This window comes from Mesorhizobium sp. M1A.F.Ca.IN.022.07.1.1, assembly GCF_003997575.1.
Taxonomy (GTDB): Bacteria; Pseudomonadota; Alphaproteobacteria; order Rhizobiales; family Rhizobiaceae; genus Mesorhizobium.
On sequence record NZ_RZST01000003.1, the window covers coordinates 1 to 50,998 of the forward strand.

Annotated in this window: 79 protein-coding genes (1 of these 79 cut by a window edge); 36 read left to right on the forward strand and 43 right to left on the reverse strand. The window is 62.4% G+C overall.

Annotated features, from left to right (window positions below):
• The 23 genes from hisD to EOA75_RS01170 form a co-directional block, all read right to left on the reverse strand.
• A partial coding sequence (gene hisD, locus EOA75_RS01060; RefSeq protein WP_127323376.1) for a histidinol dehydrogenase occupies positions 1-967 on the reverse strand: 967 nt, incomplete at its 3' end.
• Between the two features lie 9 nt (positions 968-976).
• Complete coding sequence (locus EOA75_RS01065) at positions 977-1,408, reverse strand: DUF2948 family protein (RefSeq protein WP_127240902.1); 432 nt, start codon at positions 1,406-1,408, stop codon at positions 977-979.
• Between the two features lie 78 nt (positions 1,409-1,486).
• A complete protein-coding gene (murA, locus tag EOA75_RS01070; protein WP_095802510.1) occupies positions 1,487-2,779 on the reverse strand; it encodes a UDP-N-acetylglucosamine 1-carboxyvinyltransferase in 1,293 nt (430 codons plus the stop codon).
• Positions 2,780-2,921: 142 nt separating this feature from the next.
• Positions 2,922-3,098 (reverse strand): hypothetical protein, encoded by a 177-nt coding sequence (locus tag EOA75_RS33840; RefSeq protein ID WP_095802509.1) that lies wholly within the window; start codon positions 3,096-3,098, stop codon positions 2,922-2,924.
• A gap of 314 nt (positions 3,099-3,412) precedes the next feature.
• Entirely contained in the window at positions 3,413-3,820 is a 408-nt protein-coding gene (locus EOA75_RS01080; RefSeq protein WP_127323435.1) for a tyrosine-type recombinase/integrase, read from the reverse strand.
• Positions 3,798-4,088: a hypothetical protein gene (locus tag EOA75_RS01085; RefSeq protein WP_127323377.1), complete on the reverse strand. Its 291-nt coding sequence runs from the start codon at positions 4,086-4,088 to the stop codon at positions 3,798-3,800. The genes EOA75_RS01080 and EOA75_RS01085 overlap by 23 nt, the downstream gene beginning before the upstream one ends.
• Positions 4,085-4,537, reverse strand: coding sequence for a MucR family transcriptional regulator (locus EOA75_RS01090; protein WP_127323378.1), 453 nt, complete (start codon positions 4,535-4,537; stop codon positions 4,085-4,087). The genes EOA75_RS01085 and EOA75_RS01090 overlap by 4 nt, the downstream gene beginning before the upstream one ends.
• Positions 4,538-4,757: 220 nt before the next feature.
• Positions 4,758-5,573 carry a glycosyltransferase family 25 protein gene (locus tag EOA75_RS01095; RefSeq protein ID WP_127323379.1) on the reverse strand — a complete coding sequence of 272 codons (816 nt, stop codon included), beginning with the start codon at positions 5,571-5,573 and terminating at the stop codon, positions 4,758-4,760.
• The gene (locus tag EOA75_RS01100) at positions 5,570-5,941 is read right to left on the reverse strand and encodes a hypothetical protein (RefSeq protein ID WP_127323380.1); all 372 of its coding nucleotides are present in this window, start codon (positions 5,939-5,941) and stop codon (positions 5,570-5,572) included. The genes EOA75_RS01095 and EOA75_RS01100 overlap by 4 nt, the downstream gene beginning before the upstream one ends.
• A gap of 169 nt (positions 5,942-6,110) precedes the next feature.
• Positions 6,111-6,464 carry a hypothetical protein gene (locus EOA75_RS34440; RefSeq protein ID WP_206516941.1) on the reverse strand — a complete coding sequence of 118 codons (354 nt, stop codon included), beginning with the start codon at positions 6,462-6,464 and terminating at the stop codon, positions 6,111-6,113.
• Between the two features lie 147 nt (positions 6,465-6,611).
• The gene (locus tag EOA75_RS01110; protein WP_206516942.1) at positions 6,612-7,004 is read right to left on the reverse strand and encodes a hypothetical protein; all 393 of its coding nucleotides are present in this window, start codon (positions 7,002-7,004) and stop codon (positions 6,612-6,614) included.
• Entirely contained in the window at positions 7,004-7,186 is a 183-nt protein-coding gene (locus EOA75_RS01115) for a hypothetical protein (protein ID WP_127323382.1), read from the reverse strand. The genes EOA75_RS01110 and EOA75_RS01115 overlap by 1 nt, the downstream gene beginning before the upstream one ends.
• Positions 7,183-7,401 carry a hypothetical protein gene (locus EOA75_RS01120; protein WP_127323383.1) on the reverse strand — a complete coding sequence of 73 codons (219 nt, stop codon included), beginning with the start codon at positions 7,399-7,401 and terminating at the stop codon, positions 7,183-7,185. The genes EOA75_RS01115 and EOA75_RS01120 overlap by 4 nt, the downstream gene beginning before the upstream one ends.
• Positions 7,398-7,637, reverse strand: a complete 240-nt coding sequence (locus tag EOA75_RS01125) for a hypothetical protein (protein ID WP_127323384.1) — start codon at positions 7,635-7,637, stop codon at positions 7,398-7,400. Before EOA75_RS01125 ends, EOA75_RS01120 begins: the two co-directional genes overlap by 4 nt.
• Entirely contained in the window at positions 7,634-7,924 is a 291-nt protein-coding gene (locus EOA75_RS01130; RefSeq protein WP_127323385.1) for a hypothetical protein, read from the reverse strand. Before EOA75_RS01130 ends, EOA75_RS01125 begins: the two co-directional genes overlap by 4 nt.
• Positions 7,921-8,121 carry a hypothetical protein gene (locus EOA75_RS01135; RefSeq protein WP_127323386.1) on the reverse strand — a complete coding sequence of 67 codons (201 nt, stop codon included), beginning with the start codon at positions 8,119-8,121 and terminating at the stop codon, positions 7,921-7,923. Before EOA75_RS01135 ends, EOA75_RS01130 begins: the two co-directional genes overlap by 4 nt.
• Before the next feature lie 4 nt (positions 8,122-8,125).
• A complete protein-coding gene (locus EOA75_RS01140) occupies positions 8,126-8,374 on the reverse strand; it encodes a hypothetical protein (RefSeq protein WP_127323387.1) in 249 nt (82 codons plus the stop codon).
• The gene (locus EOA75_RS01145) at positions 8,371-8,781 is read right to left on the reverse strand and encodes a hypothetical protein (protein WP_127323388.1); all 411 of its coding nucleotides are present in this window, start codon (positions 8,779-8,781) and stop codon (positions 8,371-8,373) included. Before EOA75_RS01145 ends, EOA75_RS01140 begins: the two co-directional genes overlap by 4 nt.
• A 2-nt stretch (positions 8,782-8,783) precedes the next feature.
• Positions 8,784-9,890 (reverse strand): hypothetical protein, encoded by a 1,107-nt coding sequence (locus tag EOA75_RS01150; RefSeq protein ID WP_127323389.1) that lies wholly within the window; start codon positions 9,888-9,890, stop codon positions 8,784-8,786.
• Complete coding sequence (locus tag EOA75_RS01155; protein WP_127323390.1) at positions 9,887-10,072, reverse strand: hypothetical protein; 186 nt, start codon at positions 10,070-10,072, stop codon at positions 9,887-9,889. The genes EOA75_RS01150 and EOA75_RS01155 overlap by 4 nt, the downstream gene beginning before the upstream one ends.
• Complete coding sequence (locus EOA75_RS01160; protein WP_127323391.1) at positions 10,069-10,383, reverse strand: hypothetical protein; 315 nt, start codon at positions 10,381-10,383, stop codon at positions 10,069-10,071. Before EOA75_RS01160 ends, EOA75_RS01155 begins: the two co-directional genes overlap by 4 nt.
• Complete coding sequence (locus tag EOA75_RS01165; RefSeq protein ID WP_127323392.1) at positions 10,380-11,501, reverse strand: hypothetical protein; 1,122 nt, start codon at positions 11,499-11,501, stop codon at positions 10,380-10,382. The genes EOA75_RS01160 and EOA75_RS01165 overlap by 4 nt, the downstream gene beginning before the upstream one ends.
• Before the next feature lie 323 nt (positions 11,502-11,824).
• Entirely contained in the window at positions 11,825-12,442 is a 618-nt protein-coding gene (locus EOA75_RS01170; protein WP_164746620.1) for a helix-turn-helix domain-containing protein, read from the reverse strand.
• 75 nt (positions 12,443-12,517) lie between these two features.
• Here EOA75_RS01170 and EOA75_RS01175 point away from each other — a divergent pair, with 75 nt between their 5' ends.
• The 14 genes from EOA75_RS01175 to EOA75_RS01235 all read left to right on the forward strand — a co-directional run bounded on the left by EOA75_RS01175 (position 12,518) and on the right by EOA75_RS01235 (position 19,598).
• A complete protein-coding gene (locus EOA75_RS01175; RefSeq protein ID WP_127214626.1) occupies positions 12,518-12,754 on the forward strand; it encodes a helix-turn-helix transcriptional regulator in 237 nt (78 codons plus the stop codon).
• Positions 12,723-13,274: a hypothetical protein gene (locus EOA75_RS01180; RefSeq protein WP_127239295.1), complete on the forward strand. Its 552-nt coding sequence runs from the start codon at positions 12,723-12,725 to the stop codon at positions 13,272-13,274. The genes EOA75_RS01175 and EOA75_RS01180 overlap by 32 nt, the downstream gene beginning before the upstream one ends.
• Before the next feature lie 95 nt (positions 13,275-13,369).
• Entirely contained in the window at positions 13,370-13,579 is a 210-nt protein-coding gene (locus tag EOA75_RS01185; protein WP_127214630.1) for a hypothetical protein, read from the forward strand.
• Between the two features lie 131 nt (positions 13,580-13,710).
• Positions 13,711-13,959 carry a GIY-YIG nuclease family protein gene (locus EOA75_RS01190; protein WP_164747235.1) on the forward strand — a complete coding sequence of 83 codons (249 nt, stop codon included), beginning with the start codon at positions 13,711-13,713 and terminating at the stop codon, positions 13,957-13,959.
• A complete protein-coding gene (locus EOA75_RS01195) occupies positions 13,956-14,849 on the forward strand; it encodes a helix-turn-helix domain-containing protein (RefSeq protein ID WP_127323395.1) in 894 nt (297 codons plus the stop codon). The genes EOA75_RS01190 and EOA75_RS01195 overlap by 4 nt, the downstream gene beginning before the upstream one ends.
• Complete coding sequence (locus EOA75_RS01200) at positions 14,846-15,550, forward strand: hypothetical protein (protein WP_127323396.1); 705 nt, start codon at positions 14,846-14,848, stop codon at positions 15,548-15,550. Before EOA75_RS01195 ends, EOA75_RS01200 begins: the two co-directional genes overlap by 4 nt.
• Positions 15,540-15,965 (forward strand): hypothetical protein, encoded by a 426-nt coding sequence (locus EOA75_RS01205; RefSeq protein ID WP_127239299.1) that lies wholly within the window; start codon positions 15,540-15,542, stop codon positions 15,963-15,965. The genes EOA75_RS01200 and EOA75_RS01205 overlap by 11 nt, the downstream gene beginning before the upstream one ends.
• Positions 15,965-16,273 (forward strand): hypothetical protein, encoded by a 309-nt coding sequence (locus EOA75_RS01210; protein WP_095825855.1) that lies wholly within the window; start codon positions 15,965-15,967, stop codon positions 16,271-16,273. The genes EOA75_RS01205 and EOA75_RS01210 overlap by 1 nt, the downstream gene beginning before the upstream one ends.
• A gap of 90 nt (positions 16,274-16,363) precedes the next feature.
• A complete protein-coding gene (locus tag EOA75_RS01215; protein ID WP_127323397.1) occupies positions 16,364-16,714 on the forward strand; it encodes a hypothetical protein in 351 nt (116 codons plus the stop codon).
• A gap of 3 nt (positions 16,715-16,717) precedes the next feature.
• Positions 16,718-17,815: an SAM-dependent methyltransferase gene (locus EOA75_RS01220; protein ID WP_127323398.1), complete on the forward strand. Its 1,098-nt coding sequence runs from the start codon at positions 16,718-16,720 to the stop codon at positions 17,813-17,815.
• Between the two features lie 2 nt (positions 17,816-17,817).
• On the forward strand, positions 17,818-18,627 hold the full coding sequence (locus EOA75_RS01225) for a hypothetical protein (protein WP_127323436.1): 810 nt from the start codon (positions 17,818-17,820) through the stop codon (positions 18,625-18,627).
• Positions 18,624-19,106: a hypothetical protein gene (locus EOA75_RS01230; RefSeq protein ID WP_127323399.1), complete on the forward strand. Its 483-nt coding sequence runs from the start codon at positions 18,624-18,626 to the stop codon at positions 19,104-19,106. Before EOA75_RS01225 ends, EOA75_RS01230 begins: the two co-directional genes overlap by 4 nt.
• Positions 19,107-19,197: 91 nt before the next feature.
• The gene (locus EOA75_RS35525) at positions 19,198-19,326 is read left to right on the forward strand and encodes a hypothetical protein (RefSeq protein ID WP_281058516.1); all 129 of its coding nucleotides are present in this window, start codon (positions 19,198-19,200) and stop codon (positions 19,324-19,326) included.
• Positions 19,326-19,598, forward strand: a complete 273-nt coding sequence (locus EOA75_RS01235) for a hypothetical protein (protein ID WP_127323400.1) — start codon at positions 19,326-19,328, stop codon at positions 19,596-19,598. The genes EOA75_RS35525 and EOA75_RS01235 overlap by 1 nt, the downstream gene beginning before the upstream one ends.
• Before the next feature lie 241 nt (positions 19,599-19,839).
• On the opposite strand, the gene EOA75_RS01240 is transcribed toward EOA75_RS01235, so the two are convergent.
• From EOA75_RS01240 to EOA75_RS01300, 14 genes are all read right to left on the reverse strand, one after another.
• Complete coding sequence (locus tag EOA75_RS01240) at positions 19,840-20,118, reverse strand: hypothetical protein (RefSeq protein ID WP_127323401.1); 279 nt, start codon at positions 20,116-20,118, stop codon at positions 19,840-19,842.
• 97 nt (positions 20,119-20,215) lie between these two features.
• On the reverse strand, positions 20,216-20,833 hold the full coding sequence (locus EOA75_RS01245; protein WP_127323402.1) for a hypothetical protein: 618 nt from the start codon (positions 20,831-20,833) through the stop codon (positions 20,216-20,218).
• A 238-nt stretch (positions 20,834-21,071) separates the two neighbouring features.
• Complete coding sequence (locus tag EOA75_RS01250) at positions 21,072-22,142, reverse strand: XRE family transcriptional regulator (protein WP_127323403.1); 1,071 nt, start codon at positions 22,140-22,142, stop codon at positions 21,072-21,074.
• A 6-nt stretch (positions 22,143-22,148) separates the two neighbouring features.
• The gene (locus tag EOA75_RS34790; RefSeq protein WP_245466528.1) at positions 22,149-22,778 is read right to left on the reverse strand and encodes a hypothetical protein; all 630 of its coding nucleotides are present in this window, start codon (positions 22,776-22,778) and stop codon (positions 22,149-22,151) included.
• 57 nt (positions 22,779-22,835) lie between these two features.
• Positions 22,836-23,285 (reverse strand): hypothetical protein, encoded by a 450-nt coding sequence (locus EOA75_RS01260; protein WP_127323404.1) that lies wholly within the window; start codon positions 23,283-23,285, stop codon positions 22,836-22,838.
• 261 nt (positions 23,286-23,546) lie between these two features.
• Complete coding sequence (locus tag EOA75_RS01265) at positions 23,547-24,404, reverse strand: ParB/RepB/Spo0J family partition protein (RefSeq protein WP_127323405.1); 858 nt, start codon at positions 24,402-24,404, stop codon at positions 23,547-23,549.
• A 44-nt stretch (positions 24,405-24,448) separates the two neighbouring features.
• Positions 24,449-24,787 (reverse strand): hypothetical protein, encoded by a 339-nt coding sequence (locus EOA75_RS01270; RefSeq protein ID WP_127323406.1) that lies wholly within the window; start codon positions 24,785-24,787, stop codon positions 24,449-24,451.
• 107 nt (positions 24,788-24,894) lie between these two features.
• A complete protein-coding gene (locus EOA75_RS01275) occupies positions 24,895-25,224 on the reverse strand; it encodes a hypothetical protein (protein ID WP_127323407.1) in 330 nt (109 codons plus the stop codon).
• 90 nt (positions 25,225-25,314) lie between these two features.
• Positions 25,315-25,671: a hypothetical protein gene (locus EOA75_RS01280; RefSeq protein WP_066993672.1), complete on the reverse strand. Its 357-nt coding sequence runs from the start codon at positions 25,669-25,671 to the stop codon at positions 25,315-25,317.
• A gap of 54 nt (positions 25,672-25,725) precedes the next feature.
• Positions 25,726-27,297, reverse strand: a complete 1,572-nt coding sequence (locus tag EOA75_RS01285) for a DUF4942 domain-containing protein (protein WP_127323408.1) — start codon at positions 27,295-27,297, stop codon at positions 25,726-25,728.
• Positions 27,294-27,560: a hypothetical protein gene (locus tag EOA75_RS01290; RefSeq protein ID WP_127323409.1), complete on the reverse strand. Its 267-nt coding sequence runs from the start codon at positions 27,558-27,560 to the stop codon at positions 27,294-27,296. The genes EOA75_RS01285 and EOA75_RS01290 overlap by 4 nt, the downstream gene beginning before the upstream one ends.
• Before the next feature lie 80 nt (positions 27,561-27,640).
• Positions 27,641-27,793, reverse strand: a complete 153-nt coding sequence (locus EOA75_RS33845) for a hypothetical protein (RefSeq protein WP_164747236.1) — start codon at positions 27,791-27,793, stop codon at positions 27,641-27,643.
• A 4-nt stretch (positions 27,794-27,797) separates the two neighbouring features.
• Positions 27,798-27,983, reverse strand: a complete 186-nt coding sequence (locus tag EOA75_RS01295) for a hypothetical protein (protein ID WP_127214664.1) — start codon at positions 27,981-27,983, stop codon at positions 27,798-27,800.
• Between the two features lie 326 nt (positions 27,984-28,309).
• The gene (locus EOA75_RS01300) at positions 28,310-29,386 is read right to left on the reverse strand and encodes a LysR family transcriptional regulator (RefSeq protein ID WP_245466529.1); all 1,077 of its coding nucleotides are present in this window, start codon (positions 29,384-29,386) and stop codon (positions 28,310-28,312) included.
• On the opposite strand from EOA75_RS01300, the gene EOA75_RS01305 reads away from it, so the two are divergent.
• Positions 29,370-30,287: an NmrA/HSCARG family protein gene (locus EOA75_RS01305; protein ID WP_206516943.1), complete on the forward strand. Its 918-nt coding sequence runs from the start codon at positions 29,370-29,372 to the stop codon at positions 30,285-30,287. The two genes, EOA75_RS01300 and EOA75_RS01305, sit on opposite strands and share 17 nt — an antisense overlap.
• 50 nt (positions 30,288-30,337) lie before the next feature.
• Here the strand turns inward: EOA75_RS01305 and EOA75_RS01310 are convergent, their stop codons facing one another.
• Both EOA75_RS01310 and EOA75_RS34795 read right to left on the reverse strand, forming a co-directional pair.
• The gene (locus EOA75_RS01310; RefSeq protein ID WP_127323410.1) at positions 30,338-30,832 is read right to left on the reverse strand and encodes a DUF2274 domain-containing protein; all 495 of its coding nucleotides are present in this window, start codon (positions 30,830-30,832) and stop codon (positions 30,338-30,340) included.
• Positions 30,832-31,122, reverse strand: coding sequence for a hypothetical protein (locus tag EOA75_RS34795; protein ID WP_245466530.1), 291 nt, complete (start codon positions 31,120-31,122; stop codon positions 30,832-30,834). The genes EOA75_RS01310 and EOA75_RS34795 overlap by 1 nt, the downstream gene beginning before the upstream one ends.
• On the opposite strand from EOA75_RS34795, the gene terL reads away from it, so the two are divergent.
• The 4 genes from terL (at position 31,108) to EOA75_RS01325 (ending at position 34,701) form a co-directional block, all read left to right on the forward strand.
• Positions 31,108-32,037: a phage terminase large subunit gene (gene terL / locus EOA75_RS01315; protein WP_245466531.1), complete on the forward strand. Its 930-nt coding sequence runs from the start codon at positions 31,108-31,110 to the stop codon at positions 32,035-32,037. The two genes, EOA75_RS34795 and terL, sit on opposite strands and share 15 nt — an antisense overlap.
• A gap of 125 nt (positions 32,038-32,162) precedes the next feature.
• Complete coding sequence (locus EOA75_RS01320) at positions 32,163-33,611, forward strand: DUF1073 domain-containing protein (protein WP_127323412.1); 1,449 nt, start codon at positions 32,163-32,165, stop codon at positions 33,609-33,611.
• Positions 33,612-33,654: 43 nt separating this feature from the next.
• A complete protein-coding gene (locus EOA75_RS33850) occupies positions 33,655-33,801 on the forward strand; it encodes a hypothetical protein (RefSeq protein WP_164747237.1) in 147 nt (48 codons plus the stop codon).
• 198 nt (positions 33,802-33,999) lie between these two features.
• Positions 34,000-34,701, forward strand: a complete 702-nt coding sequence (locus tag EOA75_RS01325) for a phage minor head protein (RefSeq protein ID WP_095825936.1) — start codon at positions 34,000-34,002, stop codon at positions 34,699-34,701.
• 15 nt (positions 34,702-34,716) lie between these two features.
• Here EOA75_RS01325 and EOA75_RS01330 read toward each other — a convergent pair whose 3' ends face one another.
• From EOA75_RS01330 to EOA75_RS01340, 3 genes are read right to left on the reverse strand one after another with little or no spacing between them, the layout of a single operon-like run.
• The gene (locus EOA75_RS01330; RefSeq protein ID WP_127323413.1) at positions 34,717-35,100 is read right to left on the reverse strand and encodes a hypothetical protein; all 384 of its coding nucleotides are present in this window, start codon (positions 35,098-35,100) and stop codon (positions 34,717-34,719) included.
• A 12-nt stretch (positions 35,101-35,112) separates the two neighbouring features.
• Positions 35,113-35,424: a HigA family addiction module antitoxin gene (locus EOA75_RS01335; protein ID WP_095825879.1), complete on the reverse strand. Its 312-nt coding sequence runs from the start codon at positions 35,422-35,424 to the stop codon at positions 35,113-35,115.
• Positions 35,424-35,702: a type II toxin-antitoxin system RelE/ParE family toxin gene (locus tag EOA75_RS01340; RefSeq protein ID WP_095825880.1), complete on the reverse strand. Its 279-nt coding sequence runs from the start codon at positions 35,700-35,702 to the stop codon at positions 35,424-35,426. Before EOA75_RS01340 ends, EOA75_RS01335 begins: the two co-directional genes overlap by 1 nt.
• Before the next feature lie 78 nt (positions 35,703-35,780).
• Here EOA75_RS01340 and EOA75_RS01345 point away from each other — a divergent pair, with 78 nt between their 5' ends.
• From EOA75_RS01345 to EOA75_RS01375, 7 genes are all read left to right on the forward strand, one after another.
• Positions 35,781-37,760 (forward strand): DUF2213 domain-containing protein, encoded by a 1,980-nt coding sequence (locus EOA75_RS01345; RefSeq protein WP_095825881.1) that lies wholly within the window; start codon positions 35,781-35,783, stop codon positions 37,758-37,760.
• Between the two features lie 72 nt (positions 37,761-37,832).
• Entirely contained in the window at positions 37,833-38,783 is a 951-nt protein-coding gene (locus EOA75_RS01350; RefSeq protein WP_095825882.1) for a hypothetical protein, read from the forward strand.
• Between the two features lie 59 nt (positions 38,784-38,842).
• Positions 38,843-39,937: a hypothetical protein gene (locus EOA75_RS01355; RefSeq protein ID WP_206516945.1), complete on the forward strand. Its 1,095-nt coding sequence runs from the start codon at positions 38,843-38,845 to the stop codon at positions 39,935-39,937.
• Between the two features lie 671 nt (positions 39,938-40,608).
• Complete coding sequence (locus EOA75_RS01360; RefSeq protein ID WP_095825883.1) at positions 40,609-40,878, forward strand: helix-turn-helix transcriptional regulator; 270 nt, start codon at positions 40,609-40,611, stop codon at positions 40,876-40,878.
• A 132-nt stretch (positions 40,879-41,010) separates the two neighbouring features.
• On the forward strand, positions 41,011-42,738 hold the full coding sequence (locus EOA75_RS01365) for a SulP family inorganic anion transporter (protein WP_095825938.1): 1,728 nt from the start codon (positions 41,011-41,013) through the stop codon (positions 42,736-42,738).
• A gap of 331 nt (positions 42,739-43,069) precedes the next feature.
• On the forward strand, positions 43,070-43,504 hold the full coding sequence (locus EOA75_RS01370; protein WP_127323414.1) for a hypothetical protein: 435 nt from the start codon (positions 43,070-43,072) through the stop codon (positions 43,502-43,504).
• 25 nt (positions 43,505-43,529) lie between these two features.
• The gene (locus EOA75_RS01375) at positions 43,530-43,955 is read left to right on the forward strand and encodes a DUF4054 domain-containing protein (protein WP_206516946.1); all 426 of its coding nucleotides are present in this window, start codon (positions 43,530-43,532) and stop codon (positions 43,953-43,955) included.
• On the opposite strand, the gene EOA75_RS01380 is transcribed toward EOA75_RS01375, so the two are convergent.
• Positions 43,945-44,352 carry a response regulator gene (locus EOA75_RS01380; protein ID WP_095825886.1) on the reverse strand — a complete coding sequence of 136 codons (408 nt, stop codon included), beginning with the start codon at positions 44,350-44,352 and terminating at the stop codon, positions 43,945-43,947. The genes EOA75_RS01375 and EOA75_RS01380 overlap by 11 nt on opposite strands.
• 77 nt (positions 44,353-44,429) lie before the next feature.
• Here EOA75_RS01380 and EOA75_RS01385 point away from each other — a divergent pair, with 77 nt between their 5' ends.
• The 10 genes in view from EOA75_RS01385 to EOA75_RS01430 are tightly spaced (at most 33 nt apart) and all read left to right on the forward strand, a layout consistent with a single transcriptional unit that may run on beyond the window.
• Positions 44,430-44,828 (forward strand): hypothetical protein, encoded by a 399-nt coding sequence (locus EOA75_RS01385; RefSeq protein ID WP_095825887.1) that lies wholly within the window; start codon positions 44,430-44,432, stop codon positions 44,826-44,828.
• A 4-nt stretch (positions 44,829-44,832) separates the two neighbouring features.
• The gene (locus tag EOA75_RS01390; RefSeq protein WP_127323415.1) at positions 44,833-45,276 is read left to right on the forward strand and encodes a hypothetical protein; all 444 of its coding nucleotides are present in this window, start codon (positions 44,833-44,835) and stop codon (positions 45,274-45,276) included.
• 17 nt (positions 45,277-45,293) lie between these two features.
• Positions 45,294-45,875, forward strand: a complete 582-nt coding sequence (locus EOA75_RS01395) for a hypothetical protein (protein ID WP_095825889.1) — start codon at positions 45,294-45,296, stop codon at positions 45,873-45,875.
• A gap of 6 nt (positions 45,876-45,881) precedes the next feature.
• A complete protein-coding gene (locus tag EOA75_RS01400; protein WP_095825890.1) occupies positions 45,882-46,274 on the forward strand; it encodes a hypothetical protein in 393 nt (130 codons plus the stop codon).
• A gap of 1 nt (position 46,275) precedes the next feature.
• Positions 46,276-46,548, forward strand: a complete 273-nt coding sequence (locus EOA75_RS01405; protein WP_127323416.1) for a hypothetical protein — start codon at positions 46,276-46,278, stop codon at positions 46,546-46,548.
• The gene (locus tag EOA75_RS01410) at positions 46,548-47,279 is read left to right on the forward strand and encodes a hypothetical protein (RefSeq protein WP_127323417.1); all 732 of its coding nucleotides are present in this window, start codon (positions 46,548-46,550) and stop codon (positions 47,277-47,279) included. Before EOA75_RS01405 ends, EOA75_RS01410 begins: the two co-directional genes overlap by 1 nt.
• 26 nt (positions 47,280-47,305) lie before the next feature.
• A complete protein-coding gene (locus EOA75_RS01415) occupies positions 47,306-49,264 on the forward strand; it encodes a DUF3383 family protein (protein WP_127323418.1) in 1,959 nt (652 codons plus the stop codon).
• Positions 49,265-49,297: 33 nt separating this feature from the next.
• Entirely contained in the window at positions 49,298-49,729 is a 432-nt protein-coding gene (locus EOA75_RS01420; protein ID WP_067328704.1) for a hypothetical protein, read from the forward strand.
• Positions 49,730-49,737: 8 nt separating this feature from the next.
• Complete coding sequence (locus EOA75_RS34445; RefSeq protein WP_206516948.1) at positions 49,738-50,364, forward strand: hypothetical protein; 627 nt, start codon at positions 49,738-49,740, stop codon at positions 50,362-50,364.
• On the forward strand, positions 50,340-50,998 hold the 5' end (the start) of the coding sequence (locus tag EOA75_RS01430) for a phage tail tip lysozyme (protein WP_127323419.1). 1,459 nt of this gene lie beyond the right edge of the window; only the first 659 of its 2,118 coding nucleotides appear in the window; the start codon lies at positions 50,340-50,342; its stop codon lies beyond the right edge, outside the window. The genes EOA75_RS34445 and EOA75_RS01430 overlap by 25 nt, the downstream gene beginning before the upstream one ends.

The following is a 50,998-nucleotide window of genomic DNA, read 5'->3' on the forward strand; positions in this document are numbered from 1 at the left end:
GGTCGACCAGCGGCAGCGAAGCCTCGATCGTCGGCACCAGGATCACGGCGCCGAAATCGCGCCAGCTCGCCGCCGCCGTCGCGGCGCGCGGCAGGCTCTTCAACTGGCGCTCGACCGCCTGCTCCACCGCCGTGCCGAATTCGGCATTGTCGGTGATGAGGATAGACTGCGCCGACGCGTCATGCTCGGCTTGCGCCAGCAGATCGGCGGCGATCCAGTCCGGATCGTTGTCCGCGTCTGCCACAACCAGCACTTCCGACGGCCCGGCAATCATGTCGATGCCGACGCTGCCGAACACCTGGCGCTTGGCTGCCGCGACATAAGCATTGCCCGGCCCGACGATCTTGGCGACCGGCCGGATCGTCTCGGTGCCGTAGGCGAGCGCGGCGACGGCTTGCGCGCCGCCGACGCGGTAGATCTCGGAGACGCCGGCGAGGTCGGCCGCAACCAGAACCAACGGATTGATGACACCGCCCGAGGCCGGCACCACGATCACGATGCGCTCGACACCGGCGACCTTGGCCGGCACGGCGTTCATCAGCACCGAGCTCGGATAGCTCGCTGTGCCGCCGGGCACATAGAGCCCCACGGCATCGATCGCGGTCCAGCGCGAGCCGAGCTCGACGCCGGCGGCGTCCGTGTAGCGGTCGTCCTTCGGCTTCTGCCGCTCGTGATGGGAGCGGATGCGGTCGCGTGCGAATTCGAGCGCCTCGACTGTGGCTGGGTCGGCCGCGGCGTATGCCTTTTCGATGTCGGCCCTGGAGACGGCGATGCCGAGCCTGCTGAGATCGGCCTTGTCGAATTTCAGCGTGTAGTCGATGAGCGCCTTGTCGCCTTCGGCGCGCACGCGCGCGACGATGTCGCGCACCACGGCTTCGACGTCGGCTGACACCTCGCGCTTGGTGGTGAGGAATGCCGAAAAACGCAGCTCGAAATCGGCGTCGGTTTGGCTAAGCGTGATGGCCATTGTCGGTGCTCAGGTCCTGTGAACCGGGCGCGAGGTGGCTTCCCAGGAGCCGCCGACATCGGCGAGCCGCGCCTCGATGCACTCGACGTCGAGCATGATCGTGCCGCCTCCGGAAAAAACCAGCTCGATGATGCCGGCCGGCTTGCTGAATGCGACGAAGCTGACCGCCAAGAGCGACAGTACCTCCGTCGGCTTGTCGCGGGCGATGCCGCTGGTCTTGGCGCCGAGCACGCGGTCGAAATGCAGCACGCTCTGCCGCCGTTCATTGTGCTGGCGCAAGAAGCCGGACCTCGCCTCCCAGACGAAGCGGTTCATGGTCAGCACGAAACGTTTGGCCGCCGGCAGGTATTCGAGGTCGGAGACCTTCATCACGGCGTCCTGGACGTGGGCCGAGATGATGCTCAGATCCTGGTCGTCGAGCGCGATGAGCTTGAGGGCCATGCGGAATGCGCACCTGAAGGTTGATTAGTCAATCTTCTGTTATGCGGTCTTTCCGCTCTGCGCAACCGAGGCGCTTTGTCAGCCCGAAATCCGCTCGATCACCGCGCCGCAGCCGGAAAGCTTCTCCTCCAGGCGCTCGAAACCGCGGTCGAGGTGGTAGACCCGGTTGACGGTGGTTTCGCCTTCGGCGGCAAGCCCTGCGATGACCAGCGACACCGAGGCGCGCAGGTCGGTCGCCATGACCGGCGCGCCTTTCAGCTTGGCGACGCCGTCGACGATCGCGGTCTGGCCCGACAGCGTGATGTGGGCGCCGAGGCGGGCAAGCTCCTGCACATGCATGAAGCGGTTCTCGAAGATCGTCTCGGTGATGCGCGACTTGCCCTTCGCCATCGTCATCAGGCCCATGAACTGCGCCTGCAGGTCGGTCGGGAAGGCGGGGAAGGGCGCGGTCGTAACGTCCACCGGCGCGATGCCGGCGCCGTTGCGCTTGACGCGGATGCCGGCATTGGTCGGCGTGATCTCGGCGCCGGTCTCGGCAACGACATCGAGCGCGCTCTGCAACAGGTCGGGGCGCGCGCCTTCCAGCACCACGTCGCCGCCGGTCATCGCCACCGCCATGGCATAGGTTCCGGTCTCGATGCGATCGGGAATGACGCGCACGCGCGCCCCCGACAGCGCCTCGACGCCCTCGATGGTGATGGTGGAGGTGCCGGCGCCGTGGATCTTGGCGCCCATGGCGATCAGGCATTCGGCGAGATTGACGATCTCCGGCTCGCGGGCGGCGTTTTCGAGTACCGTCTCGCCCTTGGCGAGCGAGGCCGCCATCATCAGCACATGGGTGGCGCCGACCGACACTTTCGGGAACACGTAGCGGTTGCCGTGGAGACGACCGTTCTTGGTTTTGGCAACGACATAGCCGTTGTCGACGTCGAGCTCGGCGTCCAGCGCCTGCAGGCCTTCGAGGAAGAGGTCGACCGGGCGCGTGCCGATGGCGCAGCCACCCGGCAGCGACACCTTGGCCTCACCCATGCGGGCAAGCAGCGGGCCGATAACCCAGAAGGAGGCGCGCATCTTGGACACCAGCTCATAGGGCGCGGTGGTGTCGACGATGTTGCGGGCGGAGAAATTGATGGTGCGCGAATAGCCCTCCTGCTGCTTCTCGCGCCGGCCGTTGACGGAATAGTCGACGCCGTGATTGCCGAGGATGCGGATCAGTTGCTCGACATCGGCCAGATGCGGCACGTTTTCGAGCGTCAGCGTGTCGTCGGTGAGCAGCGAGGCGATCATCAGCGGCAGCGCCGCGTTCTTGGCGCCCGAAATCGGAATGCTTCCGGCAAGCTTATTGCCGCCGACAATTCTGATGCGATCCATGAAAGAACGTCCCCTCGGCCCGGACGGGCCGGTTTCAATCGGTTGAGTATATCCGGCTCTAGACTATCGGCCGGTGCGGTTCAAGAAATAGGATTTCCCCATCTGTGGACCAAGTGTGGTCGGCCAGTGTGGCTGATTTCGGTTAGTCCTTGTGCATTTTTCCAGCAGTCGGCAATCCTTCCGGCCGATCGTCAGGATTGCCATCCCGCCGCGAACGGGCCTGCGCCTTGCGCTTCTGCAGGTTGGCACGCAGCGCCTCGGCCAGCCTGTCCTTGCGCTCGCCGTCGCGTTTTTTCGGCGGATTTGGCTTATCGTTCATCCCCGGTCCTCGCCGGCGGATAGCCGGCTGTGGTTCAGGCATAGTTAACATTGTGGCGCCGCCATGTCATCGAAGCCTGCTCGCAAGCGGCTTCCACAGCCGCGGCATTCGACACATGCCGCGGCAAAACTGCGCAGCGATTTCGCACGAAGGCATGCGTCGTTTTAAGGTTTTCTTGGCCTTGCGCTTGCCGGTTCGTTATGGCAGAAGCGCCGCCATCGCAGGCTGCGGTAGCTCAGTGGTAGAGCACTCCCTTGGTAAGGGAGTAACCAAGATGGAAACGCGGCTCTTTTCCCAGCAAAATCAGATCTTTATCAGGCGGGCCGTTTTCGGCTGGTGTAAGGTCTCGTAACCACTTTGGTTGCTTTGTCACCAGCGTTTGCCGCCTTGCGCGGCTTCTTCTTCCCGAAAACCTTGTCGATGACGCCCTTTCCATCGCCGTGGGTATAGTTTTCGAGGAGGAGCTTCTTCGTTTTCCAGCGGCCCTTGTCGGCCGTGGTGGCGATGTCGACGCCGTTGCGCACGATCATCTCGGTGGCGAAGCTGTGACGGCCCGGTTGATGGGTGCCAAGATACGGGATGCCGGCCTTTTCGCAAATGCGCTTGATGTCCTTGTAGACCGAACCGCGCTGGATATAGCCGAACAGGCGGGTGTTCGGCTTCTTAGCGGCACGGCCGTTGTGGCGTGGGCCTGAGCGCCTATTCTTCCAGGGTACGCGCATCTCCCATGCGGCCAAGCGTTCCCGCTTCCACTGGCAGACAATCGGAACGCTCCTCGACCAGCCAGGTCTGCGAATTTCCCTTGAAGCCGAACAGGCTGTCGCCGGCCTCGATCACGGCGACAGCCCCGTCGCGCACCGCCGCGTGAACGATATGCTCTGGCACGACCTGGTAAGGTCCTTCGAACCACCACCGCCTCTGGCCACTGGAGAAGCCGAGGCGCAGGGAATCGCACTTCGCAAGTCGCTCAATGACGGCGGTGACTTTCATGGCGCGCCTACTGGAAGGCGCGGCGCGCGGGCGGTCTTGGTGCGGATGGGCGGCACCTTGGAATGCCGGCCGAGGCCAGAGGCCTTCGCCAGCCGCGACCGCGTGGCGGAATAGTTCGGCGCGACCATCGGGTAATCCGCCGGCAGACCCCACTTCGCGCGGTAAGCGTCGGGCGTAAGACCGTGGTCGGTCATCAAGTGCCGCTTGAGCGATTTGAACTTCAACCCGTCTTCCAGGCAGATGATCAAATCGGGATGGATCGACTTCTTGGGGTGGACGGCCGGCTCCTTCGGTGCGGTCGCGTTGACGACCGCCGGGCCGTCGAGCTTGCGTACAGCGGCGTTCACGCTGGCGATCAGCTCGGGCAATTGCGCGGCTTGCACCGGGTTGTTTCCGACATAGGCCGAGACGATCGAGGCCGTTAACTCGATGTAGTTCTTGTCTTCCATGCTTACTCTCCGTGGTAGGGGTTGTGTCGTCGAGGTCAGATCGCCTCGGGTCGACCTGGTGACGGGCGCGCTTGCCCGATTGGTGCCGGCGTCTCGAGGGGATCGATTTCCACCATTGCTGGCAAACTGGTCATGCTGCTTCTCTTTGCTACCAAATCGGTGCTTAGTGTAACCATTTTGGTTACAATGAAGTCAAGCAAAAAAGGCGGTCTAATTTTCCCTAGGTCTTGGTGCAGAAAGCACCTGTTTGATCGGCAAACATGACCTCGGTTCGCCAATGGCGGCGCAGCGTGTGTCCCAGCCGACGGAGCGCCTGCAAGACCTTTCGCTCCAGCCACGGCTTCTCCATCAGGTTCCCGGGAAAGCGAGGATCGCTGTGCACGGCGAGCGCCGGCAGCTCGATCAGGCTGGACCCTTTCGGATAGAAGCACTGTGTTTGAATGCTAAGGGCCGGGATCATCTGATAAGATTTAAGGCTGCCGGCTATTCCACAGGCGGGGTTGAACTTCACATGGTCGACCGCATCCGAGAATACTCTCGTCAGCGCTAAAAGGCGCTCAGCCGTTGCCCGCGATAGGATGTATCCGCCGGACCCAAATGAAAAGCTCCGCAGAAGCGCAAGTTTGAAGGCGCCGGGTAGGGCAGACACAGAACTGTCGAGCCAAACTCTGACGGGAACCGCCTCGATCTTGATGATGTCGGCATCCTTGGGAATCCACGAGGTGTTCTCACCTAGGAACGGGGCCGCTTGCTTCGCTATCAACATGTCGTCTTCGAAAACGCAGCCGTAGGCGTCCGGCCCTGACACGATCCGCTCCCAGCATTTGCGGTGGCTCAGGAAGCACCCCACCTCTTCTGGCGTCATCGCAGCCGCGCCAGCTATTGGCTTGTGGACGTCCGAAATTTCGGCGTCGCTAAGCAGACGTCCGTCCACCGCCGGCACTCGTTCAAAGGCTGCTCCGATGGAGTTGAGACGATCAGCCATGCGCTGCATTCTGCCCGGGCTGCGGTCCAGGTTGATGATGTAGGATTTCATGGAATTTGTTGATCGGCAGCTTGGCTGTCGGATTTGACCTCGTTCGGGCTACTTGCATCGCTGGCCTTGCCAGCTCTTCCCTGGTCTCTCTTGGCTTGGAAGAATCTCGCCTGCGCACGAGACATTCTCTTATTAAAGCTACCCAACAGATACCCGCCGGGCAATACGCACATTATTCCAGTGACGACGTTATTGGGCAGCACAAAGTACAACAGCGTCAAACCGACACAGGTTACGATAAATGTCCAAAATAAGTTTGCAAACGCGTCTTGCCACATGCGGTTTACCGGAAGGAATTGCTCCATCCATGGCAAAACCAGCGGGTTCTTATCCCAAAACTGTTCAATTCGGATCGGTTCCGGTGGCACTGGCTTCGAACGATCAGTGGGCTACTAAAGACGGCCTTGGTCGGCAGCGATGCAATGTCTAATGGGCAAAAGCATCTCGTAAGGTCCTCCAAGAAACCTCGGAGTATCCGTGCTCGGCCATGTTGTCTGTGCACGTTTTGCGTGACTGCTTCACTTCTAGGTGATGGCCTCATAAGAGCAATCCTGGCGTGTCGAGAGGCGACGTTGAGGTTGCAGCCTTGGGCGCTTGCGCCAGCATCCATTTAGCCGGCACGACGGGCTTGCCATTCTTGGCGAATGGGACGAGGCGCTTCCAATCGAAAAACCCGAGCTGTCCGCCGACTGGGATGAATTCGACCGGACACGCGTCAGCGATCACGAGCCCCTTCGGGCCGGAAAACCACGGGCTGTCGAACTGGGTCACGATGTCGACGATGGTGCCGACACCGACGATCCCGCCGCGCGCCAGCTCGGCTGGCGGCGGGCATTGGAAACCGAGAGACTGGCAGAGAGCAGCGCAGTCCTCGTATTCGTCGCGCGTCATGCCGGTCGAGGCGTGGATCGCGAAATCGGAATTTAAGGCCGGGGTTGCCCGCGCGCCAGGACCGGTTCTCCACCGGCTTCCAGCCCATCATGACGCAGTGCGCCCAGGGCTGGCGCACCGAGAGAGCCAGCGTCGGAAGGTCGTCCATCACTCACTCCTGGCGATCAGTTTGGGTTTCAGTTTGCCTTGCTTGGCCCTGTTCTCGACCGAGATCGGAACACCCGGCCGCTGCTCGAAGATCGTCTGCAGCACCTTGCGCACCTGGTCGGCGCCGGGCGCGTCGGTGACGAGGATCATCAGCGCCGCGTCGGAGAGCGCCTGATTGATGTTGGCAGCGGTGGCAGCGACCGAAGGCGCGGCGCGCACCTTGGCCCGGCTACGTCGCCGTGCGAGGCGGAAATATTCCCGCTTCTGGTCTGGGTTGAGGCTGGAGAAGCTTCCGGGCTTTGGCGCGTTCTTCGCCGTCAGCAGGCCATAAAGCTTCTCCAACGCCTCATCGGGGGAAAGTTGCGTTTGGACATGTCTAATTGCAGTTTCCATCACGGCGCCGCCGTCAGCAAAATGCCGATCAGGATCAGCAGGGCGCCGATGAACGAGACGACCGCGCCGAAGACATAACCCTCGATAGGCACCCACCGACCGGTGATATCGAGGTAGGCGCGCCGTGCGCACGCGCTGATCATGAGGATGAAACCGACGGCCAGAAAGAACGTGCTCATCACGCGCCCGCGATGTTGGTGTGAGTGGTGATGATGTTCGCGCCGCCGTCGGCGCGACCGGGATCCGAGGCGGCCGGCGCAAGCCGGTAATAATCGAGCGCGGCTTCGGCGATCGCGCACTCTGCCAGGTCCTCGACCGTCCGGCCCTTCTCGGCGGAAATCGCCTTCATGCGAGCTGCGGTCAGCTCGTCGACATACACAGAGATGATCGGCATCACTCGCCGCCTTCGCCGCGGTCGCGCTTCCGGGCTTTGGTGATGAGCACCACTTCCCCGTTGGGATAGACCAGCTCCACTTGCTCATTGCGGCCGATGCCGTCGAAGATCGATTGCAGGTGAAGGGTCAAGCGCTCGTTGGTCCTCTCGAGCACATCCATCTTCGCCTCGATCTGGGCTCGAGCGATACTGGCCTGGAGATCGGAGAGACGGAGCGGAGCGGTTACTTGGTCGGTCATGCGGTCGTGTCCTTCCGGGGTTGAACGGGAGAAAATTCGACGGTGTTGAGGCTTTCGCCAGGATCCAGCGCCAGGTCGGCGCCGGCCCTCGTAAGGCGGAAGAAGTCATCGCCGCCGGTGAGGATTGAGCCTGAGCGCCGCGTCCCGTACCCGGCCTCGACCATCACCAGCCAATGAGGGTGGTCAGTGCTGCCTTCACCAGTCACGAAATGGTTGCGGTAGGATTCCTTGCGCCGGCCGTCGAGACCGAGGGCGTGCCGGGCAAGATCGCGCTGGACCGGCGTCATCGCTTCTTGTCCACCACTTCGGTGGTAAACACGCCGTCCACCGCCTTCATCGTCAGATTTGAGGAGCCGGTGGAATCGATCTCGGCCACCGGCATCTCGACTATGCCGAGCCGGCGGACCAGGGCGATGATGAGCTGGCTCTTCATCGCCTCGATCACCATCTGGTGCTCGTAGGAGAGGTCGTGGATGCTGCTCATGCCGTTATGCTGCCTCCTCGTCGGGCGTGCGGTCGGTGTAGGGTGCGAAGCCACGAAACTGGATGCCGGTGTGCAGCTGCTCGCCCCACTCACCCCCGCTGTCGCGATAGATGATGCGACGCTCTCCATAGGCGGCCAGGCATTGCTCGACGACCGCTCGGCATCGTTGGTCACGCAGGTCCGGCCGGCAGCGGTCCGCGAGGAAGACCATCCTAGGCGTGACGGCGAACTCGGCGTAGCTGGCGCGCTTCATCGGAAACCTCTTTGGAGCTTCGGGAAGGGCCGGCTCGGCATTTTCCGTTTCGGCTTGTCCTTTCCGGTGCGCCCCTCGAGTCTCTTCGTCTTCGCTATCTCGCGCTGGTCAACCGGTGTTTTGACGCCATGCGTCGGCTTGTTCAGCGCCACGATGAACTCAAGGGCGCAGGATGGCGGGATGGTGTCCTGGGCCTCCACGTCCCAACGCCGCCGCTGCAGCGCAGGATCGTGATCGAACTGGACCCCTTCGAGCGGGTTGAGCCGCGCGCCGCTGGGCTCCTTGCCACCTTGGCGCACGACGATCTCAAGCTTCTCCCGGACGCTGAGCGCGCGCGGCCGCCAGTTCTCGGGCGGACCGAGCACCTGGGCACCATGGTCGGGAAGGATTACAATCCTGCCGGCCATGATCAGCCTGCACTCGGCGGGACGAGCGCAGCCAGCCGCCGCGCCTTGATCTTGTCGGCCAGCTGGCGGCTGCTCTCGTCGTCGTGGAATTGAGCCTCGACGTCGAACTCGGTCCAGATTTCCTCCACGGCCGCGGTCGACTTCGCACCTTGCAGGGCGATCTGGAAATCCTCGAAGAACTTGCCGTAGTCGAAGGTCGCTGGTTGCTCCTCCTCGGCGGCTTCTGCGCCATCGTGCATGCCCTCGACATCCTTGTCGAACCCGTTCTCGGGGATAGGGTCGACGGCGTCGAGGCTGGGCACCGGTGGCGGCGATGGCGGGGTGAGCCTCGCCCTGGGTGCCGGCTCGTCGTCGTGGTGCTCGATCAGATCGCCGGCGATCTCGCGGGCCTCGAACTCATCTCGCACGCCGCCAAGAACGTCGCCGAATAGCTCGCGCAGACAGAAGCCAGCTGCGCGCCATTGCTTCATCCGCTTGGGATGGCGGAACCAGGAGGAATCGTTAGGAACGTCGTCCCACACATGCTGGTTGTTTTTCCAGACCTTGCCGCGACGGGTCGGACGCTCGTCCCAAAGGCCGGCTTGCTTGGCGTCGGCGACTGAGTAGGCCACGACCTTCATTTCGCCAGTGTCGGCGCGCACCGCCTTGCACCAGCCGATGGTCCGCTCGTCGACAGTGTTCATCCCTGCGACGACGTCTTCGGAAAGGCCGAGCCTAAGGAGGGCCTCTTTCGATGCGTTCTTGAGATAGCCAAGCTCCAGCGATTTGGCCCGGCCCGACTTTCGAACGACGTTGATTAGACCGTCGCCGTAAAGCGCCGGCTTGCCGCCGATGACCGTGAAGGACCGCAGCGACACCATGGGCGGCAGGCCGAGCTCCGCGCCGGACATGATGACGACGGCTACGGCGCTGGTGCCCTTCTTGCCCCAACGCTTCCAGGCGTCGTCGCCGGCATCATCAGCCGGCTCCCGACCGACAAGCGCCTGTGGCGCCAGACCGGCCTCGACGATCATGGTGGCGAGACGCCACGTTTCCTCGATCGACTGAGGGATGATGGCGCTGATCGCGCCGCCGACCATAAGGGCCGGTAACTGTGCCCGTTCGTTCATTTCCGATCCTCGGGGTTGAAGCTGTTGGCGCGCCACGTCCGGCGCATTTCGTCCGGCTCGATCCGCATGTCGTTCCAGGCGAACCAGAAGGCGGCGGGGACTTCGCGGAAGAGCCGCCGGCAAGCGGCGCTGAACATCACAGGAAGCCAGAAAATGACGATGGCAACGCGGACCAGGCTCATGGCTTGTCCACGTCGTCGAAGATCGACCGGTTGCCGTTCTCGTCGAGCAGCGTTCCGTCGGGCGACCACTGGTGCCGGCCGTTCGGATGCTTGGCGGCGCGCTGCTCGTCGGTGCGCACGTCGATTGCGAGGATGGCCGTCTTGGCGGCGTCGGAACGATCCTTGATCTCCGCGACCGTGACGGACGTCTCGCGGCCGCGAACAGGCACCATGACGCGGGAGCCGACAGCCACGTCGAAGGCACCGGCGAAATAGTCGTAGGTTTTGTCGCTCTCGCCAAATTTGACGGCGACGATCTTCTGGTCGGTCATGCTGCCCTCTTGTCTGGAACCCGCTCCATGCCGGCTGGCAGGGCGGCGTCTTTGTTGCGCGCGATGCGGTTGGCGATCTTCTCGACCGCCTCGCGCACCTCCGGCTCGTCTTTCAGGGCCATGACCAGCGCGTCGTAATCGGTGATGTTCGCGACCCAATAGGTGTGCAGGGACATCTTGGCGCCGGTCCTGCCGGCGAAGACCGGACGGGCTTGTGCCTCACGTGCAGCTTGCACTGCACGCTCGCTCAGCCGCTGGGCCTCCGCCTCGGCTTCGATCTGCAAGGCCTCCTGCTCGCTCTCCTGCGCGAATGAAGACGCGATGCCGGGGAAGGTGCTGGCTTCACGCCGGGCCTTCTCCTCCTCGACCGAGCGCGCTGCGTCGGCCGCCCGCTGCTCAGCCGCTTCTGCCTCGCGCCGAATGCGATCGGCGTCCTCGCGGGCCTTGCGCTGGCGATCCTGCTCCTGGCGGTCGAGTTCTTTCAGCCACGCTTCACCATGCTTTTTCAGCTTCTTGGCGAGGTCCTTGGCATCGGTGCGCAGATCGCGCCATTTGTCGTCGACCGCGTTGCCGCCGTCGAGCCAAGGACGCTTCTCGACGTTGAATTGTTCGTCGGCCTTGTTGGCGATGCCGGCGAGCCGCTTTGCCCAGACGCCCGCCTGATCGGCCTGCTCCTGGGTGCTGATCGGCTTTTTCAGGAAGCCCTCGACCGTTTCCTTCTCGGCCGCCAGTTCGAGGGTCAGGTCTTTGTGCAGATCGCCTGTCTTGGCCGGGAGGTTGTGCTCCTTCGAAACCGGCGGCGGGTCATCTGGCCAAGGCTCGCCGGCCAGCACGGAATGATAGAGCGCTTCGGTGATCGGGTTGCGGCAAGCATAGTTCCAGACCTTGTCGGCCTCCGCTTCCTTGCCGCCCTGCAGGCAGATGACACTGCCCGCCGCGTCGCGCCAGATGGCAACGGGAACCAGGGGCGCATCCTTGAACGGACGGTTCCTGAAAAATCCTGACTCCGGGCTGTCGGCCGAAGGGGCGAGCAGGAGCAGCTGATCGTGGGTCAGCTCGCGATATCCGCCCGCCAGCTTCAATGCCTGACGCCACCATGCGTATTGGTCCGCCGTCATCCGTCTGTTTCCTTTTGTGTTACACGTGAAACCATTTTGGCAACACAATGGGCGCGACAAAGCGGTCGCGGGGTGCAGTGCTGCTTAGATCGGGAGAACCCGGCCGGGCTGGTGCGGGCGAATGGTGCGGGGGGTCACACCGGCCCGGCCGGGAACACGCAGATACTCAACACATGACCGCGAGGCATGATGGTAAAATACAACCAGGGGCAACTGGGCCATCGGTCTAGCGATCCTTCTGCGTGAGTAGGATCGTAACCGATTTGGTACGTTTTGCAAGTGGTGTACCCGAAATGGTTACATCTCAGGCAAAAAAATGCAGATCAGAGTGTGGAAATCCTCAGCCGGGCGCGCCCGATGACCTTCAAGTCCTTCGGCTGGACGGTTTCGTTGACCGCCGCGGGGTTGTCGCTGTGGACCTGGACGGCGCCTGCCGTCGTGGGCGAAAGGTAACGCCACTGCACCGCGCCGGCGATCTCTAGGGCGAAGATGCCGGGTCGATTGGGGATGTTGTCGTCCAGATCGATCACAAGCGCATCCCCTTTGGCAACAATGCCATTGGCCTGGTAGGCGTCGACCATCATGAACCGGAGGTTGTGGCCCGTTGAGTTCGGCAGCATGCGGGCCAGAAACTCAGGATCCAGCACGAGGCCTGGCGTTTGATTTTTGCCGCCGGCGATCTCGAACACCTGGTTGAATTTGCTGACGTCAATCGCCGCAAGCTCCGGAAACATAAGCTCTTCCGGCCTGACATTGAGGTGCGGCGCGATTCGCTCCGCCCATTTCAAGGTAAGCTTCCGGCCGTTTGGGCCATCCTCTTCCTCAAGGCGGCCCATCTGCGGCCTTGTGGTGCCAACGCGACGCGCCAGCTCAGCCTTGGTGAGCCCGGCTTTCTCCCGGAAGTGCTTAATTCCATTCGCCATATCAGTGCGGTAGCTCAAAACGCTTTCCTGCGAAACTGTGCCAGATTGGTTACAAACCTTGACGTGTAACCAAATTGGTGACAAAACCCGCCCATGGAGAACCTGCATCAACTGACGAAATGGCGTGAAGAACGCAATCTAAGCGCCGCCGACGTGGGCCGGATGATCGACTGTACGCGGCTGACAGTCGATCGGTACGAGGCCGGCCGGATGCCCAGGCAACCATATCTCGACCGCATCGTCGTTATGACCGACGGTGAGGTGAACGCAAACCATTGGTTGGGCAGGGAGGCGGCAGATGTCGTTGCACGGCGCCCGGCTTCGGCTTGACCCGAGATACGATCAACACGGTTCCTCGTTCCGTCCGAAGTTGGTCGGTGCGTTCAACAACTTCCCAAGCCGCAACTCCAAGCGGTTTCCAGCAATCATCGTCGTGGCCCATCGGCATTCCCCTTGCGGTCGTGGCGATGATGGCGGGGAAATTGTTGGATGTGTCCGACAAGGCATCCGAGAATCCCGATGGGTCGTCGTTCCTTCTCCTGTTTTTTGTGAGGAATCGATGCAGGACATTGCTGCAGAGCTACAACAGGTGGTGTTCAAAGCCGCCGGAACTATCAAACCAGGCATGGGCATCAAAGCTCAGATCAACGCTGCGTGTGACGCGCTCGGCTACCCGCGCGGCCACTGGCGGGTGAGGGATGCTTGGTATGGCACCGCTTCCAACTGGAACGGCAAAGCCATCTTCGACCTCCTCGGCCGCTACAACCGTTTGTGCCAGAAGGCAGGCTCCAATGTGGAGCCGGTTAACGAACCTGTAGCCGTCATCGCGAAAGCTTCGAACAGAGGCTGACTTTGACGGAGGTGTGATTTCCTCCGCCAATTACTTCCGCCTTAGGTCCGCACGCAATGTTTCAAGTTGAAACATTCCCAGGAGGTTTAATAAAAATGAAGCAGACTGACGGCGGGCAGACGGTAAACGGAGAAGTAAAGACAGTTATGGCTGGGTTTTGCCAAACAGCAAGAAGCATTGGATCGGCTGCCGCCGAGCGAAGTGCAACGGTGCATCTCGTGGCAGCAGCGGCATATCTGGGAGAAACCGTCGGTCCTTCCATGACTAAACAGATCCTGTCGGCGGTATTGGCCTCGATAGGATAAGCAATGAACTACCAGATTGAACGGCAATACCATTTGTAGCTTGTAGGATTGCCGCTCCTCGCAGTTGAGAGAGCGACATGACGATAATTCGTAGGCATGGCCCGAGACCGATCCGCGAGGATCCGGGCTTCGTGTATGTGATGACGGCCGAGCACGGCGGGGTAAAGATCGGGATGTCGACCGATCCCACCCGCCGCTGCAAGGTCGTCAATCGCAACAAGGCCATCAAAGCGGTGGTGGTGTCCCAGCGGCATTTCGCAGACCATCAGGACGCTGAGCGGCTCACCCACATTGCCCTGGCCAAATGGCGCCTGTCTGGCGAGTGGTATAGTTGCCCGGTCGAAACCGCGGTCGCGGCAGTTGAGGCACTGCCAGCATGAGCCATGCCGCCACAAATTGGGCCATAACCCAGCGCGGGCTCAAACCTGCCACGCGCATCGTCCTCTGGCATCTCTGCGACCGCCACAACCCCGACCTTGGCTGCTTCCCGTCCCAAGACAAGCTCGCCTATGACTGCGAGATGTCGCGCTCTGCGCTCAATGAGCATCTCAAAATCCTGGAGCTGACCGGCCTAATTCGCCGGGAGCAGCATATCAACCCCCGCACCAAACAGCAGGAGAACACGCGCTATCGGTTCGCGTTCGAGGCCGATTTCGTCACGGTGGTGGAGCCGAGTCCGGAATCTGGACACGGGGCCGAGTCCGGAAAAGAGGGCGAGCCGTGTCCGGAAAATGCCTATAGCCGAGTCCGGAATCCGGACTCTAACCCTGTAAGGGAACCAGTAAGAGAACCTCCAGGGCGCGCTGACGCGCCGGGCGGAGGGGATTTCGATATGCTGTGGTCGTCATGGCCAGAGAAGATGCGACCGGACAGCCGGGAAGCGGCTGCGAAGACGTTCGCAAGCCTTGAAGCTGACGGCAAGGCGCTGGCGATTGCGACGGCGGAGACCTATCGAACGACCATGATCCTTCGGAAGGAAAAGCCCCTGATGATCCCCTTCCTGAAAAAGCAGCTCTTCCTCGAGTTCCATGGCGCGCCACCTATCGACAGGGATGGGGATTTCGTGATCACGCCCGAGCGGCCCGAGTGGGGCGCATGGCTGGGCTCGATCCGCCGCCACTATGGTGAGTCGGGCGTGCAAAGCACGATTAAGTGTCGTCGCATCCTACGTAAAACACGGTGGCCGAGCGATCTTTCGCTTGCCCAAAGTGTAACCAGAATGGCAACATCTGGAACCGTAACGGATACTGCTTCGGCGGCTCGGGCATGATGAAGATGAAACGCCTTTTTCTCGATACGCCCGCCGAGCTGGAGAAGCGGATCGACCGCTTCATCGAGCACATGCGGCATGCCGAGGACATCTTCTTCACCAAGAACAAGCGAGGCCTGCCTACGCCGCGCGACCTGCTCTGGATACTGTTTGCCGACGCCGTCGACACGGCCCGAAACATGCCTGACGTCGAACGCCGCATGGTCTCCAAGGTCGGATCGGCTATGCCCTCGTCGCGAGAGACCGAGCATCAGGCCTATGTGCGCGAGCTGTCGCGCATGGCCGACGGGATGCCACAGTACGACAGCACCGAAGTTCGCATCGTGGTTCACCAGTCGGCCGCCGATCGCATGGTCGACATCATAGACCTTCTCCGCTTCGTGCGGGCAGGGCGGCAAGGGCAAGACGCGCAGCGCTACAAGCGGACTTTCCTGGCGCATGCCGGCGGCCACGGCGTCGAGTTCTGCACGCGCGTCTGGGACCGGCATCGCGTCGAGGTCATGTCGAGGCAGGCGCTGCACGACGTCAAGAGCCGGGTCCTCGGCCAGATCCTGGTCGGCATCGAGAAGGAGTTCGGCCTGGTTCGCACCAGCCGTAGTTTCCGGCGCAAGACCGTCCGGGAAATCGACCAGCTTCGAAGGGAACGCAAGCGCGAGGAGAAACGTCGCCGGCGTGAGGAGCAGGAAAACAATGCCGGTTGACATCGCGATGCCGCGCAACCTGGTCGATCGGCGCAAGAACGCCGGCCATGCCGCGGTCTGCGCCGTCGGCTTCGAGGCTGACCCGGGTGTCTTCCGGCTCGCGACGGCCGAGAACATCGAAGCGCATCTCCCCCAGCTCCAGCCCGGGCGGTGGGAGAGGCTGCATTTCGCACATGTCGTCTGGACGCCGGGGCTCGCCGTGGCGCGCACCATCGTGCTGGGTGCCGAGCGGACGCTCGCCAACTGCCATCTCGGCCAGCATTGGTACCGGGCAAGTCTCGACGTGCTTCACGGCCTGATCCTGGCCGAGGCCGCATCCCTTCGGTCCCCTATCTGGTCGCAGTCCGAGATGATGCACATGCTCAAAGGTCAAGCCATTCGCGCGGCCGACCGCTTCGCGGCGGGGATCGTCTGATGTTCCCGACAGCCGACCAGATTGCCCTTGCCATCGTAATGGCCTGCCGGCCGCACCGAGAGGATCCGTTTGCGGTGTGCTCCGGCGAACTCGGCATGCGGGCGCGCCATGTCGCCATGGAAGCCTTGATCATCGCCTTTCCTGACGCCCGTCGAGTTGGGCTCGGCAAATGTCTCGCCTATGGCACTCCGCGCTCGGCGCAGGGCCAGGTGATCGGCGCCAAGAAAGGCAAGTGGTGGAGCGACGACCATGTCGACGAGATCGTCGGCGCCCTCGTCGCCGAGCAATACGGCGAGCAAGCGCAATGATCGCCCGCCTTTCCCGTTTCATCCGCCGTCTTCGCGACCGCGCAATCCCGCGCGTGTCGTGTCGCGGCATCTACCTGAGGATCAACTGATATGGACACTCTACAAACCGCTGGCACCGAGCCGCTGGATGTCGACGAAGACTTCTCGGAAGCCGTCTCCCAGGAACTGGCCCGAGATCCCTCCCAGCCGAAACCGTCGGTTCGCAACATGATCGCCACCACCGGTATGTCGCTGAAACGGCACATCGACCGGCTGCGCACCAAGGAGACCGAACTTGAGGCGACCAAGGCCGCCGCGACGGTCGAGTACGAGCGCGTCATCGCCCAGGCGAAGCTGGTGCGCGACAGTTGCTACCAGGAGACCGACGCCGATCTCCACCAGATCAGGACGACACTCAAGGTGCTCGATCCGGCCCGGGCCAAGCTGTCTGAAATGGCATAAGCCATGGAGGCGGTTGTCCCCTTCGACGATTCCGGACTCGCTCATGTCATCGAGCGAGCTCGGATGCTGTTCGACGACGGCGACGTCGCATCGGCACGCATGCTGGCCGCTGGCGCCTATGACCAGGCGAAGGCGGCAGGCAGCTACGCCACCCGCTTCCATGCCGGCGAGCATCTGATCCGAAAGGCGCGCCGACTCCAGGGTGACGCGCTGCTGATCGAAACGCGCGCGAAGATCACGATTGCCACCGAATGGACTGCCGCCCAGGAAAGAGGGGAAGCTTCGAAGGGCGGCAGGCCGAAAACCGTTCCAGACGGAAACGGTTTCACGGCAGCCGAAGCCGGGCTCACCCGAAAGGAAATCCACGACGCTCGCAAGCTGGCCGATGCCGAGCGGCGGGATCCTGGCATTGTCGAGCGGGTGATCGCCGGGCGCGTCGCGGAAGGACTCGAGCCGAGCCGGGCGAATCTGCGCGTGGCGATCGGCACCGACACCGCCAGCGCGGCCGAGCGCGGCAACAATCTCTACGAGACGTGCCCGGAAGCGGTGCACACGCTGCTGGCGCTGGAGACATTCGGCCCTCGCGTCAAGGAACCGGCATGCGGTCGCGGCGCGATCTCGCGCATGCTGGAAGCGGCCGGCTACGACGTCGCGCTTTCCGACCTCGTCGACTACGGCACCGCCGATCGCCATGGGGTCTTGCAGGACGTTCGGGATTTCCTCACCAGCGAGGCAGGCGACGATTGTGGCGATATCGCCACCAACCCGCCCTACGGCGGCGTGCTCAACGCTTTCGTCGCGCATGCGCTGCGCGTGCACCGGCCGCCGAAGATGGCGCTGTTGCTCAACCTGAATTTCCTCTGCGGCTTCGACGATCCCGACCGCAACTACGCCATGGACGACTGCAAGCCGGCGCGCATCCATGTCTTCACGCGGCGCCTGCCGATGATGCATCGCGACGGTTGGGACGGCAACGAAGCCTCGAGCCGCATGAACCTGGCCTGGTTTGTCTGGGAACAGAACCTTGTCGGCGACTACGCCGGGCCGACGGTCATCAACCGCGTCGACTGGAAAGACTACCAGCCGGGGGCGGACGCATGACGATGTTTCGAGTGATCTCCCTCGGCGCCGGCGTCCAGTCGACCACGATGGCGCTCATGGCGGCAAAAGGTGAACTCGGTCCGATGCCGGACTGTGCCATCTTCGCCGACACCGGCTGGGAGCCCAAGCACGTTTACGAGCACCTGGACCGGCTGGAAAAGCTGTTGCCTTTCCCGGTGCATCGGGTGTCTCAAGGCAACCTTCGCTCCACGATCGGCGCGAACCGACCTAAGGGCCGGTACCTGGTGCTCGATATTCCGGTGTACGTCGCTACTGACGGCACGCCGGGAGGCATGACCAACCGCTCCTGCACGCGCGACTACAAGATCGTCCCGATCCAGCGGAAGGTTCGTGAACTCGTAGGGCTCTCCCGAAAACGCGCCCCTAAGGTCCCGATCGTCGAGCAGTGGATCGGCATTTCGCTCGACGAGACGATCCGCATGAAGCCTAACCGGGAAGCTTGGATTACAAGCCGCTGGCCGCTCATCGAAAAGCGGATGAACCGCAACGATTGCCTGCGTTGGATGGAGCGCAACGGCTTCGACGAGCCTCGAAAATCTTCCTGCATCGGCTGCCCCTATCATAGCAACACCGAGTGGCGGGCGATCAAAGCCGATCCAGTCGCATGGGCCGACGCCGTCGAAGTCGACGAACGTCTGAGGTCTCATCCTGCAGGTGCCTTTCGGCTGAAAGGCGATCTATTCCTGCATCGCTCGTGCAAGCCTCTTGCCGAGGTCGACCTATCGACGCCCGAAGAACGCGGCCAGCTCAACCTGTTCCTCAACGAGTGCGAAGGGATGTGCGGCGTATGAACGTCCAGCCCTTCCTGATCGGCGAGGGTTGGATCGAGGTGCTCGACGGCAACGACACCGCGCGCGACATCTTCCATCGCCACTATTCCCGCTATCGCTACGCCGACGGTCGGCAGCCTGCGTTGTTCGTCGGTCCGGGCGAAAAGCTCGTCTTGCTCACGGCTGACGCCGGCGCGGTCTCAGCGTGGCGACGCGAGAGGCACCGCTTCGACAACCAGGAAGGCGTCAACTGCGCGATCTTCCGTCGAGAGACCGGCGAAGTCGCAAGCGAGCTGCTTGCCGCCGCAATGGTGATCGTGTGGCAGCGCTGGCCGGGCGAGCGGCTATTCACCTTTGTCGATCCCCGCGAGGTCGAGCCCACCTGGCGCGCAGGGCGACCGACATGGGGCCACTGCTTCTATCAAGCCGGCTGGCGCTACGCCGGCATCACGAAAAAGCGGCTGCACATTCTGGAGTGCCGGCCGGAGTGGGTCAACTGATGCCTGCCTATCGCAGCTCGGCCGAAGCTGAGATCCGAGAGGCCGCCGTGGCTCGCATCCGCCAGCGCCGCCCCATCGAAAGGACTGCCGCATGAATCGCTTCGCCGGATTCACCGTCCCCGTCCGGTTAAGGCGCGACGGGGAAACTCTCTCCACGGCCCGCGACGCGGCCGAGCGCATTTTGCGCAAGGGCCGGATGATCCCGGTGGAGCACAGGTGATGACAGGATTTCGCGAAGGCTGGGTTCTCAAGTCGCCGACTGCCATGACCACGCACTACTTTCGCCGGCGCAGTCTCGGGCTCGCCGTCTCGCTCTGCGGCTCCCAGGACGCGCCGGCCGGATGGCTGATCGAAAATTCGGGCGCCGGTCAATGCGAGCGGTGCGCCATACTGCGGGAGAAGGAACTCGCCAGATTGGACGCTGCGCCGCCAGAGGTGGCCGAGGACGAGCGCGGCGACCACCGGGCGTGTGAGGGGAAGGCCGGCGACTGACGCGCGCTGGCAGGGCTTATAGCCCAACGGCTTGAGCGATTCACCGTCCACGGTCGAGCTTCAACCGGCGCATGAAGGTGGCGAGGGGCATTGACCCGGGGCCGGAAGGCAAGTTGGCTGTGCCCGATCCGAAGCTCTACCTCAAACACGTCCCCACGATCGACATCAGCCGTGAGCGCGGGCCGGGCGTAGCGCGCCGGCTGGTCGGGATTGCAGGTTGGGCAGTGATGTCGATAGCTTCTCAGCGGCCGTTATTCTCGGGTTCTTTAGGCAGCAGTTTAGGCTTTTGCGCATAAAGGCGATCGATAAGGTAATAGAGCCCATGGCAGGTCGTTACTAGAAGGTGGGCCAAGACGAAGTTGAATGCAACGGCCACGAGCCCACCGATGCCACGCGTGGCTATGGCTCCCCAGCTGTCAGTTAGGTAGGCGACAAGAGCTTTGACCGGCTCGGCTGCTGCAATCAATAGAATTGCTCCGACAGATAAAAATAGTGAAACAAACGCTAAGTAACCGAACATGAAGCAAACGTATTGCCGTCTTGTCAGGTATTCGTCCGGGTTTTCTCCCGGAGCGGCGTTCTTGACTGTCCGTCTGATCGGACCTACCTCTATTTGCTCATCCAAATCGCCAACTGAAGAAGCAAAACTGGCGACTCCCACAAGGGCTGCAATATAGAAGCCAGTCAGAACGGCGGCAAAGCTGCCAAATCGATCCAGAAAAAAAAAGCCCGTCCGCGTCCACGAAATCGGCCTTGGCCGGCCGCACCAAAGTCACGTAGCTCAATGTGCCCCCTTTTAGTGCACCCGACAGTGACTCGGAAGGCACGCCCACGGGCTTGAAGGTGCTGTAGGTGTCGACTCGTTTCTTTTTGCGTTCGAAGGCGTATTGGTAATCATGCAGCGCTTGGCCGATTATTCGTTTAACGACTGCCATGCTAATGCCTGGGATCTCTTCAAGCGCCGCTCGATAGGTTCCAGGCCTGATCGACACGTCGTAAATTATCACATGCGCTGAAACTGACTGCTCTTCGCCCTCCAGTTTTTCGGCTTTGCGAACCGTGACTTTGGTATCTCCAGCCTCTAGCCTCGCCTTCCTACGATATATTGGCTCCGCTGCATGGGGAGATGCGCGATGAAATAAGAGCACCAAGGCCTGTGCTCTGCTGTCATAGACGACCTCCATCAACTCGACAATGTCGCCGTTCGGCTGAACTTCCAACGCCTTGTCTGCCAAAGATCGGGCCCCAAGAGCGTCCCAAACGCTGAAGTCATTCCCCTCAGCGAATAACGGTAGATGGGGCGCTCCGACGTGCCTAGGAGAGAACGAAAACTCGAATCGCCGAAAAAAACGAGAGTGCTTTTCTAGAAACATCTAACCCATCCCCGCTGTGCTCCGGCAATACAACTGAACCCGCGCCCAAAGTCGAGTCGACGCATGGATTTTGTTGTTGAAGCTGCTGAACTGGTTACAATTACACGATCCTCAGCGAGCCACGGGCGCTCTGCGGATGAACAACGACAGGTAATGCACCCGCCAGGCCGAACAGCAGGTTCTCGATCTCCTCAAGAGGAACCGCAAGCCGATCAGCAATATCGGTCTTCGTCGTCCTCTCCGCCCAAAGTGTGGCCAGTACTTTTTGCCAGACAATCGAGTGCTCACGAGGGATGCCAAACGGTTCTGAGGTCCGGTAACCGCGGTCTGATGCCTGAATACAGAAGGTCCGATACTGCCAATCTGATAAGATACCTAACGCATGAAGTCTGTAGATCATGGCCATCACAGACACTGCCCAACGCTTTTTAGCCTCGACGATCTGATTGAGCGTGTGCACGCGAGGAATTCGAGATAGCACATCGGCAGATGGCATTAGGAACGACGAGGCAAAGCGGTTGGCATCATCCTCGGCTCTCCTACCACTTGGGCCGCCGTGTTTGTGCATAACAAGGTGCCCCAGCTCGTGAGCTGCATCAAACCGGCTATGTTCCGGCGTTTTTATCGTGTTGAGAAACACAAATGGGCGATCGCCCCTCCACACCGAGAAGGCGTCAACTGTCCGGGTATTCTCGGCCAATGAGAAGACCCGGACACCCTTCGCTTCAAGGAGGTGAACGGTGTTCTTGATCGGCTGCTCGCCGAGCCCCCATTCCTGGCGGAGGGAGCGTGCTGCAACTTCCGGGGTTTCCCCACTCAAATCGATAAGATCCGCAGGCGGAAGACTAAAGTTCTCATCCAGCCAATCGGACAGGAGGTAGCCAATCGCGCCGGCCGCGAGAGCTGCATCGCGATCTCGCGCGCTCATGGCGGTCAGGCTTCGAAAGCTAGCCGCATCGGCCACAAGCTCATCGATGTCCGGCGAACAGAAAAACGTCACCGGAAAATCGAGAAGAGTCGCCATGCGGTCGATGACTTCTGCCGGCGGCGATATATCGCCACTTTCATACCGCAAAACGGTATGTGGGGTTACACCCAACGCTTCAGCCAACGCCTTCTTCGTCAACCCTCGTCGTTTCCGAGCGAGGCTGAGCCGTCCAGGTGTAAGCATGCAAAATTACTTTCGTAGGACAGCTACGTCGAGATCCGTGCCTTCATCGGAGGACGTCGAAACTGCAATGCGTTCCCATTCGCCCGGCCGAAGAATCCAAATGCGCTCGCTATACCCAATATAGTAGCCCCCCCTGAATTCTATTGGCCTTGCAATTTCAGCACGAACGTCTGTTCCGTTGTCGAATACACACAGCTGCCATAGGTCATAAGCGTCCGGTCGGCTTTCGCGCGGGTGCTCCCTACGGAAGAGATCGAGTTGCGAATTCAGGTCGGTTATCTTTTCGGCCGCTGGCCCCTTCTCCGTACGATTCCGCGGTGAACAGGTTGGGTCGCAAACTCCTCGGTCAGCATTCATCACCGTGACTTTGCGGCGAAAATCGCGGCTGATGATGAGTTCAACACCATTGTCGTCGCCGGCTTCCCAACCTTCGCGGCAAAAGATCTGGCGCATGCGAGTGATACCAGCGTCCCAGGCGAAGAACCCCGGGGAGGCCTTTGGGTTATGGCTGGTGCAGCTACCACGAGCCGCCACCATCGCCTTTATAACTTCGATCCACTGCGCTTTTGTCGAATTGAAATACTGCGAAAGCCGACGATCGCACTCGCGATCCTCTTGATAGATAACAGCAGCCACCACGAATCTCCGCGTAACTTTTTTCGACCTCATTTGTGGTTTAAAAAAGTTACGCAGTCAACCCGCTTTTCTGAGCGCGCTCAACAAACGGCAGGCGATCTCTTCGCGTCCCCATCGAGTTGCGAAAGTGTCAGAAACCTCGAACCAGCTTCCGTCATTGCCGGCTCCGTGGTGTTCGCCCATGCAGGAGCATTGGCATTCATGCCCTGTTGCGTTTTGGCAAGCTGGCGAGCATTTCTCCTGCTCTCGATAGGGTTGGATGATGTACACGCTGCCGAAGCGTGCGAGGCTTTTATCGACGAAGGTGTTGAACCAGGCTTTTGGAAGTTCCCATTGATGCTGCGTGCGGTTCCAGACCGGCCTCACGCGGCCTAAAGAACCAAGCCAAGCCTTATTATCAGCAGCATAAGGAAGGCGCGCCAGCAACTTTTCGCCTTTGCCTGTTTTTCGCCAAGCCACAGGAATCCGCTGTTGATTCCATATGTGATCGACAGTCAGCCTATTCATGCAAGACTCGCAGGTTGAGCCGCTGCTAAGTTAAACGAAACGGCTACCAAGTGGAACATCCAGACTTATTTCATTGAGCGGCAATGATTCCAGCCGCATTGTCCCGCCGCCGACGGAACGTTGAATACGCCCAGCCGCGGCCCTGATATTCGACCTCGGTGTGGCGGCCGCGGATCTCCCAGAAGTACCCAGGTAACCAGCGCGCGGCAGAGTAGCCGGCGCGCGCTCCGACAATGTTCCGTTCGAGTGGTCGTGGTCCAGTCAAACCAGCATCGAGCGTGCATGCGCCTGGCGCAGCTGCGACTCCATCGAACGGATAGAGCGCGACGCAGCCGCGAGCGTGTCGGCCCATTTGTCGGCCTTGGTGGGATCAACCGATTTCAAGGCGATGCACTCGCCGTCCTTGAAACCGCCGGCGATCGCGGCGATGATGCGCTCGACCGTTTTCTCCATCCTGCTCATGGCGGCGATATCGTCCTTCGAGGGCTCCGGCCTGTTCTCATCGTCGAACATGCCGCCCTGCTCGATCCGGTCGCGGACCGCTTGCGCCGCCGCCTTGATGCTCGACCAGTCTTTCAACTTGCCGCTGGAGAACAGCCTCACGATGTTGATCTGATCGGCCTTGGGGAGGTCGACCAGGTCGTTTGCGTGGCCGAGCGGGAAGGCGCCACTGTCGACCAACTTCTGGATCGTCTCGTCGAGATTGAGCAGCGCCGTGCGGACCTTGATGCGGGTCGGCTGGACGCCGATGTCCTTCGCCAACTGCTCGACCGTCCAGCCGCGGTCGATCATCGCCTGAAAGGCGCGTGCTTCCTCCAGCGGCTTGATGTCGGCGCGGGCAAGGTTTTCCACGATCGCCTGCAGCGCCATCTCGTTGTCGTCGATCTTCACGACCTCGCAGAGAATGTCGGGCGCGTCGATCAGCTGGTGCGCGCGCCATCTGCGCTCGCCGCCGACGATCATCCAACGGTCGTCGCCGACCGGCCGGACCGTGATGGCCTGGATCAGGCCGCGCTCGCGGATCGATCCCGCCAGCTCGCGAAGCTTCACCGGGTCGAAATGCTTGCGCGGCTGGTCGGGGTTCGGAATAACCAGGTTGAGGGGGATGCGCTTCTTCATGGTCGGGTCTCCGTGGTAGGGAATTTCTTAGCAACATCAACTACTTAGTTTGTAACCGATTTGGTTACAAGTGGGCTACTAAGAAAAAGTATTCGACCTGTACTCGCCCTTAGCCATTGGCCCGCCCCTCCGCGGGCGACGTCCCTGCCGCCCGAAAGGTCTTCCATCTTGGCGACGATCCGGCCGGGATTAAGCCTGTCGAGGCCTTCGAAGTAGAGCTGCTTATACTCGCGCTCGCTGGCGGTCTTGAACCATTCGCCTGGGGCGAGTTCGGGCATCTTGCGAAAGCCTGCCGGATAACCTCGCGGCGTTCCCCTGGACACCCCGATCTTCTGGATTTCGGGCGGCAGCTTGGTGAACCAGGAGCTGGTGAAAATGCGCATCTTCGTCTCTTTCGGTGGTAGGGCTTTGGACAGGTCAAAATGTAAATCCGGTGAACTTCTCAAGCAACCAAAATGACACTGTGTGTTACCATTTTGGTAAGGTTGCCTCACCGGTACATCTGCATTAGGTATGGGTTCTCTCCAGCGCCTTCGGGCGCTGTCCTGTGGTAGGGATGGAGAGGAAGGCCGATCAGGGGCAACCCGGTCGGCCTTTGATATTTTCGGCGCGGCTGCGGCGCCTCGAAGCGCACTTCGGGATAATTGACCCACGCCGTCACCGTCTCGAAACTGATGGCGCGCGGCAAGCTCTTGAAGTCGTCGAGCGGCGTTCGTCCTGCCAGGATCCCATTGCCCGCGAACTCGGCGCCCGAGCGGAAAAACTGGAACGTCCATCGCCATGGTCCGGTTGATAGCCAGAGGTCCAGGCCCGGCGCCAACTCCACGCGGTCGAGGCTGTCGCTCTCAAGAAGTTCGCAGAAGAGCTGGTGCCCCAGAGGGCGCGGCGTCTGGTAGGAGTGTGGAATCGATCAGGATGAAGCGCATTGCAGTTCTCGTGCCTCGAGGCGTTGATTGATGGTGGGGAGCGTCTCGCTGGCGAACAATTCGAGCCACCACTTGATCAGCTCGGCCTGGTAGCGGTCGTCGGCCGCACGATGGCGGGGCTCGCGTAGCTGTCGCTCGATCCAGTCAAGCCGGTCGCGAAGCTCCGGCCGGTAGAGCAGATTGCGGAATGCATCTGCGAGCCGCATGTCCAGGGCGTAATCCCCGGTGCAGCCGAGGGGCGACCAGTCGCTATGCCAGGACGACCACATGTCGAGGGCCTGGCTGATGGTGGGGAGCCGGCGCCGCCGCTCCTCCTCGTCTTCTGGTAACGGGCGAAACACTTTTGGACTCCGTGGTAGGAATGATGTAACCAATTTGGTTACAACATGGTCAAGCTAAAAGTAATTTCTGCGGCCGTCCTTCCATAGCTTGACCGTGACGGTGTTCACGTAGGTCCCGACCTCGGCGAAGGAGCCGTGCGGCAGATCGCGGAACTGGCCGTTCAGCTTTTGGATCAAGGCCCGGAAGGCGATGGCCTTGCGCGTCTCGCGAAACTCGGTGCCGGCCGACATGATTGCAGCGAGACACCCGCCCTCTTCCAGGAAGTCGAGGGCGTGCACCACATGGTCGATGTCGCGCTCTATGTCGAATGGCGGGTTCATGATGATGCGATCGTATTTTCCCGTCACTGAGGGGCGGAGCGCAAGGAAGTCGGTCGCGTAGACCTTGCGATAGAGGCGCTGCGCTTCGAGCGCGGCCGCCAGCGCAGGCTGCAGCTCGACGCAATCGACGATATTGTCGAAGCGATACTCGGCGCGCCATCTCTCGCGCTTCACCGGGTCGTCGTAGCCGTAGTGACCGGAGAAGTCGTTTAGGCTGGTGATGCAACGTCGCGCAAGGTTGCCGGTGCCGGCGCTGGGTTCGAGGATCCGAAGGCGCGGCGCATCGCTGGCCTGCATGATCGGAATGCCCTTCAAGAGCTCGTCGGCCGCCTCGTCCGGCGTCGGGAAAAAGCCGAAGTTCTTCGCCGGCGTGGTCTTGCGGTTCCGGAACAGATCGTCCTGCTCGCGCGTCTGGCCGTCGCCGATCACCTCGCCATAGTATTCGGCGAGCATCTTGTTGACCCTTTCCACCAGGTCGTCACGCGTGAACCAGAGATGCGCGTTGCCGTTCTTGTAGGCGACGATCCTGAAATACTCGCCGTGATGTTCGGACTGCTGAGGCTGAAAGCCCCTGCGCTCGGCTCGCACCTGGTTCTCGATGCTGTTGTAGGTCGGCTTCTTGCCGTCGAGGATTGAGAACGTCCGCTCGATATCGCGCACCGTCTCCCATGTTCCGCCCCACGTTACGTTGCCGTGGTCGCGGTCGAAGGCGTAGGGCAGGATCATGCGGCTGCCGACCTTGAAGCCGTCGTGCGAACGGAAACGGCGATCGAGCTTGGAAAACGCCGTGGCGATGCCCCGGCGGAAGATCATTTCGGATTCGCCGGCCCACTTGTCGATCGTGGCGTACACGTTGTCGACGGTCACCGGCGGGATCCCCATGATCTCGTCGAGATTGACCAGTTCCTTTCCGTCGCCGTTCCGGTGGTCGTAGCGCTCCGGCACCCACCTGAGAGTGTCGCGCAGCTCGTCCTTGGCCTGCTTGTCCATCAGGATCTCGAGGTCGGTCATCTGGACCAGGTAATGCCAGCACGAGATATCGATCAGGCGGATTGCTGTGCGCTTCCACTGCTCGGCGTCTGGCAAATCGACGGCTTCGAAAAATGCCCTGACCTCGCGGTTGTTGCGGTCTCCGTATCGAGAGCAGGCATGATCTCCGGCGGCCGCTTTCCAGAGCGCCGCCGCCTTCTTCAATTCCCGGTCGGCTTGCTCCATTGAGGCGAACGCCCCGTGATAGGCCGCGACCGCGGCGTCCCGATAGGCGACGATCTGCTCGATCGTGTTGCGCGGGATGAGCGCGTTCATGGGCTGATCCCTTCTGCGATGCAAAGAGTCTTCCAATCGACGTATGCAATCGACACACCGCAGCGCGTGAAATGGCTGTCTCTCTGTTCCCAACCTGCGGCTCGGGCGGCGGTCTCCCATGGGTCGGCCGCGTCCACCGGCTTGAAGGATCGCGCCTTGTGCATGCGCTCGAAGGCGAACGCGTCGCCAAGCTCGCTCACGAACTCGTAGCGCTTGCTGCCGTCGAGCAGGGTGAACTCGTATTCAGTCATCTTGTCGGTCATGGTCTCTGGTCTCTGTGGTAGCGATTGGTGGGCGACGGGACTTCCTCCCGCCGCCCTATCGAACGGATTGTTTGCCTCTCTCAGTGCATCGCGCCTTCTTCTGCTGTTGCGTCGGCTTCCATCTCCGCTTCGGCGGCCTGGAGGTCGGCCAGCCGCTCGCGGCAGGAAGGGCAGCGGCAGCTTTCGCTGTCGTCGAAGGGGAAAGGGGTTAGGCAGTCGTCGCAGTAGGGCATGATTTCAAACCCCTGCGAGTTCGCGGGCGGCGCGCTGCTGGTAGGCGACAACGGTTGCTTCGCAAGGCTGCATTTTCCATTCCGCCATGAGCTTGCGGGCGAGCGTGTACGGCGCAGAGCCGCCGCCGCTGGGAGTGCAGGCGAGGAGGGAGGCGAGAAGCATCTGCTTCTCGGTGTTGCTGAGGTCCATGGGAGGCTCCGTGGCAGGGAAAAACCTTGTAACCGCAATAACTTAGCCCGTAACCAATCTGGTTACAAGCAGGTTACAAAGAAATGTCCTCCAGGGAATAGGTTTTACCTTAACCGCCCGTGTGAAGGGCCTAGCCGGTATTGAATGCCACGAAAACAGAAGTACCGTCAGGGCAGAACAGGCTTTTGACTGGCCAAGACACCCGAACGCGAATGACTGAGATTGGCGGAAAGCTATCCTACCGCTGTCGCTAACGAGGACAGCTAAGCGCTAACACCCTCGCCTGCGCGAAGAGCGGCCTTCTTCGTAACCACGGGGGACAACGGTTAGCTTGCGGTTAGTTCGCCCGGTATCCAAGCGGCGACCGCATCGACAAAAGCCCGCACTTGAGGCGGCAAAAACGTGCGCTCGGGATAGACGAGCGCGATATGCAGTTCGGCTCCGACGCCCCCGGCGAGCACCTGCACGAGCGCGCCGCCCTCCAAGTGCGGCGACACGAGGTCGCGCGGGAGTAGCGCAATGCCAAGCCCATTTACTGCGGCCTCGCACAACAGGGCGATGTCGTTCGAGAAGAACGTGCCCTCTACGTGGAGCTTGCCTCCGGAGTTCATGGGCCAGTGGGTTTCCGGCAGCTCGCCGCGTGTGAAGCCGAGGAGGCAACTGTGTTTCTTGAGATCGCGGGGCGTGCGGGGCGTGCCGCGGTCAGAGAGGTAAGCGGGGGACGCGACGGCGATTATCGGGTCGCGCAAGAGCGTGCGCGCGATGAGGCCGGGCTCGATCTGGCTACTGGCCCGGAGCGCAACGTCGTAGTCGCCGCGGAGAAGGTCGACGTGCTGGTTCGAGGTGTGGATGCGGACGCGCAGCTCGGGATGGCGCGCGGCAAACTCGCATAGCATCGCATGGAGGCCAACGCTCGTCATCGGCGGGACCGAGACGCGCAAATCACCACGCACGATGTCGTCGGTAGTTCGCACGCTTTGTTCGGCGACGCGCACAGCCTCAAGTGCAATGCAAGCCTGCCGGTAGAACACCTCGCCAGCATCAGTGAGGACGAGCTTTCGCGTGGTTCGGCGCAGGAGGCGCGCGCCGAGACGCTCTTCAAGCCGTGCGAGACGGCGGCTCACGGTTGCGCGAGGAACGCGTAGCTCAGCGGCGGCGCGTGAGAGGGATTTGGCGTCGACCGTTTTGGTGAAGGCGACGAGTTCCGAGGTTTCCACAGGGTCAGTCATATGGATCAAATTATAGCAGATGATGTCAATTGTTGAAGCATTGTTACGAATTCTGATCGAGCGCAAGATCCATTGAAGATGACGCCCGGAATTCTCTCGTTTGCGAGCGAGCCCTCGTTTGCGAGCGAGCCCCTGAAGCCAATAGAAAGAGTTGCGAATGATATCCAATGACAAGAAACCGATCGCCGTGTTCGGCGCAACGGGCCATCAGGGGGCCGGCGTGGTGCGTGCGCTGAAGGCCAATGGTCAATTCAAGGTGCGCGCGCTCACACGCGATCCGAGCAAGTACCAAGGCCTTGCTGACGAAGTCGTCGCCGCGGATTTGGAACGGCCAGAGACGCTCGCAGCCGCGCTCGAAGGCGCACACGGCGTCTTCCTCGTAACCAATTTCTGGCAAGTGGGCACGGATGAGATCAAGCAGGCAACTGCAGCGATCCAGGCTGCCACAGCCGCCGGGGCGGACCACTTTGTCTGGTCAACCCTCCCCAACGTAGAGGCGATCAGCGGCGGTAAGTTTGAGCTGCCGCAGTTCAGCGGCAAGGCGAAGGTCGATCCGATCGTGGAGAGCGCCGGCTTCCCGCACCACACCTTCGTGGTGCCGCCGGTGTACTACCAGAACTTCTCCGGGCCGTTCGGTCCACAAAAACAGCCCGACGGAAGCCTCGGCTGGACGCTGCCGATCGATCCGACCGTCCGTTGTTTCCACATGGGCGACATCAACGAACTGGGCGACGTCGTAGCAGGTGCGTTTGCGCATCCTAACAAGGTCGGCAACGGCGCCTATCTCCCGTTGGTTGGCGATTTCCTGCGCTTCAACGACATTCTCGACGCGCTGCGGCAGCAAGGGCATCAGCTCTCTTTCACCCAGGTTCCGGTGGAGGTCTACGCGACCTTCTTCCCCGGAGCAGACGCTCTTGGTGAGACGCTTGCCTACTACGAGAACTACACCTACCTGGGTCCGGACAACTCGGACGAGAATATCGCCCTCGCCCGGGAGGTGGCGGGCAAAACCCCGACCACGTTTGCAGCGTGGGCGAGGCACAATTTTCGGCTCGGAGCTGTTTCCTCTGGTTGAGCCATCACGTCATTTCAAGTGACCTAGAAAGCGCGTACGCGGCGAATGCTTCACCCTTCGTCGCGGAACGTGCGCATCCGAGAGAAGTGACTCCTCGGCAGTTGATTCATTCTTGCGACAGACGCCGCCATGCTATTGCTGAATCGGCGTAAATGGATTCCCAAGATCCACACCGATAAAACGCCGAGATGCCAGTGATATGGCCTCCGTCGCGCGAACTCTCGGTCGGTCGCCATAAACCGCTGGATCGGTACGATCAGCTTCGAAGGGTCGGAAACGGGCCAACCAGATTCTTGTGAGAGGGACTTCCGCGTAGGGGATCGTCTCGTCAGGCTCCGCGATTGAAGCGAATCGCGAGCCTCCTCGGTCAGCCTGCGCAGCACGTCGCCGACGCTGCTGATGGAACTCTCCAGGCGCGCCTCGTCGAGCTCGGCCAGATCGATCTTGGTCTCGTTCCCGTCTTTATCCCACGCCCAGCGGGCGGCCGCTTCGGGATCGCCTTCGCCCTCGTAGTCGATCTCCCATGCAACGAGATAGCGGGCCATCAGCGCTGCTCCCGCTTGAGCAAGTCGCGCGCCGAGCCACGCGTGAATGGCCCGTCCCCATAGGCACCGTCGGCGATCTCCTGTAGCTCCAGCCGATGGACGTGCTTGCGCTCTTGTGGAGACTCGCAGGCATCGTGGCAGTCGCCATTGTTGCCGAGGCATTCCGGATCACCCTTGGGGCACCCGTCGTCGTCTTCCTCCTCCTCGTCCACGTCCTCGCGGGTGAGCTGGTCGAACGTCCACTCGTCGCCCTCGTCGTCGAGGAAGACGGCAAGATGAATTACGTTCATCTCTGCCTGCCGATGCAGTTCGAGCCGGAGCGCTGCTGCTACACGCCGATCAAGGTTGCCAGCTCCGTCGGTGAGCCGATCCTGGCGCGCTATGACGGGAGCAAGCAGCACTGGTACGGCGAGAACGACAATCTGCCGGACGAGCGCCGCGCCGAAATCGAGGCTCTGCCGCTGCAGCTGGTTTGGCGGCAGGATCCCCGCACGCAAGACGGCGAGATCCTCGATCCGATCCGCTTCCCGCCTGATGAGCTGAAACAGCTCTACAACGACATGACGTCGTATGCCGTCGCGGGCCAGTATCAGCAGCGGCCAGCGCCGCGCGCCGGCGGCATGTTCCAGCGCGCCTGGTTCGAGGGTCGCATCGTCAGGGCAGCGCCGAAGGGCACCATCTGGGTCCGCCATTGGGACTTGGCCGGCACGCGCGGCGGCACTGGCGCTCGCACCGCCGGCGTCAAGCTCGGCCGCGATCCCGAGGGCCGCTACTATGTCGGCCATGTCGTGACGCTGCGCGAGGAAGGCAAGTCGGTCCGCAAGACCATCGAGACGCAGGCCGCGCTCGACGGCAAGACGGTCCACATCAGCCTGCCGCAAGATCCTGGTCAGGCCGGCAAGGCGCAGGTGCAAGATTTCGTCGCGCAGCTCGCGGGCTACAAGGTGCATGCCGAGGGCGAGACCGGCGACAAGGTCACGCGCGCCGAGCCGTTCGCGGCGCAATGCGAGCACGGCAACGTCTACATCGTCGAAGGCGAGTGGAACACGCTCTACCTCGACGAACTCTGCCTGTTCCCAGCCTCCAAGCTGATGGATCAGGTCGACGCATCTTCCGGAGCCTTTACGAGGCTGCTCAACATCAAGGGGGCCATGGTGATCAGCGACGACGTTCTTCGGCGCGCTGCCCAGCCTGGGCCGCGATGATCAAGAAACTTTGGGGCGCATTGCGCCGTCGTTGGACACGCGGGCCAGTCGCCGACGTCCCTGCGTCGGCGCCGCCGGCAGCAGTTCCTCCTGGAGCGCGTCCTCCCACGCGCATCTCGGATGCGATGCTGTCGGCGATCCGCGCGCAAGCGGCCGCACCGAAGCAGCCGGTGCCGGTCTTCACCCTGCCCAAGCACCCGGATGGCGTGCTCCCGTCGGGCAACACCGGGCTTGCCATGGACAGCGCCGTCGGCGCGGTTCAGAGCTGGGCCAACGGCTTCGGGCTGAGCGGCTACTTCTCGGAGGGGATCACCTTCCTCGGCTACGCCTATCTCTCGGAGCTGGCGCAGCGCCCGGAATACCGGGTGATCTCCGAGACGATCGCCACCGAGATGACGCGCAAATGGATCCGCTTCACCTCGAACGACGGCGAGGACAAGGCCGACAAGATCGCGGAGCTGGAGGCCGAGTTCAAGCGCCTCAACGTGCGCGACATCTTCTCCCGCGCCGCCGAGCAGGATGGCTTCTTCGGCCGCGGTCACATCTACATCGACACCGGCGATACCGACGATGCCGACGAGCTGCAAAAGCCGATCGGCGACGGCTGGGACAAGCTCAGCGTCACCAAGTTCTCCAAGAAGCCGATCAAGGCGCTGCGCACCGTCGAGGCGGTCTGGTGCTATCCGACCAATTACAACTCGAGCGATCCGCTCAAGGACAATTGGTATCGGCCCGACAGCTGGTATGTGCAGGCCAAGATCGTCCACACCACGCGGCTGATCACCTTGATCGGGCGCGAGGTGCCCGACCTGTTGAAGCCGACCTATTCATTCGGCGGCCTGTCGCTGTCGCAGATGTGCAAGCCCTATGTCGACAACTGGCTGGAGACGCGCCAGTCGGTGAACGACATCATCTCGATGTTCAGCGTTTTCCTGCTGGCCACCAATCTCGGCGAGACGCTGCAAGCCGATGGCGATCAGCTCTTCCGGCGCGCCGAACTTTTCAATTTGGTCAGGTCCAATCGCGGCCTGATGATGATCGACAAGGATAGCGAGGACTTCAAGAACGTCGCGGCTCCGCTCTCCGGGCTCGACGTGCTCCAGGCGCAGGCGCAGGAGCACATGGCGTCGGTGAGCCACATTCCGCTGGTCAAGCTGCTCGGCGTCCAGCCGGCCGGTTTGAACGCCTCCTCCGAGGGCGAAATCCAGGTCTTCTACGACTACGTCCACTCCTTCCAGGAGCACCTGTTTCGCCAGCCGATACATCGCCTGCTTGGCCTGGTGATGACATCGCTCTGGGGCGAGCCCGATCCCGGCATCGACTTCGAGTTCGAAAAGCTCGAAGAGACCAATGAGAAGGAAGCGGCCGAGGTCGAAAAGACCAAGGCGGAGCGCGACGTAATCCTGATCGACGCCGGCGTGATTTCGCCTGAGGAATCGCGCCAGCGCGTTGCCGGCGATCCGGACTCGGACTTCTCCTCGATCGATGTCGAGGACATGCCCGACCTGCTCGAAGAGGAGGACGACGGCCTTGTGGTCAAGGGCAGCTCCGAGGAACGAGACGAGGCGGCTTGACGAGGCCCGCGAAATCCGACTCCGGCTGGTCGAGCTGGTGGGCATGAGCACGCCGGGCGAGATCGACCCTGACAAGTTCTTCCAAACCATTCTCGTGTTGGAACGGTTTGTTTGGGACGCGGGTGTTGCCAAGCCCGAGGAGCCGGCAGATAGTGCGGCTCCCGTCACTGACAACGCCGGCACCGCTTGATCACGCTCCACCTCTGGGAACTCCTCAAAGCACAGACGCCCGACGATCGCGAGATCGCCGAGACGCTGAGGGATCGTGATGTCCAGCCTGCAAAGTCGTCGGACGGCCAAGCGCAACGAAAAGGTGCTTCGCCCCGTCCGACCCAACGTCGGGATTGAGACGGCCTACAGGGGCCGCCTGACGCGCTTGATCGACGCCATGAGCGACAGCGTGGTCTACTGGCTGAAAGCCTCCTACCGGGCCAATACGCCCCGCATAGCGCAGGATGAAACGCCGGCGGAAGCGCTGCGCCGATCGATCCGCAAGCTTGCCGCGCAGTGGACCAAGCGCTTCGACGTCGCCGCGGTGAAGCTCGGCGACTATTTCGCGCTCTCGGTCGAGAAACGGTCGAGCGCCGCCTTGCGCAAGATCCTGCGCGACGGCGGCATCTCGGTCGAATTCAAGATGACGGCGGCGATGCGCGACGTCGTGGACGCGACGATCCACGCCAATGTGGCGCTGATCAGGTCGATCCCCTCGCAGTATTTCGACCAGGTCGAAGGCGCGGTGGTGCGGTCGGTGCAGACCGGCCGCGACCTTGCCGGCCTGGTGCAGGATCTCGAGCGCTATTCCGGCATCACCCGGCGCCGGGCCGCCTTCATCGCGCTTGACCAGAACAACAAGGCGACAGCGGCCTTCAACACGGCGCGCCAGCTCGAACTCGGTATCGATGAGGCTGAGTGGCACCATAGCGGCGGCGGCAAGGAACCTCGCCCCACGCATGTCCAGGCCGGCCGCGAAAAGGTCCGTTACAAGATTTCGACGGGCTGGTACGACCCGGCCGTCAAGCGCTTCATACGGCCGGGCGAGGAGCCCGGATGCCGCTGTGTCGCCAAGCCGATCATCAAGGGCTTTTCATGACCGAGGGGCGGGCGGTCACTGCGCTTTGTTTTCCTCCGCGACAAGGGCAAGGGTGCCGTCGAAAATCGAGTTGGTCGGATGGGCGTCGCACCAGTTCCGGAGCCACAGATCGACGGCAGCATTATCGAGCTCGATGCTGGGCTTCCCGGGGGCGCGCATCATGTTAACGGCGCTGAGATAGCCGAGCACCCAATTCATGAAGTTCGCGCTCTCGTCGAAAAACTTCCTGCCATCGGCCATTCTGAGAATGGCCTTGCCTGGATGGTTATCTCCCTCTGCAGCCACAAAGGCACCGCATGTCTTGAGGCCGTAGCTGTAGATAAACGCGTTGGCATTTTCTGCACGGCACGGCGCCGTCGCTAGACCGAGAACGAGAGCTGACACAATACAGCGAAACATCGAATTTCCTTCCTAAGCGGCGTGCAGCGTCGGGATTGCATCGATCTCGGCGCGGAGAGCCTTCTCGGCCTGCTCCAGATCATAGTTGCGCTGGAGGTTGAGCCAAAGCACCGGGCCGTTGCCGACCAGCTTTCCAATGCGGAGAGCCATCGCCACCGTGACGGGCTGCTTTTCGTCCAGGATGTCGTAGAGCGTGCGACGCGAAATGCCGAGCAGCTTCGCGATCTCGGTCTTCGACACATTGAGCGACGGAATGACGTCTTCGCGCAGAAGCTCGCCGGGATGCATCGCGGGCAGGCCGCGCTTGATGGGTGTCGTGTTCATCAGTGGTAATCCTCTAATTCGACTTCGGTTGCGTCTTCGCCGTCCCATGCAAACGTGATGCGGTAATTGCCTGTGACGCGGACCGAATAGCGGCCCTTGTCGCGGCCCGAGAGGCCGTGGAAGTGATAGCCGGGAAGGTCCATGTCCTGCGGCCGCGCCGCCGCTTCCAAGGCCCGCAGGATGCGAGCGACACGCTTGTCGTCCTGAACGCTGAGACCGCGTGCTTTGCCGGTTTCGAAGAAGCGTTGCAGGGCTTTGTTTCGGAACGTCTTGATCATGCTTAGAGTGTAAGGCGCTACCTTACATAAGTCAACCAAAGTGTGAGGTCAAGCCTTACATTTAAGGAGCGATTTTCGATGCCTGCGAAGTCTGAGGCCCAGCGCCGCGCCATGTACGCAGCGGCCGAGGGTCGAGGCGTGCTCGGCATCCCGAAGGCGGTCGGCGAAGAGTTCGTCGGCAAGGACAGCGCGGGGCAGGCGGCCTCGCTGATGCTGGTCGCGCCCGATGGCGATGTCCTGGTGCTCCGGCGCTCGTCGACCGATACCAGCTGGCCCGGCCATTGGTGCTGGCCCGGTGGCAAGTCGGATGAAGGCGAAGACGCCGAGACGACGGCGGCGCGCGAGACCACCGAGGAGATCGGCACGCTGCCGTCTGGCGCGCGCCAGCTCATCGATACGCGCGGCACCCCGAATGGCTGGGTGCATCACACCTTTGCTCAGGCCGTCGAGACGAAATTCGCGCCGGTGCTGACCGACGAACATTCCGGCTATGCCTGGGCTCCCCTGCGCTCGCTGCCCGAGCCGCTGCATCCGGGCCTGCGCGACATGCTGGGCGAGCGGCTTGGCATAGCGGCCGACATGTCGCCTGAGGCATGGGACTCGCTGCGCTCCAACTTCGTGAAGTGGACGAGGGGCGAAGACATCGTGATCGAGGGCGCTTGCCCGATTTGCGGCGGCACCGGCGAACTCGCTGGACCTGGGATCGTGTGCGACGAATGCCGCGGCACGGACGCGGTGGCACAGGCCAACGACGCGCTCGCCATGGATCGCAATAGCGTGCGCTCGTTCGACCAGGACGGCCATCTGCGCGTCGAGATGACGCCGATCTCAAAGGCCAACATCTGCCCCTACTATGGCCGCGAAATCCCGGACTTCGAGGCGCTGGCGCTCGATCCCGAGCGCATCTATCGCCTGTACCGCGATGCGGACGAGCTCGCGAAAGCCGCCCCGACCTTCGTCGGCAAGCCGCTCTTGCTCAAGCACATCCCGGTCAGCGCCAAGGAGCACCCGCGCGAAGCCGTGGTCGGCGCGCTCGGCGATGCCGTCGAGTTCCATGCCCCCTATCTCATGGCGCCGCTCAGCATCTGGGATGGCGCTGCAATCGCGCTGATCGAATCCGATCGGCAGAAAGAACTTTCGAGCAGCTATCGCTACCGGGCCGACATGACGCCCGGCACGCTGGCTGGAGAATCCTACGACGGCGTGATGCGGGACATTTCCGCCAACCACGTCGCCTTGGTCGAGGAAGGCCGCGCCGGGCCTGATGTTGTAGTCGGCGACAGCAAAATGGAGATCATCACGATGAAGAAAGCAGCACTGCTGTCGCGCATGGCGTCCGTCGCCCACGGCGCGATCCTTGCCCACGTCATGCCTAAGCTCGCCGCCGATCAGAAGATCGATGTCAGCGCGGCTCTCGCGGGCGTTACCGCCGAAAACTTCAAGGCCAAGCGCCCCGCTATCCTCAAGGCAGTCGGTAAGGCCGCCGAGGGCAAGCTCGCCACCGACGCCAAGCTCGACGGTCTCGAGGGGGTTCTCGTCGCGCTCGACGAGGTGGAGGTCCAGGAAGCCATGGACGAAGACGACGAGGAGGAGGACGACAAGAAGAAGAAAGCCGAGGACTCCGAAGAGGAGGAGGACGAGGACGAGAAGAAGAAAAAGGCCGAAGACGGCGACGAGGACGATGACGACAAGGTCGACAAGAAGGCCATGGACGCGGCAATCGCCGCGGCTGTGGTGCAGGCCAAGACCGAGGTCCGCGCCGAGATGCTCAAATCGGCCGCCGAAGTGCGCGCCGCCGAGGAGGCCGTTCGTCCCTACATCGGCAAGCTCGCCATGGCCCATGATAGCTCGGATGCCGTCTATCGCACCGCGCTCACCTCACTCGGCGTCAACATCGATGGTGTCCATCCCTCGGCACTGCCGGCCATTCTCAAGGCCCAGCCGCTACCTAGCGTCGGCGCACCGAAGAAGCCGGCCGTCGCCCTGGACGCTGCCGGGGTGAACTCGTTCTACGAGCTTTTCCCAGCCGCCAAGACCCACATCGTCAAGTCGCTCTAAGGCGAGCGGCTTTCCCTTCCAAGCCCGTCGAGCCGGCCAGCAAGCCGGCTCTTTTCATTTAGGAGATTGCCCATGTCTGGGTTCCAGACGCAGGTTGCCTACAATCCCGCCCCCGCTGTCGAGGGCGATTTCGCTTCCACCAATCCCCGCTCTACAGTCCTTGCCGCCGCTGGCGCGCTGGTCTGCGGCGCGCTAGGTGCTGTCATCGGCCGCTTCGCCTGGCTGAGTTATGTCCAAGCCGACAGCGACAATGCGCCGGCCGTGGTCAACACCTTCGGCACCGGCCCGGTCGCAGGCTTCGTCCATCGCGAGCAGCAGGGCCTGATCGAGCAATACCTGCAGGAATCGACGATGCTGGTCCCGGCCGGCTTTCCCATCACCGTCTTCGATGGAGGCGATTTCTGGGTGAAGAACGCCGGCGCGACGCCTGCCCTGGTCGGCCAGAAGGTCTACGCCAACTATGCCGATGGCACGGCGACCGCTGCTCCGTCCGGCTCGCCGAATGGCGCGACCACTTCGGCCGGCTCCATCGCAGCCGGGACCAGCGGCTTCCTGGGCTCCATCGTCGGCAATGTGCTGACGGTCACGACGGTCAACTCGGGCACGATCTGCCCCGGCACCACGATCTCGGGCACCGACGTCGTCTCCGGCACCAAGATCATACAGCAACTCACTGGTACCCCGGGCGGTGTGGGCACGTATGCGGTCAACATCCCCGACCAGGACGTCGACCCCGGTACAGAGATTTCCGGCACCTATGGCGTGTTCACGGCGGGCGGCACGATCGTTGGCGTCTTCGGCGTCGGCGACACGCTGACCGGCGCTGGCATCACCGCCGTCACCACTATTACCCAGCAGCTCACTGGCCCAGCCGGTGGCGCTGGCACCTATGCGGTCGATGTCAACACCATAGTCAACGCGGCTGCGCTCACCGCGGCCACCAATGTTGAAACTAAGTGGACCGTGCGTTCCTTCGCGCAGCCCGGCGAGCTGATGAAGATCAGCTCTTGGCCTCAGGGCTAAACCCGCCGTCAATCTCGAAACCATGCGCCGCAAGTCGGCGATCTGTGAGGATAACCACCATGAAATTTCACGACTTCGATCAGGCCGCTGCGGCGTGGACTCAGCATCGCTCGATGTTCGAGCAGGCCGGTATCTACCTTCCCGATGCACGCGCCTACATCGTCGAGGCGTTCCGCACCAATCATCTCGCGATGGATGCACAGCCTCAGCTAGCGACAGCACCGAACGCCGGCATTCCGGCGTTCCTCACCACGCTTGTGGATCCTGAGGTCTACCGCATCCTTTTCGCCCCAACCAAAGCTGCCGAAATCTTCGGCGAAATTCGAAAGGGCACTTGGATCGACCAGACGGCGATGTTCCCCGTCGTTGAGCAGACCGGCGAAGTGTCGAGCTATGGCGACTACAACGACAACGGCAGAGCCGGCGCCAACATGAATTGGCCGCAGCGCCAGTCCTATCTGTTCCAGACGATTTCCGAGTATGGCGAGCTGGAAATCGAGCGCGCCGGCCTTGGCCGCGTCAATTGGGTTGGCGAGGTGGATGGCGCCGGCGTCACGGTGCTCGCACGATTCCTCAACACGACCTACTTCAAGGGCGTGCAGGGCTTGCAGAACTATGGCCTTCTCAACGATCCGAACCTGGCGGCTCCGATCACCCCGGCGCCGAAGGCTTACGGCGGCGTGAAATGGATCAACAACGGCCAGATCGTCGCCACCGCGAATGAGATCTATTCCGACCTCCAATCACTGTGGCTGCAGCTCGTTACCCAGACAGCCGGCCTGGTCGACCAGAACACCAAGATGACACTGGCCATGTCGCCGGAATCGCAGCTTGCCATGACCGCGACCAACTCGTTCAACGTCAATGTTGAGGACCTGCTCAAGAAAAACTTCCCGAACCTTCGCGTCGTCTCGGCGGTGCAATATAGGGCGGAGACAGCGATCAACCCGACGGGCATCTCAGCCGGCAACGTGGTTCAGTTCATTGCCGACGGCATCGATGGTCAGCAGACCGGCTATTGTGCGTTTAACGAAAAGCTCCGCGCTCATCCAATCGTGCGCGCGCTCTCCTCGTGGAAAAAGAAAATGTCCAGCGGCACCTGGGGCGCGATCATCCGGCAGCCGACGGGCATTTCCCAGATGGTGGGCGTTTAGATGGCGTAGAGATAGTATTGCGCGCCCCAATACGAGCCGCATTCATCCACTGGTTTGGGGCTGGGACGAAGTAGGCTTGCGCCTAAGGCGTTCCAGACAGGCGACCGCTGCACGGCTTCAAGGATTGCAGGAACACTACAGCGTCATACGGCAACAACATACGCGCTTGTGCCGCAAGTCTGCTCACCAGTTCTTGTTGGCGGGCAATGATTTGCTCGCCTTCACGGTCTCTGCCATCTCGACTGGTGTTCCCGTCGGCATAGCACCTATCGGCGCTTGATCTCCGCACCGTGGGCGATCAAACCTGCCTCGTCCGTGGTTCCAGCCTGAAAGCGCCGAGCAGAATTGAAGCTAACCATTCCCTCTCAGCAGCATGCGCGTTAACCGCGAGAACCTTTTTCAAGACGCGTTCAATCATGGCCATATCATCTGGTCCGATGTTTCCTTGGGATCAAAGCCGCTGCCGGCTCCGCAGCTTGTCCTGCCTGCTTGCCGGCTGCCGCGGGGGTTTTGCCTGCGCTGTGCTGGCTTGAGGCTCGGCTGCTGCAGCGGCGCAAGGCCGTTTACGGACAGCGAGTGGCCAATGTCTCATCCAAAATGAATGAGGCTTGAAGCATCATGATATTTGTATTATCCATTGATACCGCAGACTCAGACAAAGGTTCTGGCCGATGATCACTGCTGCGCAGATGCGCGCCGCGAGGGCGCTGGCCGGTATCGACCAGCGAACTCTTGCCGAGCGCGCCGGAGTTTCGCTTCCGACGATACAGCGCATGGAGGCGAGCGAGGGTGTCGTGCGAGGCGTTGTCGACACGTTGATGAAGGTCATCCAGGCCCTTGACGAGGTTGGCGTGGAACTGATCGGCGAGAACCAGACCAGCGAGCGCGGCGGCAGGGGCGTACGCCTCAAGGCCACCGTGGCGCAGAACCCGCAAGGCTGAGCCGCAACCGCATCCGCCCCGGAAACCCTTGCCGGTTTCGGGCAGCGCAATGCGGGGTCGCAACAGTTATCGCGACGGCGACCGCCGACATGCAGCCGACGATCCCGCCGCCCTTTGGAGCGGAATATGGTCATGGATCAGGCTCGGCCTGCAATTCACCATCAAGCACGGCCGACATTCGCCGAGCTGTTCACACCAAAGCTGGTGACGGTGCTGCGCGAGGGCTACCACCTCAAGCAGCTGAGGGCGGATGTGATCGCCGGCCTGACAGTCGCCATCGTGGCGCTGCCGCTGTCGATGGCGATCGCGATCGCCTCGCATGTGGAGCCCGAGCGCGGACTGTTTACGGCGATCATCGGCGGTTCCATCGTCGGCGCGCTTGGCGGCAGCAGGTTCCAGATCGGCGGGCCGGCCGGCGCCTTCATCGTGGTCGTGGCCTCCGCTGTCGATCAGCACGGCGTTGACGGACTGATCCTGGCAATGCTCATGGCCGGCGCCTTCCTGCTCGCGGCCGGTTATCTGAGGCTCGGCGCCTATGTGAAATTCATTCCCTATCCGGTGACCGTTGGTTTCACCGCGGGCATTGCCGTGATCATTCTGTCCAGCCAGTTGCATGACCTGTTCGGCCTCACTCTGCCGGGGAAGGAGCCCGGCGACCTGTTGCCCAGGCTTATCGCACTTGGCAGGGCGGCCGGAACGGTAAATCCAGCGGCCATTGCCGTCGCCACGCTGACGATAGGGATCATCGTGGGCATGAAGCGCTGGCGGCCTTCATGGCCCGGCCTCCTGGTCGCGGTGGCGGCGGCCTCGCTCGCCACGACGCTTCTCGGCCTTCCCGTCGAAACGATCGGCACCCAGTTCGGCGGCATTCCGCGGATCTTGCCCGACCCGACTCTGCCGGCCTTCGACGCGCATAAGCTCGTCTCCGCAATACCCGACGCAATTTCCTTTGCCCTGCTCGGAGCAATCGAATCGCTGCTGTCGGCCGTGGTCGCGGACGGCATGACCGGCCGACGGCACCGCTCCAACTGCGAACTGGTGGCGCAGGGCATCGCCAATATCGGCTCGGCGCTGTTCGGCGGGATCTGCGTGACCGGACTGATCGCGCGCACGGCGACCAACATCCGCGCCGGCGCGCATGGACCGTTGTCGGGGATATTCCATTCCGCCTTTCTGCTGCTGTTCATGGTGGTGGCTGCCCCGCTTGCCAGCTACATCCCGCTGGCGGCGCTCGCCGGGGTGCTGGCCACCGTGGCCTGGAACATGGTGGAGAAGCCCGCCTTCTTGGCGCTGATCCGATCGTCCTGGGGCGATGCCCTGGTGCTGCTGGTAACCTTCGGACTTGTCATCTTCCGCGACCTCACCACCGGCATCGTGATCGGTTTTGCGCTGGGCGCCTTGCTGTTCATCGGTAGGATGGCACGTTCGGTCGAGGTAGAAGCGCATGTCCCGCCGGTGACGGACGACCGCGCCGATGATGAGAACGGCGGCCGCCTCGCCTACGATCTTGGCTCAGCCACGGATCCCGACACCGTCATCTATCGCATATCCGGTGCTTTCTTCTTCGGCGCGGCGGCAACGGTCGCCACGGTGCTCGACCGCATCGCGGACCAGAGCAAGAACTTCATACTCGACTGCTCGGCAGTGCCTTTTCTCGATTCGACCGCGGCAAACGTGATTGAAAGCACCGTGCACAAGGCAGGGCGGGCCGGAGGACGCTTCATCATCGCGGGCGCCTCGTCGCAGGTGAGGCGCACACTGATAAGCCATGGCGTCAAGCGGCCGCTGGTGACCTATGCCGCCTCGATCCGTGACGCGCGGGCGCAGCTGGACGAAAAAGCGGAGACGCGGCTCGGCTAGCTTCGGATTGGCGCGCGCGGCGATCAGGCAGCAGGGGACGGAAGGCTTTGGCGTATGAGTTCGGGGCTCTGACTAAACGGGACTGAGGTGGGTAGCGAGCAGTCGAGCCGTCCCGACTCTTCTATGCCCGAGGCACAAACAGCGCCCGATTATCACCCAGACCGAACTCTCCGGCAATCGGCGATTGGATTCGGCGAGGGGCACCATCATCTTCGCGGATGCTCTGAGCAAAACGGCCGCCCACGGCTGTGAGCTGCGTTCGATTCCCAGCATCCGCTCCACTGACGCCATCGGCGACGGCCACCGTTTTTCCACCAACCGGAGTAAATCAATGTCCACGACTGTCACTGTTGCCTGCAAGCTTCCGCATGGCCTCGTTCTGCGCCTTCACGAGATGGTCGAGCAGAACGAACCGACCGCCGGCGGCAGCTTTCGGAAGGTGAAACGCGCCCAGGTCATCGGCGAGCCCGTTGTCCTGAAAGGCTACCTGCGCCGCTTCGACCGCCGCAAGGAGCCCGCCCCGATGGCCCAGGACAGCGACTACGCCCTGACCTATGGCGTCGATGCTGATTTCTTCAAGAAGTGGCTCGAGCAGAACAAGGACCTCGACGCGGTCAGGAACAACCTCGTCTGGGCCCATACCGAGACTGACATGGTCGAGGGCTTCATCAAGGAGCATGAGGCGCAGAAGTCGGGACTCGAGCCGATCGATCCCCACAACCTGCCGCGTGGCATCCAGGCCTACAAGGCGGATGCCGCGGCCTGACACGCAACCCCCAGGGAGGTTCGCCGTGGGCGTTATCGTCGAGTTCAGCTTCGCGAACTTCATCGCGATCTACCCTCAGTTCGCAACGCTCAGCCAGCCGCAGGTTTTGCAGGGCGCGCTCCCGGTTGCGACGCTCTACTGCCGCAATGACGGCGGCGGCCCCGTCACCAAGACCGAGACGCAGACCACGCTCCTCAACCTCATGGTCGCCCACATCTGCCAGCTCATGTACGGCGCCAACGGTCAGGCGCCGGCCGGGATCGTGGGACGCGTCTCGAATGCTGCCGAGGGCAGCGTGTCGGTGCAGGCCGACTTCCCCGTTACGCCTAACAACGCCTGGTTCATGCAAACCGCGTTCGGCGCGGCCTATTGGCAGGCCACTGCCGCCTACCGGACCATGCGCTACATGCCCGGACCGCGACGCGCCTACAACCCCTGGCCTAATCGCTAGCGGGTTGCGTGGGTGTGTCGGTTGGGAGCTGTTCATTCATCAACGTGGATATCGCCGTGATGATCTGCGGCATGAAGAACGGTTTGGTGATCATGATGCTGTTCGGAACGCCTTCGGCGCCCCACTGGCTGGCGCTATCGCCGCTGACATAAACAACCGGGATCGTGGAATTAACCTGACGTACATGGCGAGCGACCTCCCAACCGGAGGGACCGGGGCCAAGACGTACGTCAGAAACTAGCGCTTTGAATGCGTCCGGCGCTTCGTCAAATGCCGCGATAGCGGCAGATGCGCTGCCAACGCCGACCACCTCGAAGCCCGCTTCCTCCAGCCCTGTTTCAAGATCGAGCAAGATCATTGTCTCGTCTTCAACGACCAGAACAGCGCCGTTGCTCATGTGAGGCGTCCCCGAGGTCACCGCTAACCCGCAACGAGTGCTTTAGTTCCAGCGATATAAGTGAAAGGACCATTCTCATGGACATTCTTGCTCAGTTGTTGCGCGAGTTCCGCGTCTTCCGCAAGCATGCGGAAGATCGCATCCAGACCCTTGAGCGCAGCCTGCGCCTCGCTTCCCCGGCACCGCTTGTGGATGCGCCGGAGACGCCCGCCACCTCCACGGCGGCCGCAGATGGTGCGGCAGGGGCGACCGGCGCGACGGGCGCGACTGGCGCGACCGAGACAATCGGTGCCACTGGTGCCACTGGCGCCACCGGCGCGGCCGTCGACAGCGGAGCGACCGGCGCCGCGGCCGACGTCGCCGCAACTGGTGCCACCGGAGCTACCGGCCCCGCCGATTCCGCGGTTGACGCGAAGGCCAAGGCAAAGGCGAAAACCGCCGATCAGCCCGGCGACCAGAGCGCACCCAGCGCGTAAAGCGATGGTGAAGCTCTCCGGCGGCGACAAGCTCGCCGCGAAGCTGGCCGAGATCGCGAAGAACCTCCAGAATGCCGTTTCGGTCGACGTCGGCTTCCTGGAGGGCGCGACCTATCCCGACGGCACTTCCGTCCCGCTGGTTGCGGCGCTGAATGAATTTGGCACCCGCGACACGCCACCCCGCCCGTTCTTCCGGGGCATGATCGACGACAAGAGCCCCGAATGGCCCGACGCCGTGGGCAATCTCCTGGTCGCGAACGGCTACGACGCCGAAAAGACGCTGGGCCAGACGTGCGAGGCCATCAAGGGCCAGTTGCAGGCGGCGATCACCGCCTATGACGGCCCGCCGCTGCAGCCCGCCACCATCGCCCGCAAGGGCAACGACAAGCAGCTCGTCGACACCGGCCACATGCTGGCGTCGGTCGACTATGCCGTCAAGAAATCCTGAACCCGGAGACCACTACGATGAGGGCCATCCTTTTCTCGAGCAACCTCGGCGACATTCCTGCCGACCTGGCATTCAAGAACAATTTCTCGGCCGTGACCGATCCGGCCGCCACCGACGACTCGAGCGAGGGTTATCAGGTCGGCTCGGCCTGGGTGAACACCGCGACCGACACTGCCTTTGTCTGCGTCGACGCGACCCCTGGCGCTGCCATCTGGACCGCCACGGCGCAGGTCGGCAGCACGCAGGGCGATCCGGCGGCGCACACCGTCTCCGGCACGCTCACGCCCGCCGATTTGCTCGCCCGCATCATCACCATCGACCAGGGTGGCGGCGCGGCCTCCCTGCAGCAGCTCCCGACCGGTGCCGCCCTCCAAGCGGCGCTGCCGGCCGACTTCCCGTTCAACGACTCCTTCGATGTCTCGGTGATCAACACCTCCATCGTCGATGCCGAGGATGCGACCATCACCACCAACGACGGCATGACGCTGATCGGGTCGATGGACTTCCCGGCGCACAGCAGCCCCACGATCCCGTCGAGCGGCATCTTGCGTTTCCGCAACACGGGCGCCGGCACCTTCACGGTCTACCGCGTCGGCTGATCGACCATGAACCTGCACGGGATCGTCTCGGCGGCGATCGGGACGGTGAACCCGTTCGTGACCGCCAGGCTGAAACGGTCCAGCGGCTACACCACGGCGGCCGACGGCACGCGCACCCCGAGCTTTGTCGACGTGCCCAGCGTCTCTCTGCAGGCGCAGTCGCTTACCTACAACGATCTGCAGCTGCTCGACGGGCTCAACATTCAGGGCGTGCGCCGCGCCGTCTACCTCAACGGTTCGGCCCTCGGCGTGGTGCGAGAGCTGCAAGTCGGCGGCGATCTCTTTGTCTTCCCCGCCGGCACTTTCCCGGAAGGCGACACCTGGCTCGTAGCACTCGTGCTCGAGTCGTGGCCCGACTGGTGCAAGTGCGCCGTGACCCTGCAAATGGATGGAGCCTGATATGGCGAACGGAACCTTCATGGTGCCATGCCCCGCCGGCCAGTGGACTAAGGTCGCCGACGGGGCCAACTATTCATCGGCTCTGTTGCAGGTGACAAGCATAGGCGGCGTGCTGGCAGCGATCGCCGACAGCCAGTCTGCGGAGGGTGCCTCGAACGGCGTCCTGCTCTCCCAGAGCTTCGTTCCGTTCCCGCTCGCCGCCGGCGACCAGGTCTGGTGCCAGCCGGTCGGTGCCGGCGAGGCCACGGTGCGCGGGATCGGCACCAGCGTCTGATGAGCGGCCCGGTCCCCAGCCAGTCTGGCATCCAGACGGTCCTGCGCGGCTTTCTGCTGCAATACCTGCCCGCCGGCGTCGAAGTGATCTCGGCGCAAGACAACCGCGTCCCGGAGCCGGCTGGCGATTTCGTCACCATGACGGTGAGCCGCCGCGGCCGGCTCTCGACCAACGTCGACACCTATCAGGACTGCGCCTTTGAGGCTTCGATCGCCGATGAGGTGATGACCGTCACTCAGGTCTCGCTCGGCACGCTCCTGGTGGGGGCGACCGTCTTCGGAACGCCGGTGGCCGCCGGCACGCTGATCAGCGCGCAGACCGATGGCACGCCGGGCGGCGTCGGAACCTACACGGTCACGCCGGCGCAGACCGTGGCGGCGCAGTTCCTGTCGAGCGGTGCCGAGACCATCGTGCAGCCAACCGACGTCGTCATCCAGCTCGACGTGCATAGCGCCTCGGATGGCAGCGCTTCCGACATGGCGCAGACGATCGCCACCCTGATCCGCGATGAGCGGGCGACACGGTACTTCGCCGATGCCGGCATCGATAGCGCGCCCCTCTATGCCGACGAGCCCAAGCAGGTGCCGTTCTTTAACGGCGAGCAGCAATACGAGACCCGCTACGTCGTCGACGTGCATCTGCAGGCCAACCAGGCAATCGGCCTGCCACAGCAATTCGCCGACCAAGCCGCGATCGCCGTCGTCAACGTCGAGGCGACTTTCCCGGCCTGACCCCTCCAACAGAAAGGACTTGGTCCATGACGACCATCCCGGCCTCGCAGCTTGTGAACGTCATTCCGAACGTTCTCAACGCGGGCGGCAACGCGCTCGTGATGAACGGCCTCGTGCTGACCCAAAACACCCGCGTCCCGATCGGGCAGGTGCTCTCGTTTCCGAACGACGGTGTGTCGGTGGCGAACTTCTTCGGCCCGTCCTCGGAAGAGGCCGAGATCGCGGCGGTTTATTTCAACGGCTTCAACAACTCGACCCAGAAGCCGGCCACGATCCTGTTCGCGCAGTATGCGTCCGCGTCGGTCGCGGCCTATCTGCAAGGCGGAAAGGCCGACCAGCTCTCGCTGGCGCAACTCCAGGCTTTGAGCGGCACGCTCAGCGTCAACGTCGACGGCTATGTGCGCACCGCGAACGCGATCGATCTGTCGAGCGCGAACAGCTTCTCGGCCGCCGCGGCGCTGATCCAGACCGACCTGAACTCCGCTCCTCCGCAGGCGGCCGCCGTGACGGGCGCCATCGCCCCCGCGACGGCAGCCGTGACCGCCTCCATTGCCGGCAACGTCATGTATGTGACCGGCGTGACGTCGGGCGTTCTTGTCGCCGGCGCGGCGCTCTCCGGCGCTGGCGTCTCGGCCGGCACGCAGATCACCGACCAGCTGTCGGGAACGCCCGGCGGCATCGGCGAATATGCGGTGTCGATCGAGCAGGTGGTCGCCAGCACTGCGGTTTCGGCAACCTATGGCACTCTCACGGTCACTGCGCTCGCAAGCGGCACCCTGGCGATCGGCCAGACGATTGCCGGTGCAGGGGTGACGGCCGGCACGCGCATCGTGCAGCTTGGTACCGGTGAAGGCCTTACGGGTACATACTTCGTCGACGAGACCCAAACGGTGGCGAGCGGCGCAATCACGGCGTCGGCCACGCCGCTGGACGTCAGCTATGACTCGGTCTCCGGCGGCTTCGTCATCACCTCCGCCATCGCCGGCGCGGCGTCGTCCGCAGCCTTCGCCACCGGCCCGGTCGCGGCGGGGCTTTTCCTGACGCAGGCGACCGGCGCGACGCTCTCTCAGGGCGCCGATGGAACGACGCCTGCCGCCTTCATGGCCGGGATCACCCAGCTCACCCAGAATTGGGCGACGTTCATGACGATCTTCGATCCCGATGGCGGTTCGGGCAGCGTGCAGAAGCAGGCCTTTGCCGAGTGGGTCAACAACACCAACAAGCGCTATGCCTACATCGCCTGGGATACGGACATCACTCCCACCGAAGGCAACGATGCGACGTCGAGCTTCGGCAACATCATCGCGAGCGCCAATCTCGACGGCACCTGCGCCATCTACCATCCGGCCGGCGGGATCACGACGCCGGCGCAGATCGCCGCCTTCATCTGCGGCGCGGCCGCTTCGATCGACTTCCAGCAGACCAACGGCCGCATCACCTTCGCATTCCGAGGGCAGGATGGGCTGGTGGCAGGCGTCACCACCGCGACGGTGGCGAGCAATCTCATCGCCAACGGCTATAACTTCTACGGCGCCTATGCGACGGCCGCGCAGCAGTTCCTGGAGTTCCAGAACGGCACGGTGTCGGGCGAGTTCGAATGGCTGGACAGCTACATCAACCAGATTTGGCTGAACAACCAGCTCCAGCTCTCCCTCATGGAGCTGCTCCAGAACATCAACTCGGTGCCGTACAACGCGGCCGGGTATGAGCTGATCAAGGCGGCTTGCCTCGACCCGATCAACCAGGCGCTGAATTTCGGCGCGATCCGCGCCGGCGTGACGCTGTCGGCGCTCCAGATCGCGCAGATCAACTCGGCGGCTGGCGTGAAGGCGAACGACACCCTCCAACTGCAAGGCTGGTACCTCCAGGTCAACGACGCCACTCCGCAGGTGCGCCAAGCCCGCCAGAGCCCGCCGATCAACTTCTGGTACATGGACGGCGAGTCCGTGCAGCAGATCGAGCTGACCTCGACCCTCGTCCAGTAAGCGGCAACCAATCCACCCGTCAGGAGCCAGACCATGTCGACCCTAACCGCCGCGAACGCGGTCATCACCCTTGCCGTGCCGAACCTCTTTCCGACGCCGGTTCAACTGCAGGGCTTCGCCACCGACAACATCTACGACATGGACAGTGTCGACCAGGTGGAGACCGCCATGGGCGTCGACGGCATCCTGTCGGGTGGCTTCGTCTACAACCCGATCAACCAGACGTTCGTGTTGCAGGCCGATTCCCCTTCGATCGCCTTCTTCGAGACCTGGGCGGCGACGCAGGTGCAGGCCAAGGACGTCTACACGGCCAACGGCTCGACGACGCTGCCGTCGCTCGGCCGCTCCTACATCTCCACCAAGGGCTTCCTGGTGAGCCTGCCGCCGATGCCGGCGGCGGCCAAGATCCTGCAGCCGCGCCGTTTCGCGATCCGCTGGCAGAGCGTTCAAAGCGTCCCGAACTGAGGTAATCCATGCGTAAAGAGATCGACGTCACGATCGCCGATGACGGCCGTGACCAGGGCAAGACCTTTCACATCCGCGAGATGCCAGCGACGCGCGCGGAGAAATGGGCGATGCGCGCGCTGCTCGCCGTGGCGCGCTCCGGCGTCGAGCTCCCCGACGACTTCGCCGGCATGGGCATGCAGGGCATCGCCATCGTGGGCATACGAGCGATCACCAAGATCGCGTTCGAGGATGCCGAGCCGCTGCTCGACGAGATGATGGAATGCGTCACCATCAAGCCCGATCCCCGCAACCCGGCCATCCAGCGCCCGCTGATCGAGGGTGACGTCGAGGAGATCGCGACGCTGATCCAGCTCCGGCAGGAGGTCATCAACCTTCACGTCGGTTTTTTACCAAAGGCGACCAGTCGAAATCGATCTCGACACAGTCGCCGGCGTCCACCTCCTCGAATACGGCAATGTCTCCCGAGCCATCGGTCAGGTTCTCTCAAAGGGCAAAACCTCGCTCCGCGAGCTAGACGAGTGGCTGTCGATCGAGGACGTCCACGACCTTCTCGAAGTGGCGATGGTCGACGCCCACAACCTGATGCTGCTGAGGAAAAGGGACGAGAATGCCAACGGTCATTGACAGCCTGATCGTCACGCTCGGCCTCGATCCCAAGGACTTCACCGATCAGCAGAAGAAGACGTCCGAGAGCTGGCTCAAGACCGTCAACGCTTTCCGGAAGGGCGGCAAGGACGTCGAGGAAAGTTCGAAGAAGGCCGCCGAGACCGTCAACCTGATCACGCGGCGCGTGCTCGAACTCTTCGCCGTCATCACCGGCAGCCAGGCGCTCAGCGAGTTTGTGCGCAAGCTCACCAATGCAGACGCCTCGCTTGGCCGCTTCGCCTCGAGTCTCGGTGAATCGCCCCAGCGCATTGCGGCCTGGGAGAATGCAGCCGAACGCTTCGGCGGCTCGGCCGACGCCACCGCGTCGACCCTGGAGCGCGTCAACAAGCAGCTCTACAACCTTAACAAGAACGGTGAGGCGCTGCCTCGCGAGTTCTCGCAGTTGCAGGCCTGGACCGGCATGCGGATCGACCCCAACCATGGGCTCGATCGATACCTTTCCGATGTCGCCGCGGCTTTGCAGAGGTTGCACCAGATCGACGCCGGCGCGGCTCACAATGTCGCGCAGGCGCTGGGAATCGACCCGGCGACCGAGCAGCTCATGTACAAGATGGGCTCAGGCATCGACGATCATCTCGACAAGCTCCAGAAGAGCCTGTC

Bases quoted from the DNA above. Each gene is read 5' to 3' on its own strand.
- EOA75_RS01065 (WP_127240902.1), bottom strand. From the start codon at position 1,408: ATGGCCCTCAAGCTCATCGCGCTCGACGACCAGGATCTGAGCATCATC.
- murA (WP_095802510.1), bottom strand. From the start codon at position 2,779: ATGGATCGCATCAGAATTGTCGGCGGCAATAAGCTTGCCGGAAGCATT.
- EOA75_RS33840 (WP_095802509.1), bottom strand. From the start codon at position 3,098: ATGAACGATAAGCCAAATCCGCCGAAAAAACGCGACGGCGAGCGCAAG.
- EOA75_RS01080 (WP_127323435.1), bottom strand. From the start codon at position 3,820: ATGCGCGTACCCTGGAAGAATAGGCGCTCAGGCCCACGCCACAACGGC.
- EOA75_RS01085 (WP_127323377.1), bottom strand. From the start codon at position 4,088: ATGAAAGTCACCGCCGTCATTGAGCGACTTGCGAAGTGCGATTCCCTG.
- EOA75_RS01090 (WP_127323378.1), bottom strand. From the start codon at position 4,537: ATGGAAGACAAGAACTACATCGAGTTAACGGCCTCGATCGTCTCGGCC.
- EOA75_RS01095 (WP_127323379.1), bottom strand. From the start codon at position 5,573: ATGAAATCCTACATCATCAACCTGGACCGCAGCCCGGGCAGAATGCAG.
- EOA75_RS34440 (WP_206516941.1), bottom strand. From the start codon at position 6,464: ATGACGCGCGACGAATACGAGGACTGCGCTGCTCTCTGCCAGTCTCTC.
- EOA75_RS01110 (WP_206516942.1), bottom strand. From the start codon at position 7,004: ATGGAAACTGCAATTAGACATGTCCAAACGCAACTTTCCCCCGATGAG.
- EOA75_RS01125 (WP_127323384.1), bottom strand. From the start codon at position 7,637: ATGACCGACCAAGTAACCGCTCCGCTCCGTCTCTCCGATCTCCAGGCC.
- EOA75_RS01130 (WP_127323385.1), bottom strand. From the start codon at position 7,924: ATGACGCCGGTCCAGCGCGATCTTGCCCGGCACGCCCTCGGTCTCGAC.
- EOA75_RS01135 (WP_127323386.1), bottom strand. From the start codon at position 8,121: ATGAGCAGCATCCACGACCTCTCCTACGAGCACCAGATGGTGATCGAG.
- EOA75_RS01140 (WP_127323387.1), bottom strand. From the start codon at position 8,374: ATGAAGCGCGCCAGCTACGCCGAGTTCGCCGTCACGCCTAGGATGGTC.
- EOA75_RS01145 (WP_127323388.1), bottom strand. From the start codon at position 8,781: ATGGCCGGCAGGATTGTAATCCTTCCCGACCATGGTGCCCAGGTGCTC.
- EOA75_RS01150 (WP_127323389.1), bottom strand. From the start codon at position 9,890: ATGAACGAACGGGCACAGTTACCGGCCCTTATGGTCGGCGGCGCGATC.
- EOA75_RS01155 (WP_127323390.1), bottom strand. From the start codon at position 10,072: ATGAGCCTGGTCCGCGTTGCCATCGTCATTTTCTGGCTTCCTGTGATG.
- EOA75_RS01160 (WP_127323391.1), bottom strand. From the start codon at position 10,383: ATGACCGACCAGAAGATCGTCGCCGTCAAATTTGGCGAGAGCGACAAA.
- EOA75_RS01165 (WP_127323392.1), bottom strand. From the start codon at position 11,501: ATGACGGCGGACCAATACGCATGGTGGCGTCAGGCATTGAAGCTGGCG.
- EOA75_RS01175 (WP_127214626.1), top strand. From the start codon at position 12,518: ATGGAGAACCTGCATCAACTGACGAAATGGCGTGAAGAACGCAATCTA.
- EOA75_RS01180 (WP_127239295.1), top strand. From the start codon at position 12,723: ATGTCGTTGCACGGCGCCCGGCTTCGGCTTGACCCGAGATACGATCAA.
- EOA75_RS01185 (WP_127214630.1), top strand. From the start codon at position 13,370: ATGAAGCAGACTGACGGCGGGCAGACGGTAAACGGAGAAGTAAAGACA.
- EOA75_RS01195 (WP_127323395.1), top strand. From the start codon at position 13,956: ATGAGCCATGCCGCCACAAATTGGGCCATAACCCAGCGCGGGCTCAAA.
- EOA75_RS01200 (WP_127323396.1), top strand. From the start codon at position 14,846: ATGATGAAGATGAAACGCCTTTTTCTCGATACGCCCGCCGAGCTGGAG.
- EOA75_RS01205 (WP_127239299.1), top strand. From the start codon at position 15,540: ATGCCGGTTGACATCGCGATGCCGCGCAACCTGGTCGATCGGCGCAAG.
- EOA75_RS01210 (WP_095825855.1), top strand. From the start codon at position 15,965: ATGTTCCCGACAGCCGACCAGATTGCCCTTGCCATCGTAATGGCCTGC.
- EOA75_RS01215 (WP_127323397.1), top strand. From the start codon at position 16,364: ATGGACACTCTACAAACCGCTGGCACCGAGCCGCTGGATGTCGACGAA.
- EOA75_RS01220 (WP_127323398.1), top strand. From the start codon at position 16,718: ATGGAGGCGGTTGTCCCCTTCGACGATTCCGGACTCGCTCATGTCATC.
- EOA75_RS01225 (WP_127323436.1), top strand. From the start codon at position 17,818: ATGTTTCGAGTGATCTCCCTCGGCGCCGGCGTCCAGTCGACCACGATG.
- EOA75_RS01230 (WP_127323399.1), top strand. From the start codon at position 18,624: ATGAACGTCCAGCCCTTCCTGATCGGCGAGGGTTGGATCGAGGTGCTC.
- EOA75_RS35525 (WP_281058516.1), top strand. From the start codon at position 19,198: ATGAATCGCTTCGCCGGATTCACCGTCCCCGTCCGGTTAAGGCGCGAC.
- EOA75_RS01235 (WP_127323400.1), top strand. From the start codon at position 19,326: ATGACAGGATTTCGCGAAGGCTGGGTTCTCAAGTCGCCGACTGCCATG.
- EOA75_RS01240 (WP_127323401.1), bottom strand. From the start codon at position 20,118: ATGTTCGGTTACTTAGCGTTTGTTTCACTATTTTTATCTGTCGGAGCA.
- EOA75_RS01250 (WP_127323403.1), bottom strand. From the start codon at position 22,142: ATGCTTACACCTGGACGGCTCAGCCTCGCTCGGAAACGACGAGGGTTG.
- EOA75_RS01260 (WP_127323404.1), bottom strand. From the start codon at position 23,285: ATGAATAGGCTGACTGTCGATCACATATGGAATCAACAGCGGATTCCT.
- EOA75_RS01265 (WP_127323405.1), bottom strand. From the start codon at position 24,404: ATGAAGAAGCGCATCCCCCTCAACCTGGTTATTCCGAACCCCGACCAG.
- EOA75_RS01270 (WP_127323406.1), bottom strand. From the start codon at position 24,787: ATGCGCATTTTCACCAGCTCCTGGTTCACCAAGCTGCCGCCCGAAATC.
- EOA75_RS01285 (WP_127323408.1), bottom strand. From the start codon at position 27,297: ATGAACGCGCTCATCCCGCGCAACACGATCGAGCAGATCGTCGCCTAT.
- EOA75_RS01290 (WP_127323409.1), bottom strand. From the start codon at position 27,560: ATGACCGACAAGATGACTGAATACGAGTTCACCCTGCTCGACGGCAGC.
- EOA75_RS33845 (WP_164747236.1), bottom strand. From the start codon at position 27,793: ATGCCCTACTGCGACGACTGCCTAACCCCTTTCCCCTTCGACGACAGC.
- EOA75_RS01295 (WP_127214664.1), bottom strand. From the start codon at position 27,983: ATGGACCTCAGCAACACCGAGAAGCAGATGCTTCTCGCCTCCCTCCTC.
- EOA75_RS01305 (WP_206516943.1), top strand. From the start codon at position 29,370: ATGATATCCAATGACAAGAAACCGATCGCCGTGTTCGGCGCAACGGGC.
- EOA75_RS01310 (WP_127323410.1), bottom strand. From the start codon at position 30,832: ATGGCCCGCTATCTCGTTGCATGGGAGATCGACTACGAGGGCGAAGGC.
- terL (WP_245466531.1), top strand. From the start codon at position 31,108: ATGAATTACGTTCATCTCTGCCTGCCGATGCAGTTCGAGCCGGAGCGC.
- EOA75_RS34795 (WP_245466530.1), bottom strand. From the start codon at position 31,122: ATGAACGTAATTCATCTTGCCGTCTTCCTCGACGACGAGGGCGACGAG.
- EOA75_RS01320 (WP_127323412.1), top strand. From the start codon at position 32,163: ATGCTGTCGGCGATCCGCGCGCAAGCGGCCGCACCGAAGCAGCCGGTG.
- EOA75_RS33850 (WP_164747237.1), top strand. From the start codon at position 33,655: ATGAGCACGCCGGGCGAGATCGACCCTGACAAGTTCTTCCAAACCATT.
- EOA75_RS01325 (WP_095825936.1), top strand. From the start codon at position 34,000: ATGAGCGACAGCGTGGTCTACTGGCTGAAAGCCTCCTACCGGGCCAAT.
- EOA75_RS01330 (WP_127323413.1), bottom strand. From the start codon at position 35,100: ATGTTTCGCTGTATTGTGTCAGCTCTCGTTCTCGGTCTAGCGACGGCG.
- EOA75_RS01335 (WP_095825879.1), bottom strand. From the start codon at position 35,424: ATGAACACGACACCCATCAAGCGCGGCCTGCCCGCGATGCATCCCGGC.
- EOA75_RS01340 (WP_095825880.1), bottom strand. From the start codon at position 35,702: ATGATCAAGACGTTCCGAAACAAAGCCCTGCAACGCTTCTTCGAAACC.
- EOA75_RS01345 (WP_095825881.1), top strand. From the start codon at position 35,781: ATGCCTGCGAAGTCTGAGGCCCAGCGCCGCGCCATGTACGCAGCGGCC.
- EOA75_RS01350 (WP_095825882.1), top strand. From the start codon at position 37,833: ATGTCTGGGTTCCAGACGCAGGTTGCCTACAATCCCGCCCCCGCTGTC.
- EOA75_RS01355 (WP_206516945.1), top strand. From the start codon at position 38,843: ATGAAATTTCACGACTTCGATCAGGCCGCTGCGGCGTGGACTCAGCAT.
- EOA75_RS01360 (WP_095825883.1), top strand. From the start codon at position 40,609: ATGATCACTGCTGCGCAGATGCGCGCCGCGAGGGCGCTGGCCGGTATC.
- EOA75_RS01365 (WP_095825938.1), top strand. From the start codon at position 41,011: ATGGATCAGGCTCGGCCTGCAATTCACCATCAAGCACGGCCGACATTC.
- EOA75_RS01370 (WP_127323414.1), top strand. From the start codon at position 43,070: ATGTCCACGACTGTCACTGTTGCCTGCAAGCTTCCGCATGGCCTCGTT.
- EOA75_RS01380 (WP_095825886.1), bottom strand. From the start codon at position 44,352: ATGAGCAACGGCGCTGTTCTGGTCGTTGAAGACGAGACAATGATCTTG.
- EOA75_RS01385 (WP_095825887.1), top strand. From the start codon at position 44,430: ATGGACATTCTTGCTCAGTTGTTGCGCGAGTTCCGCGTCTTCCGCAAG.
- EOA75_RS01390 (WP_127323415.1), top strand. From the start codon at position 44,833: ATGGTGAAGCTCTCCGGCGGCGACAAGCTCGCCGCGAAGCTGGCCGAG.
- EOA75_RS01395 (WP_095825889.1), top strand. From the start codon at position 45,294: ATGAGGGCCATCCTTTTCTCGAGCAACCTCGGCGACATTCCTGCCGAC.
- EOA75_RS01400 (WP_095825890.1), top strand. From the start codon at position 45,882: ATGAACCTGCACGGGATCGTCTCGGCGGCGATCGGGACGGTGAACCCG.
- EOA75_RS01405 (WP_127323416.1), top strand. From the start codon at position 46,276: ATGGCGAACGGAACCTTCATGGTGCCATGCCCCGCCGGCCAGTGGACT.
- EOA75_RS01410 (WP_127323417.1), top strand. From the start codon at position 46,548: ATGAGCGGCCCGGTCCCCAGCCAGTCTGGCATCCAGACGGTCCTGCGC.
- EOA75_RS01415 (WP_127323418.1), top strand. From the start codon at position 47,306: ATGACGACCATCCCGGCCTCGCAGCTTGTGAACGTCATTCCGAACGTT.
- EOA75_RS01420 (WP_067328704.1), top strand. From the start codon at position 49,298: ATGTCGACCCTAACCGCCGCGAACGCGGTCATCACCCTTGCCGTGCCG.
- EOA75_RS34445 (WP_206516948.1), top strand. From the start codon at position 49,738: ATGCGTAAAGAGATCGACGTCACGATCGCCGATGACGGCCGTGACCAG.